A 57,671-nucleotide genomic window follows, 5' to 3' on the forward strand; every position below is an offset into this window, starting at 1 on the left:
GATTGTGAAGTTCGCCTGGTTCGAATACGCGTAGACGAAATTCTTTCCGGTCGGGAATCCGAACGGCAACATCGTCAGCGGCACACCGGCCGTTAGGAAGTTCTGGTTGACCCAGACCGAGTCCGTGTTCGGCGCTGGATTGAAGCGCTGTTCGTTGGGCAAGTAAGTGAACGAGGCAGGCAGACAGGCCAGGCGGCCAGTGAAGGCGTTGGCGGCGTTCAGGCTGCAACCCGAGGGTGTTCCTCCGAAGAGCACGATCTGCGGAGCCTGGGTTGCATCGGCCACGTCGGAGTCGAACGCCAACCCAAGCAATGGGTGGTCGTAGAACATGCCGAAAGAACCGCGCACAACGGTCTTGCCGTCGCCCCACGGATCCCACGCCAGGCCGATACGCGGTGCAACATTGTTGAAGTCGCGCGGAATACCCTGCGTGATGCCGAGCGCATCCTGCGCAGACTGCGCCAGAGACGTTGCAGCCTTGAACGTCGGCGTGTACTCCACGTCATACCGCACGCCATAGTTCAAGGTCAGGTTCCGGCCTACGCGCCAGCTATCCTGCAGGAACACGCCAAGCGTCTTGTTGGAGAACTCGTCATGGGGATTGCCAACGCCCTGGATGAAATTCTGCGGAATGCCCAGCCCGTAAGCCTGGACGGCAGAGACCGGGAACCCGCAGTTCGCGGCGTTGCCGAGTCCGAGCGCCTGGCACTGCGGCGCAGCGAGCCCGGACGGCAAGCTGATATCGCCGAAGTTGTAGATGCCGCCAAAGTTCACCGTGAAGTCGGCCTCCAGCGGCAGATAGTTCACATCCGCGCCGAACTTGATGCTGTGCTTGCCGATCGTCCACGACATGTTGTCGGTCGTCTGGTAGCGCTGCTCGGTGCGTTTTACATAGCTGAACGGCTCGCGTCCGAAGAATGCCACGCCGGGGATGTTGACCGCGACGTTACTGCCGTTCGGCCCCGTGGAGTAGCTGTACAGCAGGCCACGCCGTGAATACTGGAAGCGGAACTCGTTCACCTTGTTGTCGCCGATACTCCAGATATGTTGCGCTGTTCCCGAAGCGTCGTGGAAGTCTTGCCGCGAGGTCCGTGACCACGCGTTCTGGCCGAAGTTCTGCGGGCCTTGCGCATTGACCTGGATGCCATCGCCCTTGCTCGGCGTCACACTGCCGCGGAACAGCAATTGCTGGTTCGCCGTGAGCCGATGGTCAAGACGCATGCTCCAGGTGTCCGTTGTTTCAGAAACCGGGAAGTTGCCGACAAGAGTATTCAGCGGCACGAACGAGGTTGGGAAGCGATCCAGTTGCGGCACGCCTCCAGTAACAACGCTGGGCGCAAAGAAGTTCGGCCCAAGCGACGCGAATGCCGGCGCTCCCGTGCCTTTCAGGAAAGCCGTCAGCGGGTTGACGCCATTAATCCCAACCGAACCGCCCATCAGCGCCACGGCGTATTGCGCCGAAGCCGCGCTCACCGGGAGCACGCCCAGCAACGTAGCCTGCTGCGGCGTCACCGGCACTACGAACGTGCCATTCGGTTGTGGCGGTATGCCAAACGGTCCGAGCGATGCGTTAATGAATCTCGTGATATCGGCATTCTGCGTGAGACCGAAGTTGTTCTGGCCGATGCTGCTGTAACCGCTCTCGTGGCGGCGCGTTGTTTCGTAGGAGAGAAAATAAAACGTACGGTTCTTCACCAGTGCGCCACCGGCGGTAGCGCCCGCTTGCACTCGCGTATATGCCGGGTCTGCCAAGGTGCTGAACGGGTTCACCGCCTGAATCAAACGGTTCCGGAGATACCCAAAGGCGCTGCCGTGGAAGTCGTTACTGCCCGCTTTGGTAATGATGTTAATGACGCCGCCGGACGCGCGGCCGTACTCAGCCGAGTAGCCGTTGGTCAGCAACTGAAATTCCTGCACAGCCTCCTGCGACACGGTGGAGCGAATGCCGTTCGTGGAATTGTCCACGTTGTCCATTCCGTCCACGTTCACCTGGTTGCTGCGGGCACGCTGTCCGCCGACGTTCAGTCCAGAGGTTGGCGCAGCGCCTATGGAAGGCGCGGTATCACGCGCAAGCTGTGAATTGGTCAGCGCGAAATTAATGTAATTGCGCCCGTTGATTGGCAGGTTCTCGATGCGGGCTTGCTCGATCGTTGTCGCCGCAGAGCTGCGCTGCGTTTCAACCAGCGCAGCTTCGGAGGAGACGTTGACGACTTCGCTAACGCTCGCAACCTGGAGGAACACCGGCAACTCAGCGATCTGGCCGACGGTGACGGAAACTTCGGTAGCGACAGCCTTGGCGAAACCAGCAGCCGTCACACTCAACTCATAGCGTCCGGGCGGAAGCGCGCGAAATGGATACTCGCCATCCGTATTCGCGGTTTGCGTGCGCTCGATTCTGGTTGTCTCGTTGCGAACTGTGACGGTTGCGTTGCGCACAACCGCTCCCTTGGCATCTTTGACGGTGACGTGAAGTTCGGCGGACGCCACCTGGGCCACAGCGCTCGCTGTGACTAGAAATAGGAGCACGAAGGCTCCGAACAGCTTAGCCATCCTGTTCATTTTCATTTTCCTTGTGCCTCACCTGGGCAGGCGATTTCACAAAAAGGGAAGAAACCATCCTCATATACCTAAGGTAGAGCCGCGACACATGACCCCACACATGTCAGCTCTGAACACCAAAGGCAATGGGGAAGGTTGTATATCAGGAGGTACTTACAACGCAAGGAGATGCAAAGAATTATTCAGGAGGAGTAACAGGAGCTTCGCGAAGAAAGCCGCAGCTCTCGCCAACTCCGGAGCGGAGGGTTGTTGTCTTCCTTCTATAGCGGAGCGACGCAGTCGCGGAGTCGAAGGACCCCTGCGGCCAGCACGGAGGCGCAAAAGGGCTCCTTTCGACAAGCGAACCTGGTCGCGCACAAACTCCAAAAGCAAAGGCGCGCCGCAGCGCGCCTCACCTTGTACAATCTCGTTGCTGCGGTGCTACCCCTTCGCGGAGCTGCTCACCGGCGGATCAATCGCACCGGACTTTGGCTGCTCCTGCGCCACGGCTGCCTCCGCTGCCTGGAATCCGATCTTCGAGTGCGTGCCGTCGCAAAAAGGTTTTTTCGTGCTGGCGCCGCAGCGGCACAACGAGAACGCCGGCTTACCGGTCAAGTCGTACTTGTTTCCGTTCGCGTCCACTAACTCAACGGAGCCTTCCGGCGCTTCCACGCGATACGGTCCGTTCGGCCGGATCGTGATCCTCACATCTGCCATCTTTCCTCCTCTTTCTTGCCCCCTCAGAACGATACCACGCGCAAGCCGGTAGTTTGGTCATACCATGTCGGCCGAGCCGATCACGGACTCAACTGGACAATGTGTTCACGCCTTTATGCTGCTCCTGAAGTTTGATGCTGGATGGCGCCTGCCGGCGACTTACTTTCTGAAAGCCACTTACTTTCTGAAAGCCACATTGACCAGCAGTTTCTCGCCTTCCACATCCACCACGTTGCAGAATGTGCGATCGCCACGTCTCGTAAAGTCCAGCCCCACGCATGAACGCCCAATCCGCAGGTTGCGAATGTGCAGGTAGTCGAGCCATTCAGGCAGCAGCGGATTGATGATGTTCAACTCTTTGCGGTGCGCACTCGGACGTATGCCAAGCACCGACGTCAGGATCAGGAACATCGCTCCGGACGCCCACGCCTGTGGCGAGCAGGAGACCGGATAGTGCACCGGCTCGTCGTAGTCGCGCCGCTTAACACCGCAGAACAGTTCCGGCAACCGGTAATCGCGGAAGTTGAGCGCCGCCTGGAACAACGTCGTCATGATCTGCATCGCCGGTTGCCGATGTTCATTTAGCGCCATGCCATGCGCTATCAGCGAATTGTCGTGCGGCCAAACGGAACCGCGATGGTAGCTCAGCGGATTGAAGACTCGCTCGTCGTGCGACATCGTCCGCCAGCCCCAGCCCGAAAACATGTCCTCGCGCATCAGGCGCTGCGTCACCGTCCGCGCCCGTTCGCGTCCGATGATGCGGCTGAACAGCAGGTGTCCGGGATTCGAGGAGACGACCTGTATCTGCTGCTTGTTGCCGTCTAGCCCCATCGCATAGTACGAGCGTTGCGGATTCCAGAAGGCGCGCTCGAAACGCCGCGCCAGGTCGCTCGCTTCCTTCTTCAGTCGATCGGCCATGTGCGCGTCGCCGAAGCCGCGCAACAACGATGCCATTCTGTACTTCGCGTCGTACACGTAGCCTTGAACTTCGCACAGAGCAATGGGCGGCTGCGCAACTGTGCCGTCGCGATGCATGTTCGCGTCCCAGGAATCCTTCCAACCCTGATTTACCAAGCCCTTTGGCGAACGCCGCTGGTACTCCACGAATCCGTCGCCGTCCAGGTCGCCGTAGTTTTCAATCCATTCCAGCGCCTTGTACGCTGCCGGCAGCAGTTCCTTCACGAGTTCTTCATCGGCAGTCCAATTGAAGGTTTCGCTCAGCAGAATGAGAAATAGCGGGGTCGCGTCCACAGAGCCGTAGTAGGGGCCGAACGGAACTTCGCCGCAACGCGTCATCTCACCATCCCGATACTCATGCAGGATTTTCCCGGGCTGCTCGTCGCGCCAGACACTGTCCTCTTTGCCCTGGTAGCGCGCCAGCACGCGTAACGTGTCGATTGCGAGTTGCGGATTCAGCGAGAGCGACTGGAAAGCGGCGATGATCGAATCGCGGCCAAAGACTGTTGCAAACCACGGGATACCGGCTGCGATGATGTGTTCCGTACCGTCAGGAATGAGGAGCGCGTGGAAGTCGCCCGTAGCGGTCCTCAACACCTCGTCGAATACTTCGTTGCTGCTTGCGAAGTGAGTTGAGCGCTTTTCCCATTGGTGAAACGCCTCGCGCCGAAGCAACAGATTGGAAGAGAAACTATAGTCGCGTGATCTCTGCGGCAGGTTCTCGATAATCGGCGTCACAGAAACTTCAAGATGGAACTCCTTCAGCGGTTCCAGGTGCAGATCCCAGCGCGCCGTGCGCTCGTCGATGCGCGCAGGCAGAGGCTGCACCTGCACAATTGTCTGACGCAGAATTTTATCCAGTCCGCGGTAAACGAAAGAAATGCGATCCTCGGTCGTAATGGGTTGGTAGTACTGTCCGTGTATCCGCCTGGCAACGCCTCGCACCTGGAACACGTCCACAAAGTCCGCGTCGTAAACCAGCTCGACCACGAAGTCGACTGGGGAAAGATTGAAGTTCTCGAAGCTGAGGCGGTCGAAGAAGATGTCGTTCCCGAGCAGTTGTTCGCGGCGTATGTGGACTGTGTTCTCCGGCAGGTCAAACGAGTCGCGCAGGGTTATGTTTCCCGTGGTCAGCTCGACCTTCGACGCAAACGTCTTCTCGGTGCTCGACGACAGAACCACGGCGCGGTGCCCGTCGATGCGGAACTCCAGGTGACTCAGGAACCTTGTGTCCTGGTGGAAGAATCCAACGTCAGGAGCGCCGGCCGGCATGATGTCGCCCGCCACCGTCGTGGACAGAAACGTCTTGCCATCGATCAGCGTGAGATTGTTGACCTTGCGAGGCTCCAACTGCTGAAACGCAAGGCGCGGTTCCGTATGTGGCGATTCAATCGGAACAAGTTCACTTTCAGGCACGACGAGATGAGTACTCATGCGAGCGCACGCGGCTCCTCAGGTTCTGGCATTGCCGTGAGCTGGTCTTCCAGGATGTTTGCGTAGAGTTCGGCGTAGTCGCGCGCCATTCGCTCCATGGAAAAGTTCTTCTCGCACCACGCGCGCACCTGGGCAGGCTTGATCTTGTCGAGTTCCCCGATACGAGCAACCATGTCATCGACCGTGCTGCACAGCAGTCCGGAGACGCCGTCTTTAACAATTTCCGGAACCGAGCCTCCGGGCAGCGCGACAACCGGCGTTCCGGTCGCCATGGCCTCGGTCATCACCAACCCAAACGGCTCGTCCCACTGGATTGGGAATAGCAGCGCCTTGGACTTACCCAGCAACTCGTTCTTTGCGGCGAGGTCTGCTTCGCCAACATACTCGATGAACCGTCCATCGATATATGGCTTTACCTTCGTATCGAAATATTGCTGGAACACTGGCTGAATCTCGCCTGCTATTTTCAGCGGAATTCCGGTGCGCAGCGCCGCTTCAATCGCCAGATCAGTGCCTTTGTTCGGAGCGATGCGACCGAGGAAACAAATGTAATCTTGCTTGTCAGGACAGAACTGGTACTGCGTCATATCCAGTCCGTGGTGAATCGTGCGCATGTGCGGCATGGACTCTTGCTTCTGCTGGAACCGGCTGATCGTAACGTAGTGCACATCTGGATAATGCTTATAAAAATAACTCAACTTCGGCTCATGAGGGTGGTGAACCGTGTAAACAAAGGGAGGTCCAGAAAATCGCGAGAACGCGAGCCCAGGCACGTTATTTAGATGGATGATATCCGCGTCATGCCATGCGTCATGGATGGCCCATGCTGTGTGGTCGATGTCCTTCAGATTCGCATACACCTCGCCCCTGATGGGCCAGTCCGATTTCCCGTAGAGCCAACGCACCTCCACATCGACAGTCGATTCGCCGTTTGCGTAAACCAACACGTCGATACCGAGCTGCTTCAGACCCTCCGCCAGCCGGGCAACGAACAGTTCCGTCCCACCATAACGAACAGGTGGCACGGGAATAAACGGCGGCGCTACAATTGCGATCCGCATAATCCCTCTTAGATTCGGATTGCCTGCCAGTGAGCAAGCGGCAGGCGCGCCAGTGGGTACCGTGGGCTTATACAAAGATGCGACGAACGGCCGCGGAGGTTTGCGCGGCAGCGCCGAGCAGAACTCGAATTCCGGCAGCATTCAAGCGAGTTGCCGTCGCCGATTGGTCATTGCCGCGATGACGCCAGACGTTCAAGTGCCGTTAAGAGACTATCGCCTCGCGTGAGGCATCCTGCCCATTGCCTGTATACGTGCGCTCGACTGCGCGTTCGAACTGCTGCGCCCGCATGTCACTGGTATGCTCCGCGAGTACGCGCTCTTGCGCTCTTTTCCCGATCGAGTGCAAAGCCGCTTCGTCCAGAGTGCGTAAATAGCGCACAACGTCTTCCGCTGTCGTCGGCAGCAGTATCTGCTCCCCCGGAGTAAAGAACGATTCCAGGCCGGGCCAGTTGTCCGAAACGATGGTCGCTCCGCATGCCGCGGCTTCAAACAGACGCACCGAAGGCGAGTAGCCCGCCATCACCATGTCACGCCGCGTTACGTTCAATGTCAATCGTGAAGACGAGTAGAAGTGCGGATGCCAGCGCGGATTCAGGTGATTGATGCGGCGCACATTTGCGGGCCACTTCACCTTTCTTGGATATTGCGGTCCAGCAACAATAAAGTGCCGATCCGGCAGTAAACGGGCGGGCGCGCAGAGCAGGTCGTCGATCTTCGGCTGACGATCGGGCGCATACGTTCCCATGTAACTGAGATCGCAGGTAAATCGCTTTGCCACCGGGAACCTGTGGTACTTGTCCGGATCAAAGCTGCAGTAGAGCGGTACGGCTGCGGTTGCGCCGAATCGTGCTTCTATCTCGCGAAGCGTTGGGCCGCCCGTGAAGCTGAAATACACGTCAAAGCCCGCGATCTGGTCGGCGCGCAAGTACTCTGTCACGCCACTTTCGCGCAGCTTCGCGATGGTGATTGGCGTATCAATGTCGTAGAAGGTTTTCGCGCGCGCGGGCGAATCGAACACGAGATTCGTCGCGGCGATGCCATTGGGAAAATAGGAGCCGACCACAGCCACGTCGCAATCCGCCAGGTGACGGCGTGCCTGCGGCACCACGGCATCCCACTCTTCGTACAAGTGCAGATCGCAGAACTCAGGGTTGGGAAGATCGCGATTCGAAGCGTACCACTCCACATCTTTTTCGAAGAACACGATGCGGTGTCCACGCGAATGTAACGCTCGCGCCAGCGCCCGAAACGTGGTGGCGTGTCCGTTGCCCCAGGACGACGTGATCGAGAGCCCAAATATAACGATCTTCATAGAGCTTGATAGACTTGCACGCGGATTTCACGCAATTTTGGCGACATCGCCCGCAGTGACCGCGTTGAGTGGGACGTTGCCCTGGTAGCACTCGGAACGCGATGACGCCAGCACTTCATTTACCTGCTGGGCACGCAACGAATACGTGTGCTCGGTCAAAGCGTGCTCGCGCATCGCACGACCAATCCCAAGCGCCTGCTCCGCGGAGTAATCGCGCAGGAAACGCACCACGTCATGCGCGCTGGAGGCGATGAGCAATTCCTTGCCGGGAACGAAGAATGCCTCAATCCCCATCCACTTATCGGTAATGAGACACGCACTCGCTCCCGCCGCTTCAAAGACACGCGTGGGAGGCGAGAATCCCACCTTCGCCATGGATTCGCGATTGATGTTCAGCACCATGCGCGCCGAACAGTTAACTCGATTGTGATCGCCGGTACCGACGTGTCCAATCCAGCGAACATTCGCCGGCATGCGCTTGCCTTCCCAACCTTCACCTCCGAGCATGAATCGCATTTCCGGCGCGAGCTCTGCGGCGCGCAGAAAGAAATCCTCAACTCGCTTTTCACGGTCGGGCAAACGGTTGCCAACAAACACCAGGTCGCAAGACAGCGCCGGGTCCGGCATCACAGGATGGTGCGTCTCAGGATCGAGAGCGTTGTAGATGGGATAACACTTCCTGGCTCCCATCTTCTGGTAATGGCGCACCACGACGTCGCCGCCACCGTACGTAAAAATATAGTCGTATTGCGGAATCAGGGAACGGAAGTAGTCACTCGCATCGGCTTCCACGCGAGCGAGTGTCGCCGGCGCATCTACATCCCAGAAAGCAACCTGTGTCCCAGCGGCGCGGCATTCCAATACACGATGCTCGAGCAGCGCATCTTCCGAACCGATACCGCTATGTTTAATCACCAGGTCGGCGGTCGAAGCCACTCTTAGCAGTTTATCGATGTCGCCCGGCGTCTGGTACACGATGACTTCCGCGTATTCAATCTCACTGACGTCACGATTTTGCTGGCGACGATAGATATCCGGCTCAGCGAAAGTGATGTGGTGACCCAATGCCGCGAGATTCTTGTAAATGCCGCGATAGTACGTAGCAGCGCCATTCCAATAAGCCGAGGTAATGCTGGAACCGAACACAAAAATCCTCATCGTCCCAGTTCCTCGAAGATTTCTGAAAGTTGCGCAGCGCGATGCGCGCAAGTGTGCCGCTTACGGATCGTCTCCAGCCCATTCGCGGCGATCTGGCGTCGCGCGGAGTCATCGCGCAGGAGTTCGTCGATCCTTTCAGCCATCTGTTCTCCATCGTTCACCACGACGTAATCGTCGCCGGGACGGAAAAGATTCTCAGCGTCGGTCCAGGGCGAGCACGCCAGTGGCACTCCGCAGGCTAGTGCCTCGAAAACGCGAATCGTCGGAATGCCGCTAAGTCCATTCGCATACTGCCGGCGCGGCACGTGCAATGACAGCACGCTCTGGCCGTAGATCAGCGGCGCAAGCAGGTTCGGAACATACCCTCGGAACTCAATCCCTGCCTCGGCCAGAGTTCGCAGTCCATGCTCGGGATAACGCACACCATGCACCGCAAACTTGCGGTTGCTCAAGGCTGCCGCCGGCTGGACGAGGAACTCCATCAGTTCACGCGTACGTTCGTCGTCACCCCAGTTGCCTATCCAGACGACATCCGCCGTTTTTGGCGCGTTCAGCGGGTGAAATACCGAAACATCGGCGGCCTCATGGAATGTCCACACTTCCGGAATTCCAAAACCGTCTTTGTAAATCCGCCGTATCGCGTCGCCGAAGGCGAGTACGCCATCGAACAAATGCAAATGGAAGCGCAGGATTTCGCCCGCACTGGTATATGCGCGATGGTGGGTGTCATGGAAAAGCGCACGAAAGCCGTACTGCCGCTTCTTTGCGAGCACGGCGTTCGCGACCGCAGGATCGTTCCATTCATGAAGAATGACGATGTCTGCGTCTTGCAACTCCTCGGTTAGAAAACTCTCAAAGGTTTCGTCTCGCTTATAAAAACGGATGTCGAGTTCCGGGTACGTTTTGCGGAAAACGTCGATGGCTTCAATGGCCATCTCGCCTTCCTGCTTGACGAGATTTTTGAGCGACCAGGCGCCCAGTTCTTCGTAGCAGCGCACCTCGTGACCCAGGCGGCCCAGTTCGCGAACAAGCCCCCGAAGGAAGTGCGCGTTGCCGTGGTTCCAGTCGCTCACCCAGGAATGGGCGAAGAAGCGGATTTGCAACTTCTGCGTCATGCCGCCGCTCCCGCCGGTGCCATGGTCTTGTAAAGATTCATGTAGTCCTTGACCATGCGCTCTGCGGTGAAGCGCTGGCGTGCGCGGTTGTATGCAAGATTCGCGTACGTAAGCCGAAGCTCGCGGTCTGTGTGGAGCCGCTCGATGGTCGAGGCCAAACTCTGCGCATCGTTGTAGCGGAAGTAACAGGCCGTCTGTCCCCAGATTTCGTGGAACGTGGGAATGTCGTTCGCGACGATAGCACAACGCGAAAGCGCTGCTTCGAGCGGCGCAAGCCCGAAAGGCTCGTATCGCGAGGTCGCCGCGTACATGCAGGCGCGCCCATAGAGTTGCCGAAGTTGGCCTTCACTCTGCGGACCCTCGCAATGCACGCGCGGCTTTGTATCATCCACCGTTTTCGCATCACTGCGAAACGCCGCATCGGCGTGTTCTTCTGCTCCCGCGATGTAAATGGGTACGACGGGCGCGACTTGCGCAAGCAGTGACACTTGCTTCCCTGCGTCCCACAAACGACCGACGGAAACGACGAACTCTTCTTTTGTCGTGTGCGGATTGAACAACCCGGGATTGCGTCCGTTGTAAATCACCGTGCCATGGTTCGGCTTGCCATAGTGAAGGCCAACCTGGTCAAGCATCCACTGTGTCGGCGCAACAACAACGTTCGCATTATCCAAGCCGGCACTCACCGCTTCCCGATACCAGCGCAGCCACTCAACATCGCGAGCGTCTTCGCCTTTCACGGCCGCCCACCAACTGGCCACATCGCTGTGTGCCACCACGATTTTTGGTACCGAGACCGGAAGCGCTCCATAGCAGTACTGGTTGATGTGCAACAGGTCGGGCTTTGTCTCTTCAATCAGCGACAGCAGGTAATCCGATGACGCCTGAAAATCTTGCTCGGCTTCCTGCATCCACTCCAGCCGGAAAGCAGTCGGATGGTAGTTCAGCCCTCGCAGCCCTTCCATCCACTCCACCTGCGAGGTCGTGGGAATTTCCCCAAAGCTCACGAGCGTTACCTGTACACCGTGGCGAATGAGTCCGGTGACAAGTTCCCGCGCGTAAGTCCAAACGCCGCCTACCGTGTCTGCTGTAACAAGTACGTGCACTGCGATCCGCTTCCTGCCGGGATTTCGTCAAGCATCAACCCAAGATTGCGATTCACGGGCCGCGTCGCCCAGTGATTAAAGGTGCAGCAGCGGGAAATGCTTAGACCGTGAGCCCAAAGGCGCTGAGTTCCTGCGCCGCTTCGTGCGCGCGATCGACCGCTGTCTGCGACCGCAGCCACCCAACCAGTTCCTGCACGCCATCATGGAAGCGGTACCTGGGCCGGTAGCCGAGCACGCGCTCTGTAGTGGAGATGTCCGCAAAGCAGTGGCGGATGTCACCAGCACGGTACTTTCCCGTGAACTCCGCTTGCAGATCCGAGCCCAGCGACTGCGCCAACGTGCTGCCAACTTCGCGTATTGCGATTGGGTATCCGGAACCGACATTGAGCGCCATTCCATCCGCTTCGTGGCGGTCCATCGCAAGCATGTTGGCCTGTACCACGTCATGCACGCTGACGAAATCCCTCATCTGTTCGCCGTCCTCGAACACCATCGGGGCGAGGTGGTTCAGCAATCGCGAGGCGAAGATCGCAGCCACGCCGGTGTATGGATTCGACAGCGCCTGCCGCGTGCCATAGATGTTGAAGTAGCGCATCGCGACCACCGGCACGTTGTACGTGCGGCCAAATAGCAGCGTCATCTCCTCCTGATCTTTTTTCGACAACGCATAGATAGACGTGTACTGCAACGGCTTCGACTCGCGCGTCGCGACTGGTTGCAACTCGCGACCGCAGGCCGGGCAAGCGACTTCCCACTGCCGGGCTTTCAATCGTTCAATCGGACGAGGCGGCGGCGCCACTTCACCGTGCTCGCCGCAACGATACTGCCCTTCTCCATAGATCGACATCGATGACGCCACGATCAGCTTCTCGCACTTGAGCTTGCCATCGAGAATCACTTGCAACAGGTTGGCGGTGCCCTGTGTGTTGATCTCGATGTAACGCGCAATCTCGTACATCGATTGCCCCACGCCAACGGCGGCGGCGAGGTGATAGATGACATCGATCTTTTCGACGGCCTGGCGCAATGCCTGCACGTCGCGCATGTCGCCCCGCATCAGTTCCACGTCTGCCGCAAGATAATCAGGGCGTCCACTTAAATGCACTTGCTCGGTCAGGTTGTCGAATACGCGCACATTGTGCCCAGCAGCGAGAAGCGCGTCTACAGTGTGTGAACCGACGAATCCTGCACCACCTGTAACAAGAACTCGCTTTCCCATTATTCGTTGGCTCCCACCACAACACCGTCACGGGGATGGTTAGTGATGTGCTTCGTTTCCGAACGCGGTGGTGCATAGCGCGACACCGCCCAGCGCGCAAACTCCGCAAACGTTTCGGGATTTTTCGGCGGACTCGTGTAATGCGGGACGATTCCCAGATGTTCCGGCGTGAAACAGAGCGTCATCGTGGTTTCAAACTCTTGCAGCGCCGATATCTGGCGGTCGAACCATTGTTCGGCATTAGGCCGGAACGAATCGGCCCAACTAATACCTGTACGCAGATACTTCACTCCAAGCTTGCGCAGCCAATCCACTCCAACGTCGAGCCGGTGATCCTCGAAATGAAACCACTGACAAATGCCCATGCCTTCAGGAAAAACACCGACGGCAGGCTTCGGCGTACCGTCTTCGCGGATGAGTCCCATGTAGTAGTGCCGGTAGTATGCGCTGCCCTCTGCTTCTCTATGACGTGTGGTTGCCGTCCAGGTTTTCGGAAGATCGAACAAGCTGTACCAGTGCACGCGCTCGACGCGGTTCAGAAGCAGCTCGGCTGTTTTCTGAATGCCGAATCCCTGGACTTCATCCGCGCCAAACGACGACGCGCCGGCCTCGGAAACCCAAATGGGCTTCTGCACTACCGCGCTCACTTCGTCCAGCTTCGCCGGCCACTCGTTGATGTTCCAGTGGTTCCAGTCCAACGGGAAACCGTGCACCGCAACCACGTCAATCGCGTCCATGACTCCATACGAATCGAGCAGTTTAAGAAAGTTCGGATCGATGGGGGAGATACCACCTAGAACGAGCTTCAGTCTGGGATTGACGGAGCGCACAGCGCGTACTCCCGCCAGCAGCATCTCGGCGAACATCTTCCAATTGGGATCGATCTTGAAATCCCAATGGGAAAGATTGTTCGGCTCATTCCAGATCATGACGGCTTCTACCATGAAGGGTCCCTTTCGTTATCAGCCTGTCAGAGTTCGGCTACAGCCTGCCAGACAGTTCGAGGTCGAGGACGTACTGGCCATTGCGGCTCACGTCTTCCCCGGGGGCACAGATCCATGTTTCGGATTCAGGGTGCTCCAGGATCTTCAGCCCTGAGCTACGCAGCATGGCTTCGGCAGCCGCGCGATTGGGTATCCACCAGTTGGTCTGGTCATTTGCGTAACTGTGCTCGATGAAGTACATCCGCGGGAACTCCGGGTGCGTGAATATCTCCTTGTTCCAGAAGTGATAGTTCTTCTCCCACTCGCGCACCTGTTCGGAACCGCGAATCATCGTCTGGAATAGCAGCTTCTCGCCGACCTTCTTTACAACCTTGTCCAGTGCAAACAGCGGGTAACGGAGGTGGTAGAGCACGCCCATAAAGATTACAAAGTCGAACTGGCCTGGAATCGTGTCGACATCATAGACAGAGCAATTCTGAAATTCGATGTCGAGCCCCAGCTTCTTCGCCGCAAACCGTCCCTGGTTCAGGTATCGCTCGTCGATATCGATACCCAGCACGCGTTCTGCCCCACGGCGTTTCATCTCGATTGAGTAGAATCCGCCGTTGCAGCCGATATCGAGCACGGTTGCACCCGTGAGGTCGTTCGGAACCGTGGGCTCGATGTGCTTCCACTTCACATTCGGGAAGTCACCAAGAAAGTGCTTTGGAGCAGTTGGGACACCGAACAGGTCGATGTTGTGGAACCATTCGCCCAGTTCCTCGACTTCCTTCGTCAGCGCCTCGCGGTCGGCCATGCCGGACGGGCTGCTCGGGACAGCGACATCTGAACCGGAGTTTTGCGGAGTGCCGTGCAGGTGTGTAGACATGGTCGTGGTACGCCGGGGCGCTGCTCCGCCCGTTCAGGCGAAGTTAGATGCGGCCGAGCTACTTGGGATGCCCCGCAAGTGTGCAGCAATGTCACGGATTTTGACCCTCGCCTCTCCTCATCCGACAAGTGCGTGGGGTCACCCGTGAACGGCGCTACACTGCCCGCCGTCCGGTCGCCAAATTGATGATCGCGACGATAATTGCGATCACGAGCAGTACGTGGATCAGGCTGCCGGCGACGTGGAAGCCCCAACCGAGCAACCACAAGATCAACAAAATCGCGAAGATTGTCCAAAGCATATGGTCACCTAACGCCAGAGGGGAGCTGGCTCTCCCAAGGTGAGAGTCTGCCTCGCAATGCCGAGTTGTCTGTTTCGCCCGCCAACGCGGAGACCGTGACTCTCTCGACTCGCGACTTCTACAGGCAAAAAAGGGACGCACCCGCTCAGGAGGAGACGGGCGCGCGCCCAGAGTAGCCAGATTTCCCACTGCAACTACTGAATCGATTCCAGGCGGTTGCGTATCTGTGTCGCGAGTTGGCATACCGAGCGAAGCTTCGCCTGTGCATCGTGTGGCAACTCGGGAATGTGTAACGCCAGTTCCGATGACAGCAGGATGCCCGTAATCGCTCCGCGGATTTCGCTTCGAAGCAGAGACTCCGCCGCGCGCATAGCGATCAAGCGCTCCTCCTCGTGTCGCCGCATGGCTTTCTTCACCTCGCGCGTAATCCTCTCGGTACTGCTAATCGGAAGGTTCACGTAGATTGGTACCGCCAGGCCGGAGATGTGGAGGAGGGTATCCACACCTTCGGGTTCGGTTTCAACCAGCGGCTCATCCAGCACCACTGCGGAATACTCACTGCCGCGCAGCAGCGCATTCGCGCGGCGAAGGTTAGCGGCAACCTCAACCTGCTCAGACACCGCGACCGCCAGGGCCGCCGCGCACTCGACGCTACGGGCAGAAGAAGACACCATCAGAATCATCGACTCGCTCCATTCAGGCGCGCAGGCACACAACTCTGCGCTCAACGCTCGTGCAGCCAATCAGCAGCCGTATGCGGCGCTACTGTATTTGTCCGTACTCTTTGAGTTTGCGGTAAAGGGTGGTTTTGCCGATGCCCAGCAGCCGCGCGGCTTCCAGCTTGTCGCCGTGCAATTGTTCGATGGCGCGCATGATGGCGTGCTTCTCGAGATCGGCTATGGGAAGGATGCCCTGCGCCGAATTCGGTTGCGGTGCGGCCGCCACAGTCTGCGACCGCCAGGTTTGCACGTTAGTCGGCATGTCAGATACATGAATCGTGGGGCCGGAACTGAGAGCACATGCACGTTCGAGACAGTTCTCGAGTTCACGCACATTGCCGGGCCACTCGTACGCAAGCATCAACTTCAGAGCTTCATCGCTGATGTTGCGTTGCACGCCCGTAGCGCGCGCCAGCCGCTCCAGGAAATGGCCGGTGAGGAGGGGAATGTCCTGCTTGCGGTCACGGAGCGGGGGAATCCGCAACGTAAGCACATTCAAACGGAAGTACAAATCGCGCCGGAAGGTTCCCTGCGTTACCGCTTGTTCCAGATCGCGGTTGGTCGCCGCAAGTATGCGGACGTTGATCGGGATCGACTTGGTTCCGCCCACCGGACGGATTTCTTTTGCCTGCAAAGCCCGCAGCAGCTTAGCCTGCAAGTCCACCGGCAGCTCACCGATTTCATCGAGGAACAGGGTGCCGCCCTCGGCGATTGCCAGCAGCCCCTCCTTTGAGCGAACTGCGCCTGTAAAGGCTCCTCTGACGTAGCCGAATAGTTCACTCTCGATTAATGTGGGCACCAGCGACCCGCAATCAATCGGGATGAATGGCTTATCGCGATAAGGTCCGGAGAAATGGATCGAGCGTGCGACAAGTTCCTTGCCTGTACCGCTCTCGCCCAAGATGAGCACGGGGTGCGTGCTGTGCGACGCCTTGGAGACGATGCGATACAGCTTTTCCATCTCCGGCGCGCGGCCAACAATCGACCCAAAACCCTGCTTCGACTTGATCTGCTCGCGCAACATCCGGTTTTCGGTGGTCAGCTTCAGATGGCTAGTAACACGCTCAAGCAAGAGCGTCAGCTCTTCCATGTTGAACGGCTTGGTCACATAATCATAAGCGCCGCTCTTCATTGCCTGCACCGCTGACTGCACCGTCGCGTGGCCGGTGATTACAATTACGACGGTTTCCGGGCGGCGCCGCTTGATTTCGCGAAGCACGTCGAGTCCGCCGGTGCCCGGCAATCGCAGATCGAGCAGCACAACGTCGATACTCGTGGTGTCAAGTACCCGATATGCGTGGTCGGCAGAGTCTGCGATGTAGGTGGAGAAACCTATCGCTTGTGCAACTTCGCGGCACCCATCTCGGATGGCCCGCTCGTCGTCAACGATAAGCAGGTTGAGAAGGTTCGCTTCCGGCTTTTCCAGGTTCGGAGCCATCGATTCAGCCACAAACATTGTAGTAAGACTGTCCACCGGCGGGAAAGGAGTTTCTTTCCCCTCTCGCGTAGTCATTTCCGAGCCCATCATCGTGCTCCTCCTGTAATCATCATCCGAATTCAACGATCATCGATTGATCGAGACGCTTGCATTTTGACCAATGTTCATGCGGGTGTTCGCACTTCCCGCGTTGAAGTCCCGGTGCCGACTCGCGCGCATCACGACGGCTTCCCGCCGATTCCGTGCAGCACGCGACACGTTCGCCTGTGATGAGCAGAACATTCATCAGTGACTAGCCGTTCGCGCAACCGTGCTGTTCGGCGGCGGTTAACCCGTCGCACGCCTCGCGGACAAGCGCCGCCCCACGCTCTCCGCCGTCGCAGACTTCCAGCGCGTGAAAATGCAGCGGATGTTCCGGCCCCAGCGCCCGCGCAAGGAGGCCAGCGTGAACCAGGATTCCCGTAAACAGGTTGCTGAGATCGTGCAGTGCGCGTCGAACCTTCTGCGCTTCGAGACCGGGAACGTTCTGTGCTGAAATGTCACTCATGTATGCTCGTCTCTCGTACCACTTCCATAATGCAAGCAGCGCGCCAAAGCACCGCATTCAACGTAAGTTGATGCAACCACGGGCTTTGCCCAAGATTGCCGCGTTCGCCTGCATTTTCTCGCGATCAGCCCAGTCCCGAATCGGAATCGCTCCACCTTGGGACTGCCTCCTCGATACCGACAACCTGAACGACAACATCACCTTGCAAAAACGGGAATTTAGAACTGAGATGGGTTCGAAACGGGAAGAATCGAGCAGTGCGCAGCGTGGTTGCGGTTACTTGGTCAATAAATAAGTGAAAGCCCGGTGTGAGCCGGGCTTTTAATCAATGGCAATTTTCATTCACAAAGCTTGTCAACGCAGAGTGACGGGTTGCGTCAACCGGAACGTAAGCCGCCGTTCGATGCCGAAGCCGACATCCTTTTTTCCTGTGGCGGCAGCGGTGCCTGTACCAGCGCCCGCGCCGACGGCGCTGCCGATCATCGCTCCCTTGGGACCGCCGAGCAGGCCGCCAACGATTGCGCCACCACCAGCGCCACCGCCGATCATCGCCCAGTTACGCTTCTTGTGCGAAGCGCCGCGCGCACTCACGCTGGAGCTTGACACCGCCACTGAGCGTCCGTTCAGGGTAATGCTTGCAAGCGCGATCTGAATCATTCCAGGATCCTGCAATCGTCCCGACCGATGCGCTGCGACCACCCGTCCTGTAACCGCCGCGCCGGCAGGCGCTACCGTAGTTCCCTTCACCACGATGGGGCCGTCGAGAACCGCCTCAAAGCGATCACCCGCGGTTGCCGAGGCGCTTGAAACAGCCGTCTGCAACCGTACAGTGATTGGCGTGCCCGAAGGAATCGTGAGCGCCTGTGTTGGAACGTTGCGGCTCGGCTCGGAGCTCGGCTGCGAGCCCTTTTGCTCGCTTGCCTTCGCAAACGGCAACTGTTCAGACGACGTACTCGCGTCATTGGCGCCACTCGCAACCGGCGTGTTAGCGCCGGACTCCGGCTCCGCTGCTGCCTGCGTACTGTCCGGCGCGCGGCCGCACGCGCTCAGTACTGCCAGCGCGAGAATCATCGGAATGAATTTGGAAATCGAATTCTTCATCATCATGGGAGGCTCTCCTTCCCTCTCAGCTACTGCCCAACGGGGCACGGAGCCGCCGTTATACAAAGCATTCGGATTGCCAAAGCCAGGTAAGCACTTTCAGGAACTTGCAGCGCTCGTGCTTCACTGGGGTATGTAGATTTTTCCGGGACGGGAAGAGAGTTCCTGGATTGCGCAATCGCCGGAAACAGCAAAGGGCCGCTCGCGGCGGCCCCTTGCCTCACTTGTTACTTTGTGTATTTCCTTTTCTATTTCCTACTGCGCTGCTCCACCCGTTGCGGGACGTTCAACGTTGTCACCCGGTGAAACCTTTGTTGCCGGCTGAAGCAGAAGGCCGTTGTAAGCCGTGGCTGCGAGCAGGCGTCCGTTGAAGTCGATCACGCTTCGTATCGAAAGGCCCAGATCGGACGTCGCAGTCCAAGTACGCCCGGCATCGCGGCTTTCATAGATACCGCGTGCGCCCAGGGCGGTGGCCAACATGCGACCACTTCCAGCATCGGTCTCGATGCCTACGACGTTGCGAGCCGGAAGTCCCTCCAGCACATGCACCCAGGTTCGTCCGTGGTCGGTGCTGCGCAATGCACCCTCGCGGGTGGCGAGCCACATGGTGCTATTGCCCGGCGCGAGTGCGCCTGCAATCGCCACTCCATAGATCCGCGTTACGTATCCCGGTACATGTGAAGCCGCCCACGTGCTGCCGCCATCTTGCGAAATCAGCAGTCTTGTTGGCGTTGCCGCAAGGACCGTGTCGCCCAGGGCGCGAACGCCGATAAATACTTTCTCTCCTGCCGCGGCTCCGCCATTCCAGCTACGTCCCTCGTCACGGCTGACGAACAGGCCCGCGTTGGTCGCCGCGAACCAGCGGATACCACGAGCATCCACCTGCGCGACACGCGCGCTCAACTCGGATTTTGTCCACTGCGGCTTCGCCGCCGGCGGCGCGATGAGTTTTCCGCTCTTGGTACGGCGCGGCTTCCCCCCCACAGCAGGCTTCTGATTCAGGATCGTGTTGATCGGCTTCCACGTGGTGCTGTTTGGGACAAGGCTGAAAATGCCACGGTTCGTGGCGCCAACCAGCGTTCCGTCTTTTGCCTGGGAAATATCGAACACATCACGCCCGGCGAGCCCATCGCTGACTTGCGTCCACTTTGCCCCGGCGTTACGCGACACGAACACGCCTCCGAACTCCTTATCGTTCACGACAGCCGCGAAAACCGTGCTCCGATCGGTGCGATCAACCACCATGCGGGAGACCTGGCGATGCGAGAAGCCGGTATTGACCATGCGGAAAGTCTGGCCGGCATCGTCGCTGGCAAGCACTCCACTGCGATCGGTCGCAATGAGGAGTCGCGAAGCATTTCGCGGATCAACCATCACGTCGTTGATGATGTGATTGCCGGCGGTAATGCGTTTGAACGTCTTCCCGCCGTCAACAGTCTTCCAAAGTCCTTCCGTCGTTCCTGCATAAACCACCGCCGCTGTCACCGGGTCCTGTTGCAGCACGCGCGTGCGGCGCGCCGTGGCCGGTATGCCCTGAACCTTGCGGAAGAGGTCGCCTGCGCTTTCACTCTTATAAATCCCGGAGCAGGCGCTGGCGTAAACAACGGCCGGATTGCTGTGGTCGATGATGATCGAGAACACATCGGAGTCGTCTACGACGCCCTGCTTGATGTTGTGCCAGGTGCGTCCGCCGTCCTCGGTTTTCCACGGCAAGTGCCACGTGCCTGCATAGACAATCTGCGGATTGCGCGGATCGACCGCTACGGACTCGATATTCTTGATCTCGGCGTGACCTTCTGGAGAGATGCGTTGCCACGTATCTCCACCGTCTGTGCTGCGGAATACGCCATCAAGCGCGCCGATGGTGATGATGCGAGCGTTCGTTTGCGCAAGCGCCATCGCGCGGATGCTCTTGCCGCGCATCGCGGGGATCACTTGCCACGTGCGTCCGCCATCCCGCGTTCGGAAGAGGTCGCCATCGTTCTCGGCCTCAACGCTCCATGCGGCAACGTAGATCGTATTGGCATCATTTGGGTCGACTGCGATGTTGTCTAGAACGTAGGCGTCGCCGGGACCAAGATGCGCGAACCTCGCCCATGACGCGCCGGTATCCGTGCTCAGGAATAGCTGCCCGGCACTGGTTCCCAACAGTATGCGGTCCGGGTTACGCGGATCATATGCCAGCGAGCGGACATCGCCGCCCTCGGGTCCAACAGGCACCCACTGTGCGTTCGCAGACGGCGATAACAGCAGCAGGATAGCGACGACAAAAACCCTCAGCAAAGACTTCTGCAAAGGTTCGTACCCCATTTCCTTAGAGTATTCGGGCTAAGCGGAAGGTGCCACTTTGCGCAGCAACACGCAAGGTTACGAGAGGACAAAAAAGCACGGCCGGTACGACGCGCGAAGCATCGTACCGGCCGCGTTCCAAAGTAACTTCCCTACTGCGGCGTCTGGGCCTTCGGAGCAGCCTTGCTCTTTCTGACCGGCTTTGCCATTGCGCTCTCGTCAACAACCGTGGTGCCTTCACCAACGAAGGAAGCGCCCGTCGGGACAAGCCAGATTTCGGACTTGTTCTCGTCGCCGGTTCCAGTGCGGACTTCAATCCGGGTCGGATCGATGCCCTTTTCCTTGACCAGGTATTCCTTGGTGTTGATCGCACGCTGCGCGGCGAGGTTCTTGTTCGCCTTCTTCTTGGTCTCGTCGGCGGTTGCGTAGCCAACGACAACGCCCTTCGCGTCAGCTTCACGCTGCAGGCGCAGAGCAACATCGTCCAGCACGGCTTTCGCCGCGTTATCCACGCGAGCCGGGCGCTTTGCGTCCGGGAACGTGATCTGGTTGATCTTGCTGGAGGTCGGCGGCGGCGGCGGAACTTCGACGTTCACCGTGCTCGAAGCCGAGGCCGTAAGGTTCCGGTCATCGCTGACCGTGGCGTTGATCGTGATCGGGCCTGCCGGTGCACCGGCGGTATCCAGCGTTGCGGTCGGACCGTTCTCGCTCAGGCGTCCGCCAGTCGCGTTCCACGAGTAGCTCAGGGGACGGTTGTCGGGGCTGTTGCCCTGGCAGGAAACCGTCGCCGGGTCGCCAGACTTAATCGTCGCAGGGCTCGCGGAGCAGGCGATTGTCGGCGGATGCTTCGGCGGTTCCTTCACTGTGTAAGTCGACTTGCATTCGGCCGTCATCTGGTTCTTGCCCTTGCCGTTGTCGGTCACGCGACCGGTAACGGTGTAGCTGCCCGGCGCCACTCCAGTGGTGTCAACCGTTGTGGATGCTGCCGTGCCAGAGACCTTGCCGCCCGTCGTTGTCCAGGCGTAGCTCAGGGTGCGCTTCGGGTTGAAGTTGGCCGGAGCCAGCGTAACCTGAACCGGCTCGCCTGCCATCACTTCAGCGGGCTGCTGGTTGCAGGTTGCGGAAACCGGGACCGGGGGCGCGCCACCACCCAGTTTGAACACCAAGCCGCTCTGGAGACGAGCACCATCCCAGCGGTTCGCAGTCACCTGCAATCCCTTGTCGCGATACGTTGTGTAGATGTAGTCAGCCTGAATCAGGCGGAACGACCAGTGGCGACCGATTTCGAGATCGAAACCACCGCCCGCGCCGAGCGCAAACGCGTTGTTCTCTCTCAGCCCCGCGGGCGAGATGTGCGAGAACCCGAACAATACTTCTGCAAATGGCGAAAACTGCTCACTACGCAATTTCAATTGCGGGCCAGCCATGAAAGTGCTGACGTTTGCTTCATCTTTGTAATGGCCGTTGAAGTCGAGCGCCAAACCAAAGTACTTGTTGATGTTGAAAGTTGAAGCAACGCCGAAGCCCTTTGGAATCGACGGCACTTTGCCAGTCGGCACGCTGCCACCGGGGTTCAGCCAGGAATAGCCAGCGAAAATCTCTGCCTTAGGCGGGTTGTCTTGCGCCATCGCGGCTGTGGCGCTGAACGTCAACGCAAAGGCGAGCGCGAACAGGACCAGTGCGACCCTGCCAATATGGATGTAACGACGAAGCGACATTCGAAATCCTCCAAGCGAACAAAACGATACAAATTTCCAGTAAAACGGGAACTTGCGGGCGGAACGGCGGACAAAAAATAGCTCCGACCGGTACTTAAGTGTACAGGAACATAGTTAGAGTTCAACAAAAAGCCGTTAGAATCAATAGGTTACTAACAGGTTACCCTTGTCACCCTTGCATGTGCCAGGTTGGTTATCTTCATCATGCCGGAGGTCATATGACAGTGCTCCGCGCTTTTACCTTTGTCCCGCGATTACAATTGAAAATATTCAGCGCGAAAAAGTTACACGGTGAGTGAATCCGGCATCTCACTCTGTGATTATCTACGGGTTTATCTCTGGCTCGCGCGCGGGTAGTTTGGACTTTTCCTGCCGATTTGGGTAGCGAATCTGTCCTGGTATGGAGAACGAGGTTCCATGAACTTAGAAAAAGTTCTAATTGTTGAAGATGAAGAAAACGAACGCACAGGTCTCGCCGAACTTGTTTCTGCGTGGGGGTATCGCACGGAGACGGCGTGCGACGGTGTAGAAGGCCTGGAGAAGGCCGGAACATGGAGCCCGGGCATTGTCATTACCGATCTGAAAATGCCGCGCATGGATGGCATGGATCTGCTGGAAAAAATCGCGCAGCAACCCGAAGAGATCGCCGTCATCCTGCTCACGGCCCAGGGCAGTATCGATGCCGCAGTAGCTGCGATGAAACTAGGCGCATATGACTTCATCGAGAAGCCCGTCAACCCCACGCGATTGCGGAACATCCTGGGCAATGCCGCACGCCAGCGTGGTACCGAACGAGAACTGGAAGCTACCCGGCGCAAGTTGCGCGATAGCGGGCAGCTTGGCTCACTGATAGGCTCCTCGCGCAAGATGCAGGAAGTGTTCCGGCTGATCGAAATGGTCGCACCCAGCACTGCAAGCGTGCTCATAACAGGCGAGAGCGGCACCGGCAAAGAGCTGGTCGCCCGCACCATGCACGAGTTGAGCTCACGAAAGAACAAGCCTTTCGTAGCCATCAACTGCGCTGCAATCCCTGAGACGCTGATCGAAAGCGAAATCTTCGGACATGAGAAAGGTGCATTCACCGGCGCGCTCGAACGCCGCACCGGCTGCTTCGAACTCGCCGAAGGCGGCACGCTGCTGCTCGATGAAATCGGCGAGATGCCCATCGGAACTCAAGCCAAGCTGCTGCGCGTCCTGGAAGATCACCGGCTCCGCCGCCTTGGAAGCAAAGTCGAAACGCCGGTGGATGTGCGAGTGGTCGCGTCCACCAACAAAGTACCGGAAGACGCCGTAGCGAAAGGCGAACTACGCAACGACCTCTATTACCGGCTCAACGTGTTCAACATCAACATGCCGCCGCTTCGCGAACACAAGGAGGATTTACCCGACCTTGTCCACATGCTCATCAAGGACATGAACGCAAAGCACGGCCGCAACGTGCGTACCGTTAGCGATGCTGTCATGAATTTATTCAATGGCTTTGCCTGGCCTGGAAACGTTCGCGAGGTTCGCAACACCCTGGAGCGCGCAGTGATCGTCTGCGACTCCTCGGTGATCGAGCCCCGGCACCTGCCGCCCGGCTTCGGCTCGGTCACGCCGAAGGCTCCGGTACAGGAAGCCAACGCCGTGCGCCTCGCCGTCGGCACCACGGTCGAAGAAGCGGAAAGGCTGCTGATTCTGAAAACGCTTGAGGCGACGCACAACAACAAGACGCGCGCAGCGGAAATCCTGGCCATCAGCCTGAAGACGCTGCACAACAAGCTGAAGGAATACGGGCAGCAGTCAAACGGAGCTGCGACTGCCGAACTGGCGGCCAACCACTAAGCGAGTTCGAGCGCCGGTATCGCGCACGTGGCCGTGCGTTGATGCAAGCGCAACGGCAAGCAGGCACTACAATCTGATACTGCCCTTCGTCGAACTGTTCAATGCCAAGGATACGACTCAAAACAAAGTTGGTGCTGGCCATTAGTGCCATGGTATTTGCACTCGTGGCCGTGCTGTCCTGGATCTACATCTCGCAGATCGTAAGGCAGCGTGTAACGGAGTCGTACGAGAGCGGCGATTTCGTCGCGCACCAGGTTCTGCACCTCACGCGACAGGCGCTGGAAATCGATCTCAGCAGCACGCGTCTCGATGTCGATGACCCGCAGAAGGTTCATGACGCCATCGAGGAGATTTTGCAATCCGATCCCGGATTGAACTCGCTCCTGCAATCGATTGTCGGCTACTCGCCAACGATTTACGACGTGGCCATTGCCGACCAGGCCGGCAAAGCGATGCTGCACACCGACGCCGGAGCCATCGACAAACCTTTCCCCCAACGTACCAGCCTCTCGGAATTACGTGATGGTGGCTTTTTCGAGCAGTTGTCCGTGGTGTATGGAGAACCGCGTGTTTACGAAGTTCAACTGCCAATCCAGCGCGGCGACAAGCCATTTGGCGAGATCCGCGTAGGCCTCTCCACGGTCTTTCTGAAGAACGAGCTTCAACCGCAACTCAATCGTGCGTTGCTATTTTCAGGGATGGCAATCCTGCTGTCGCTCATCTTCGCAGCCAGCATGTCGAATATCGCGCTGCGGCCACTGGAAGCTATTGGCCGCCGACTCGACCTGATGACCTCTGACGTCGGCCAGTCGCCCGAGATCGAGAGCGTCGCCACCGACGAGTATGGCGTGGTAACCACGAAGATCGATCGACTTGGCCGCCAGATCCAGGATGTTAAAGAGGTCTTCTCCGCTCTTAAAGAAAACCTCGACCAGATCATGGGCACATTGCAGGACGGCCTCATGCTCTTCACCCGCGATGCCCGCGTCGTGCTTGTAAGCGCGTCGGCGGAACGCTTCGTCGGCCGCCCGCGGAACGATATGCTCGGCTACGACGTCGAGCAAATCTTTGATGACAGCACTCGCCTGGGACGAATTGTGCTCGACGCCTTTGCGCTGCACCAGCCCATCACGCAGCGGGAGATAGAAGACGACGCTGGCCGCCGCATGCAGATCTCGCTCGACTTCATCGAAGAACGCGGTGAACGCATTGGCGCGCTACTCACCATGCGCGATGCCGAAAGCGTGCGTCGTATCGAGAACGAGATCGAACTTTCGCGTCGCCTCGCGGCCATCGGACGCCTCACCTCGGGCGTCGCACACGAGGTCAAGAACCCGATCAATGCCATCGTCGTCCACCTCGAAGTACTGCGTGAAAAGTTGTCGCAGGTCGATCCCGACACAAGACGCCACATCGACGTCATTGGCGGCGAAATCCGGCGCCTTGATCGCGTCGTGCAGACCCTTGTCGACTTCAACAAGCCAATCGAGTTGCGGCTCGTGGACATTGACTTGCGCAAAATCATTGACGAAGTCCTGCTCCTCGCCTCTCTTGACGCCGGGCGCCACGGCGTAAACATAGAGCAGCAAATCAGCCCGGAGCCGCTGCTGGCGCGGGTCGATGCCGACCTCATCAAGCAGGCTCTCCTCAACGTTGTGCTCAACGGCGTTCAGGCGATGCCTCAAGGCGGGGCGTTGAACATCTCCGCGCTTCGTGAGAACGGGACCGCCCTCATCGAAGTGCGCGACCACGGGGCCGGCATTCCCCCCGAAATACGGGACAAGATTTTCAACCTCTACTTCACTACCAAGAAGCAGGGCAGCGGTATTGGCCTCGCCATGAGCTACCGGGTTTTGCAACTCCACAACGGCAGCCTGGACTTCCAGTCTGAAGAGGGACGAGGTACCACGTTCAGGCTCACGCTTCCCATCGCGGGCGTAGAATCTGGCTCTGAGGTCGCACAGACTCACACCTCACAGACATGACATGGTTGGCTGAGTTAAGGTGCTGAAAGACGTATGAACTTGGTACGAAAAATCGCAACTGTCGCGGCGCTGTTGGGTCTACTGGTTCTTGGCGGCTGCAAGAAGAAGAAGCCGCCCGTTCCTTCTCCGCAGACGCAGGCGCCTACGATCTCCGCGCCTGAACCGCAAGTGCAGCCTCCACCGATTCAGCCGCCCGTGACCGCAACCACGACTACGCCTTCGGCCGACAAGCCTTCGGTCACAGCGCCCGCAAAGCCCTCGGCCGTCAAACCCAAGCCGAAGCATCGCTCGAAGAAGCCGATAACCGCGACCTCACCGAAGACGACTACGGCTAAGAACACGAACAAGACTGTTGCCGATGGTGGCAGCAGCGCCGATAACAACGTTCAAATTTCTCCCGAAGTGCCCCGCGACGAGATGGCCCAACAGCGGCAGGACACGATGAAGCTGCTGGATTCCACTGAACTCAATCTCCGCAAGATTAGCGGCCGAACATTGAGCGATCTCGATCAGGGGACCACGCGGCAGATTCGCAACTACATCACGCAATCGCGTCTCGCCGTGCAAGACGGTGACTTGGAGCGCGCTTACAACCTCGCAACAAAAGCTCACCTGCTCTCAGACGAGATGGTAAAACGCCAGTAAAGCAGACGGCAGACGGCAAACGTCAGACACTAGACTTCAGACGGCAGCGGTCGAACGGCAGGCAACTTCGGCTGCTGGCGAATTGACGCCCTGGTTGTGATTCCTTGAAGGGACACGCCTTCAGGCGTGCCATAAATCGCACTGAATGAAGGCGGCTTATAGCCGCTGAGGTTTAGCCGCCGGGTGTCGCACAAGTTCGACCGAAATGCGAAAGCTGTTCGCCTTGTTCGTCAACGGTCCCCCGAACGGTTGCGCGCGCCGGCAACACGATCAGTTTCGGAAGCGAACCGTCTGCACGACGGAAGCCATCGAGATCCGAAATGTTCTCGAATCGCTGGTCGCGCAATAGTGCCGCCGAAGGTATGTCGCCGAACTCGAACAGGTCGCCGGGCGTAAACGTCTGCTGCGCAGCAACGATCAAGTCACGCTCATCGCGGATGTCTGCCTTGAACAGCGGATCGAGCACAAGCGCGTAGTAGACGTCGAACTCAATCTCCCCTGGACTGTCCAGATGGCTGATCACCAGGTTGTGGTCATAGGCGCCATCGCCTTGAAACTGAGTTCCTGGCGATACGATGTACAGATTGGGACGCCCATCGCGCGGCTTGGCACGAGTGGCGGCGAGCTGCCAAGGCCCAAGCACCACGTACGCGCTATGGCTCATCATCGCCGGCGTAAACCAAACCACCTTGCCATCGAAAAACACCCGCGTGGAGCGCGTCGCGGTTGCCGGCGGCTTCTGAGTGTCCCCTGAAATGGCAGCGGCAGTGCCGCCAGTCACTCCGGCCAGCACGAGCCCGAACACCGTCCAGCGCGAGATGGTTTGAGGCAGGAGCATGGTTGGTGTGGCCCGAAGCATTGCCTTCCTGATCGAGGGCATAAGCCCAAGTCGAAGAATCCCCTTTGCCAGCTCGGCGCTGATGAGAGGGGGTTTTTATCCGCGACTTCGTCGCTCCGCGCAGGAACGCAAACTTCGTCCCTGTACTTAGATGAGGCCGGAAGACCAGCGCTGCTTTAGATTTCAATCTTTTCGCCCAAAGTGTGTTGTCTACATATGACATACCTAAACTCCAACTGATAATCACGGAGTCATACAGCATCATTCCACGCGGCCACGCCAAGAAAAAAGCCCGCCGGAGCGGGCTCGGAAGTATAAGGGCAAGGCGCTGTTCAGTTTTGTTTGGTAAGTGTCACGATGAGCTTTTGCAGGACGTCTTTACATTCCCTGCCTTCAGAGATGGCTTGCTCCACAGGACCGAACAGCGCATCCACATCCGGACGCATGTTCTCGCGGATCTGTTTGCACTCTTCGTCCCAACGGTGATTATGCAACACGTGGAAGAACGTGTTCGCCGCCTGAGAGCTGAGGTACTGCTCCTTGCAGAATCGCACGAACTCAACGCATAGGGGCTGACGCGTTGTTTCGCCAATCTGCTGTTCGGCGGCCTTCTGCTTCTCCACAGAGGGCATCGGCGCGTCGATGGTCTTTGTCATAACAAATCCAGCATAGTGCTGGCCTTCGTAGATGGATGTGAGCCCGGATACATCGCTTTGTGCTTGAGAAACGTCGCTTGAACAATTAACCAGGTTCAAAGCTCGCCAGTACGCAGGTGCATCAATTTCTTGATCCGGCAACACCAGATCACAGCCATTCGGCCAATATCCTGCTATTCTGTTTGTTTCCCACACACTGATTTCAAAGCAGGAGTATTTGGACGCGAATGTCGAAGAGTCTTGAGGGTCGTACAGCCGTTGTATTCGGAGTGGCGAACAAACGCAGCATCGCGTGGGCGATCGCACAGCACTTGCAGGACGCAGGCGCGCAACTGGCAATCACCTACCAGAACGAGCGTGTGCGTCAGGAAGCGGAGGAGATGATCCAATCGCTTCCCAATGCTAAGGCTTTCCAGTGCGACGTTTCCAATGACGATGAGATCGCCGCACTGTTTGAAAGCCTGCGTGAGAGCTTCGGCAAGTTGGATGTGCTGGTACACTCCGTGGCCTATGCTCCGGCTGACGAACTGAAGAACGACTTTTCCCAGACCACTCGCGAAGGCTTCCGCATCGCGCACGACGTCAGCGTTTACTCGCTCATCGCCGTCTCGCGCGCCGCAGCTCCGTTGATGACCGAGGGTGGCAGCATCATAACGCTCAGTTTCTTCGGCGCGGAAAAGGTCGTTCCCAACTACAACGTGATGGGCGTGGCGAAGGCCGCGCTTGAAGCCTCGGTCCGCTATCTCGCGAACGACCTCGGACGCAAGCAGATCCGCGTGAACGCAATCTCCGCGGGTCCGATCAAGACATTGGCTGCGCGCGGCATCAGTGGACTCACCGAGATGCTGAAGGCACACGCCAACCGTGCACCGCTGCAACGCAATGTGGACGTGAATGAAGTCGCGGAGACAGCCGTCTTCCTGGCTGGCCCTGGCGGCAGCGGCATCACCGGCGAAACGCTTCATGTAGATTGCGGCTACAACATCATGGGCTATTAGTTCGGCCTAAACGCCTCAACTGGCAAAAGAGGGATTCGGTCGAATCCCTTTTTTCAATCCGTCGCCGGTGAGCTTGATACCGGTTCAGCAATCCTGGCCGTGCTCCGCGCTTCCTGCACCAGTAAACTTTCGGCACGATATCCCGCCACAAGTGCAACAAGATATGTCGTAACGCCAAACAACAGGACGACGTTGAAGCCATGCCACATCGCCGCAATGGTCGCGGCAACGCTGCCGTACACAGAGGCACAGCCGTTGATGCCCCAAGCCCACGGAACGAACAGGCGTGCGCGGTCGCGTACTACTTCGAGACCGGCCGGGAAAAAGATTCCGAGCGCGAAACCGATCGGCACGATACCGAGCACGGTTGCTGCGACACGAATCGTCATCGACATTCGCAGCAGGATAGGAGAAAGGCCCGCGAAGCCGACTGCAAAGGCGGCCACGGACAGCACCAGCACGGCAGTCGCAATGGTTATCTTTCTACGGAACGAAACACCCCAGCGACTGCTGACTCCGCTTCCGATTCCCGCCGACAACAGCATGCCGCTAAGCACGGCAGGGATGGAGTACATAGGGTTGCCGAGCAGCAGAATGGCCTTCTGCATCAGCGCAACTTCCAGCAACATGAAGCCGAAGCCAAGGCTGGCAAAATACAACGTAAACGAACCTGAGCCGTTGCCTGCGATTCCGCCACGATCGAAGAAGTAGAGCGGCAGGAAGATGGCGCAGATCATCGCGATTGTAGCGGCAATCGTAATCTGGAACATCGTGCTCTGGACGCTGCTTCCACGAAGCGTATTCAGGCTCCAGTTGTCGAGATCGGAAAGCGAAGAAGTCTCGAAGAAGAACGGCGAGTCGTCACTTGTGGGCACAATCTTATAGGGGTACTTGCGGAAAAATTCGCTCTGCGTCCCGGAATCGTAGGAGGCGAGCAATTCGTTGAATGCGGCAGAGAACTCCGGGATGTGCTTGTCGTTGTGCGCCTCGTAATAGAACTGCTCAAACTCCCGCTGTTCGGCGGCAGGTCTGACCTTCGGCCAATACAGTACGGAGCGGTCGGCCCGGCGGGCAGCCTCGGCCAAAGCGTTGACTTCGGCTTCCGAAAACTCGCCATTCTTGAAAATCGACAGAGCCCAAACGTCATCGCCGATGACCATGACGCGATTCCCTACTCGGTTCACGCCCGAACGTCGCCATGCTTCGGCCGCAAGAGAGGTGAGACGCAGCGTCTCCTTCGGCGGGAACGAGTTCCACCGATACATCGCGAGATAGCCGTTCGGCTTCAAGTGGCTGAAGTAATCCTGAAACGCTTCGACGGTGTAGAGGTAGTTCTCGCTCAAGACATACGCGCCAGCGTTCAGTGCGGCAAACGTATCGATTGCTATGATCTGTACGAGATCAAACTTGCGATCGATTGAACGAATCGCGTTGCGACCCTCGGCGTGAATCGCGGTTACGCGCGGGTCGGACATCATGTGGCTGTTCCAGTCCTGGTAATCCTCGGTCGTGAGTCGATGGGTGTAAGGATTCAACTCGACCGTGAAGACCGAGGACGGATTGTTGGCCAGCGCGTATGCCACGTCGATGCCACCGCCCGTGCCGATAATTGCCACATCTGGATGGTTCAGGACGGAGTAAGTGATTCCGGAAGGGTGCACCTGTGCCCCTGAGGCGACTCGGCTGAAGATATCTGCGATCGCGCCAGAGCCGACCAGACGCGTGTGCGCCGATCCATCCTGTGTGATGATCTTGTAAGAATCGGGCGGATGCTCTGTGTAGTTGAGTACCTGCGGCGTGTGTCCGCCGACCACGTCGATACGGGCCAAGGTCGTCCAGCGCGTGCGCTCGAGGTGCGCTCCCTTCGAGAGCATCTCGGCGAGTTCCTTGTACGGCTCGGGCAAATATTCGAACTTGTCGCGCAAGCCGAACAGCAACATGGAACCGAGTACGGCGACGACCGCGATGCTGAACCCGGACGTCGGGGTTCGCATGAGGGCTGAGCTGCGGGTCCAGAGAATCGCGCACGCGGCGACCAGCAGGGCGAGTAGGCTGACCGCCCCCACAGCGCCGAGCGCGGGCAGGAGCACGAAGAACAGGACACAGCCAAAGCTCGCTGCTACCAAGTCAAAGAAGTACAGCCTGCCTGTTGTGGCCGCTGCATAGGCCATGATGAGCGAGATGGTGGCCCCTGCGAAAATGAATGGCGGCACCGAGACGATGTAGCAAATCATCAGCTTCCACGCGGAGTCAACGTCTGTCATGAGAGGCAGCGCTCGTGATATGACCACAACACTCAAGAGCATGCTGATGCTCATGGCCGCCGTGCAGCGTGCAATCGCGCCGGCGGTATCCTCGGCCGTATTCAGGCTGCGTCGTTTCAACCAGGTAACGAACGAGCCGCTAATCCCGAACCCCAGCAGGGCGATGGATATCGCCAGGTACACGATGTGATTCCAGAAAATAAACGAGAGAATTCGAGTCTGGACAAGTTCGAACGTGAGTGCCGAAAACGAGACGACAGCGATCGTCAGGTACGTTGTGCCAAGCTTCTCCGTTCGCGAGTGACTTCTGCGTCCACCCACTCCCGCCCTCCTCAAGAATCGAATGACTTTGAACGTAGATGGGCAAATCGGCAGGCGCATGGTGCGCCAATCTGTGCCGAAAAACTTTCGGAGTTGATTTCGTCGCGTTTAGTTGCTTTGGTACTTCGAAACACCCTCGCCGACTCCACCTGTGTACTTGGGCCAACAGGGTTGCTGCACTTCAGAGACTTGCGAATCCTGTTCACCAGAGCTGAAAAGACTTAGGCCACAATGCGCGGGTTGCGAGCCGCTGTGGCCTTTTTACTCCAGCTTTATACCTTCGAAATAACGGTGGCAGTTTATCCAGAACACCTGGAATTGCCGAGTTTTGGCCTCAGGATCATTCTTTAGTGGAGACGATAATCGTGCGGCGGGTATCGCCATCGCGCTCGATTGCAATTTCCACATCGCGTTCGTGGACGAAGCGCTCGAACTTCTCTCCCCATTCGATGAGCAGGATGTTGCCGTCTTCGACAATGAGGTCGTCGAGGTCCAGGGTATAGAGTTCGCGTTCGGTCTCGATGCGGTACAAATCGATGTGGTAGAGCGTTCGCTCCGGGCCACGATACTCGTGTACGAGCGTGAACGTGGGACTGGTGACGTCCTCTTGCGCGGCGGCTTCGAAAGCCTCGGCGATTCCCTTCACCATCGTCGTCTTGCCCGCGCCAAGGTCTCCGCGAAGGAGAACGATGTGGGCTTGGCGCAGAAGCGGAGCGAGTTCGCGTCCGAGAGCGATGGTGTCGTCAGCCGAGCGAGTGATGAATTGTTTCTGCATTGCTTGTCTATTGTTGCATGAGCAACCCGAAAACATACCCTCAGCGGCTAAAGCCCCTGACATCTGAGCGCCCTACGTCTGACGTCCGATGGCTGACATCCGACATCCGACGCCCGATGTCCGCCGTCCGCTCTACGCTATTCGCAAAAGCGGTTTCTGTTCTGCCCACTGGCGAGCGCGATGCATGGCATGAGGCAGGTACTTGAGCAGATCGGTGGCGATCAGGGCCTGTTCGCCCAGTTCTTCGCGAGCGATATCGCCGGACATTCCGTGCAGGAAGACGGCAGCCCGGACCGCGGACGGTATCTCCGACGGGAACTGTGCAATGAAGCCGGCGATCATGCCGGTGAGTACATCGCCCGTGCCTCCGGTTGCCATGCCGGGATTTCCTGTGGGATTGATCCACGCCTGGCCAGAAGGCAGCGCGACAATGGTGCGCCAGCCCTTGAGGACTACGATGGCTTGTCGCTCGGCGGCGCATCTGCGAGCCACGCCGATGCGGTCGCGCTGAATCTTTTCCGTTGTTAACCCGGTGAGCCGCGCCATTTCACCGGGATGCGGTGTGAGCACCAGCGGGTGAGAGCGGCCGCTGAGTTGCGTGAGATTGCCTTCAAACGCGTTGAGCCCATCGGCATCGATGACCGTGGGCAGCTTCGTTTTCGAAACTGCTGTGCAGACGAAGTGCGCGGTATCGGCGTCGCGTGAAATTCCGGGGCCGATGGCAAGAACGTTCTTCCCCTTCGAGATCTTTTCGAGCCGCTCGTATTCAAGCGCGCTGAGCGAAATCGTGCCTGCCTCCGTTTCTGCCAAAGGTTCGGTCATCAACTCGGGCGCGAAGCTGGCAACTGTGGAGAGCACAGAGCGCGTTGTGCCGATGGTGGTGAGGCCTGCGCCGGAACGCAGCGCGCCCATGCCAGCCATGGCTGCTGCGCCGGCTTTGCCGATGGAGCCTCCGATGATGAGGGCGTGGCCGAAGCGTCCCTTGTTGGCGTCGAGCGGGCGCGGCGCAAGCAGCGGCGCAACTCCTAGCGCGGTGATGGCGAGAAGATTGAGGGACGAGATGACGGCTTCGTCCGGCGAACCGATCTGCGCAACGTAAATGGGGCCGCGGGTGAGCGCGCCCAGCAGATGCGCGGGGCGCGGAGCGGTAAATGTAACGATGGCATCCGAGCGCGCGATGGCCGCTCCCGTCTGCACGACCAGGCTATCGGCGTCCGCACCGGAGGGTATGTCAACGGAGAGCACGGGAATGCCGGGATGGTTCAGGGCTTCGATGGCGTGCGCGACAAGCCCGGTGACCGGCGCGCGGAAGCCTGTGCCGAGAACGGCGTCAATGATGATGTCGGCGTTGGCAAGGCTGCGCGAGAGTTCGTTCTCGAGATCGCGTTCCGAGCGAATGACAACGGGTCTTATCGGCAGGCGATTGAACATATTGGCGGCATCGCCTTTGAGTTCGTGCGGGTCGGCGAGCAGAAGAACTTCGACCACCTTGCCGGCCTGATGCAGTTTGCGCGCGGCGACAAATCCGTCACCTCCGTTGTTGCCCTTACCGCAGATGATGGTGACGCGGTTGGCGGCCGGATAGAGTTCGCGGGCGACGTTGGCAACGGCAGAGCCGGCGTTCTCCATGAGGCCAAGCGAGTGTACGCCGAAGCGTTCGCTGGTGACGCGATCGATGGTACGCATTTCCGCGGCAGTTGTGAGCTTCATGATCTATGCCCGTGAGGCAAGTCCTTCCAGTTGTCGCGGCAGCGAAGAGGCTTCATTGCCGTTCGGAGATTGTACGGCATAGACTCAAAGAAAAGCCCTCCACACTGGGCGGAGGGCCTTGGATGTAACCGATTGAATTTCTCAGTCTGCCACAGGGACCTTGGTCGCGGCCTTCTCAACGGCACGAACACGACTGTGGGTGCGTCCGTAGCCGAAGTAAATGATAAGACCAAGTGCGAGCCAGATGATGAGGCGCTCCCAAGTAACGGCAGGCAAGCTGGCCATGAGATAGAGCGCAACCACAATGCCTGCGATGGGCACGAATGGTACCCACGGAGTTCTGAATGGACGCTTCAACTCAGGTCTACGCACACGCAGTATCCAGATGCCGGCGCACACGATAACGAAGGCCAGCAGCGTACCGATACTGACGAGGTGGCTGAGATCGCTGATCGGCAGCAGCGCCGGCAGGAATGCGACGAGCACGCCAACAACGATGGTCGAGATCCAGGGCGTACGGAAGCGCGGGTGAATGGCGCCAGCCCATTTCCAGAGCAGTCCGTCGCGCGACATGGAGTAGAAGACGCGCGATTGGCCAAGCAACATGACGAGCATGACCGTGAACAGGCCGAAGATCGCGCCAGCCTTTACAACCAGGCTGCTGAGCTTAATGGCATGACCACCCAGGCTGACGGTCCAACCGATATTGGTGGCATCGATACCGACGGCGACCGGGTCAGGAACGTTGAGGCGCTGGTAGTTGACTACGCCAGTCAGCAGTCCCGAGACCAGGATGTAAAGCACGGTGCAGACGGCCAGAGAACCGAGGATGCCGATCGGCATGTCTTTCTGCGGGTTCTTAGCTTCCTGCGCAGCCGTGGAAACGGCGTCGAAACCGATATAGGCGAAGAAGACAACAGCCGCGCCGGTCGCAATGCCGGAGATTCCGAACTCGCCGTAGTTGCCGGTGTTTTTCGGGATGAAGTCGCTCCAATTCATGCGCGCGATACCGGGGTTGCGCAGAACGTAAGTCCCGGCAATGGCGATGAAGATGACTACGATAGCGAGCTTAACGATAACGATGGCGGAATTGAGGTTCGCCGATTCCTTGATGCCGATGACGAGCACAGCCGTGACGAGAAGCACGATTGCAAACGCCACGATATTGAAGATACCGGTAGCCTGCGGAAGCGTGCTGGCATCAACGCCGGACGGCAGGGTGTTCATGAGAATCCAGCGATCCTGAAACAGGACCAGCTTGGCGCCAGGAACAGCAGTCCACTGCGGCGGGATGTGAAATCCGAGATCCTGTATGAAACTGACGAAGTATCCGCTCCATCCGGAAGCGACCGTGGCTGCGCCAAGCGCGTACTCAAGCACAAGGTCCCAGCCGATGATCCACGCGACCAGTTCGCCAAGGGTGGCGTAACCATAGGTGTAGGCGGAACCGGCGATCGGGATCAGCGACGCGAATTCTGCGTAGCAAAGGCCAGCGAAGGCGCACGCTACTCCGGCGAGAACGAAGGAGAGCATGATCGCGGGCCCAGCGTGCTGGGCAGCGGCCTGGCCGGTAAGCACGAAAATTCCTGCGCCAATAATCGCGCCGATCCCCAGGGTAATCAGGTTGAGTGGCCCAAGCGCACGCTTAAGGCTGTGTTCGCCTTCTTCCTTCGACTCGGACATAAGCATGTCCATTGGCTTAGTAATCCACAGCTTCGACATCCCTTGACTCTCCTTTACCTCGTGGACCGTTGTGGGGATCGGCACATACTGTTGTAGACGGAACGAGCTCTTCCTCGTGAGCGGCGAGGATGCAAGACTACACCGCCTGGGGCCGCCGACGCGACCACAAGAAGTAAACCGGAATGCCCAGCAGAACAATAACCAGGCCCGGCCACGTGTATTGCGGTTTATAGCGCAACAAGACTACATCAATAAAGAGCGCCATCACAATGTAGATTGCGGGCAGGACCGGATAGCCGAAAGCCCTGTAGGGACGGTCGGCATCCGGTCGAGTGCGGCGCAACACGAATAATCCGGCGAGCGTAAGTACGTAGAAGACCAGCACGGCAAACATCGTGTAATCGAGCAACTGCCCGTAGGTTCCGCTGAGGCAGAGAACGCACGTCCAGATCGCTTGAACGACGAGCGAGATGGCGGGCGTCTTATATTTTGGATGCAACCGCGCCACGGGCCGGAAAAACAGGCCGTCCTTGGCCATCGCGTAGTAGACGCGCGCTCCGGCCAGAATCAATCCGTTGTTGCAGCCGAAAGTGGAGATGAGAATGGCGGCGGCCATGAGCTGCGCGCCGATGTTGCCGAACATCTGCTGCATGACCGCCGTTCCGACGCGGTCCTCCGATGCGTACTGTATGCCCCGGGACATGAGCGTCATCCCGTGGGGATCGCCCTGAAGCGGCAGCGCCAGCAAATAGACGATGTTCACGGCGATGTAGATGAGGATCACAGTGCCAGTGCCGATAGCTAGCGAAAGCGGCAGGTTGCGGCTTGGGTTCTTAACCTCACCTGCGGTAAAGGTGACGTTGTTCCAGGCATCGGCAGAGAACAGAGACCCGACCTGAGCGATGGCAAGGACGGTAAGTACTCCCACCATGGCCGTTTCGCCGGTTATACCGACCGGAATCTGGTGCAGCGTGCCCCATCCGGCGTTGTGCCAGAAGTTTGATCCAAAGTTCGCGGCGATGGCCTGCGCATTCGCGCCGAGCCAAAAGCCGAATCCAATCACAGCGAGCAGTGCAGCCGTTTTGGCGAATGTAAAAAAATTCTGGACGATTGCGCCGGTGCGCACGCCGAAGATATTCACAATCGAGAGCAGCAAAACGGAGACGATCGCGACGAGGTTCTGCGTGTTCAGGCCAACGTCCATGTTGCCGAGCACCATGGGGCCAACAAACAAGGGCGGAACTTTGTAGTGGAACGAAAGCCAGTTCGTGGACGAGATCGACGGGAAGAAGACGCCGAGGAATTTGCCGAAGGCCACACCGACAGCCGCGATGGTTCCGCACTGGATGACTAGAAAAAACGTCCAGCCGTAGAGGAATGCCCAGAGCGGGCCAAGCGACTCGCGCAGGTAAACATACTGGCCACCGGCGCGGGGCATCATGGCGGCGAGTTCGCCGTAGGCAAGCGCTGCGGTGATGGTCATGAAGCCCGTGATAACCCAGGCCATGATGAGCAGCGCGGGCGAACTGACGAGTCTCGCAATGTCGGCCGAAACGATGAATACCCCGGAACCGATCATGGAACCCATGACGAGGGTTGTGGCGCTGGTCAGACCAAGGCCTTTGACAAGCTCCTGGTCCTGCTGGCAGACGGTTTGGCCATTGGCCGTGAGTTGGGTCTGGCTCACATTGCTCCTGAATAAGGCTGGCGCGAAGTGGGAGAGAATGTAGCACAGATTGTGCATGGCGTATGCACAAGTGAACGGCAGAAAACGATGCCTGCGTTTCGCGGACTGAGAGCAGATCGAAACCGAAAACCGTGTTGGACTGAGAACCGATGGTGTCTGGAGGAAGGTTGTCCTCCTGACGAGGACGTTAGTCCGATTCGAAGGATCTCTACTGTAACGCCACTCTCAACAACGCCAGTCTCAATCTTTTGCGCAGATCTTAGCGGTCCTTCGACTTCGCAATTGCGTCGCTCCGTTCAGGAAGACAACAAGAAGCTCACAGAATCACGAAGCCAATAAGCTGATACGCCGGAGAAGCTGTGCGGCGGGCTGCTGGTGAAAGAAACTAAATCAGCCCGCGAGAAGGTTCAAGAATTCCTTTGCCCGCTGGCGAGGATTTGCCAAGAGATCGGAGATGACGGCCACGGAGTCCGCTCCTGCTTTGAGGACCGAATGGCAGTTAGCGCGGGTAATCCCGCCGATGGCGATTAGCGGTTTGTGGGTGGCGGCGCGGGCCGCGCGCACGCCTTCAAGTCCGACGACTGGGTCGGGATTCTGCTTGCTGCCGGTAGCGAAGACCGGGCCGATAGCGATGTAGTCGGCCGAGGTAGTGTCGGCGAGCGAAACTTGATCGACGTTGTGCGTAGACACGCCTATCCAGCGCTGGGGGCCAACTACCGTCCGCGCGCCCTCGGGCGAGAGATCATCCTGGCCGACGTGGACGCCATTGAAGCCGGCGGCGATGCAAAGGTCGGCACGATCATTCATGATGAGCCTGACTGCTGGGCCGAGCACGCGACGCAGTTCACGCGCGTGGGAAAGCACCGATGCTGCTTCGGCATCTTTCGCGCGAAACTGCATGAGAGTTACGCCGCCGGCCGTGAGTTCAGAGGCGAAGTTCAGGATTGCTTCGATGTCCCGAGATGGGCCGAGGTCGAGGATGGCGTAGAGCTTTGGAAATTCGTGCACGGAGGAAAAGGTACAAGGGGGACGGTGCAAGAAGCAAGAGAACAGTCCCATTGGGCTTAACGACCAAAGAAGAAACGGCGGGTGAAACGCCCGCCGTTCAATTCACAATCCAACGAACCAACTCTTGCGGCTACTTGCCGGCTGCTTGCGCTTGAGCCAGGAACTCTTCCATGAACTTGGTGTCGAAGCGCCCGGCGATGAAGTTTGGATCTTTCAGGATGCGCCGGTGCAGCGGGATGCTCGTGTGGATTCCCTCCACGATGAACATATCCAGAGCTCGCGACATGCGCGAGAGGGCTTCCTGCCGGTCTTTTCCGCGGACGACCAACTTGGCAATCAACGAATCGTAGTATGGCGGCACGATCGCTTCGGCATAGCACGCCGTGTCAACGCGAACTCCGGTCCCTCCCGGTGTGTGGAAGGTCGAGATCTTTCCCGCCGAGGGCGTGAACTTTTCAGGATGTTCCGCATTGATGCGGCACTCGATGGCATGTCCACGATGAACGATGGGGCCATGGAGAACGGTGTCGAGCTTTTCTCCGGCGGCAATCATGATCTGGCTCTTCACTAGATCGACGTCGGTGGTCATCTCTGTGACGGGATGCTCCACCTGGATACGCGTGTTCATCTCGATGAAGTGCAAGCTGCGATCCTCATCCATGAGGAACTCGACCGTGCCGGCATTCACGTAACCGATTTCGTTCATGGTCTTTTGCAGGATTTTTCCCATCCTGGCGCGCAGTTCCGGACTGACCATGACGGAGGGCGACTCTTCGAGCAACTTCTGGTGACGGCGCTGGATGCTGCACTCGCGCTCGCCGAGCGAGACGACGTTGCCATGCGCGTCCGCAAGTACCTGGAATTCGATGTGGCGCGGGCGCTCGATGAACTTCTCCATGTAGAGATCGCCGTTGCCGAATGCGGAGGCCGCTTCACTCTGTGCGGCATGGAAGAGGTTGGGAAGTTCTTCGGCGCCACGAATGACGCGCATACCGCGTCCTCCGCCTCCGGCAGAAGCCTTGACGATAACTGGGAAACCGACCTGGCGCGCCCATTCAAGAGCCTCTTCCGCCGAGCCGATCACGCCGTCCGAACCGGGCAGGATGGGGACGCCGGCCTTCTTCATGGCCATGCGTGCCTTTTCCTTTTCGCCCATCATGCGGATGATCTCCGGCGGCGGGCCGATAAACTTGATGCCGCAGGTTTCGCAGACTTCGGCGAAGTTGGCGTTCTCGCTGAGGAGTCCGTAGCCGGGGTGAATGGCGTCCACATTCGCAATCTCAGCGGCGCTGATGACGGCGGGGATGTTGAGGTAGCTTTCGCTGAGTCGCGGCGGGCCTATGCAAATGGCTTCGTCGGCAAATCGCACGTGCAGCGAGTTGCGGTCGGCTTCGCTATAAATAGCGACAGCCTTGATCCCAAGTTCCTTGCAGGCACAGATGACGCGGAGGGCAATCTCCCCCCGGTTGGCAATCAGGATCTTCTTAAACATGCGAGATGGCCGCGAGCGCGCGCACTTTGGGTCAAAGGTGGGCGGCGACTCCGTGTAACCGGAGCGCCGGGCCCGCGCTCTGCGACTCTGAACCTCCTATGGCGGCCCTTGTCACCCCACCGGGCGCAGGCCGCTGCCGCTTATCGCGGCCGAATTGCGTATAGGGCTTGTCCGTACTCGACCGGTTGGCCATTGGCAACGAGTATCTTGACGACTTCACCTGTGACGTCGGACTCGATCTCGTTCATCAACTTCATGGCTTCCACGATGCACAAGGGTTGGCCGGCCGTGACCTGATCGCCGACTTTGATGAAAGGCGGAGAACCCGGTGAAGGCGCTTCGTAGTACGTACCTACGATGGGTGACTTGACGATGTGCAGAGTCTCTTCCGGTTCCGCCGGAGCGACGATGGGCGCAACGGGAGCCGACGCAGAAATACTTTGCCCGGCTGATGCCGATGCGGCGTGCATGGGCGGTGCTGAGATGGGCGCAGGCGGGGGGGCCTGTGCCGCGGAGACATACTGCGGTTCCTGTGCGCGCTTGATGCGCACCTTTACATCGCCACGCTCGAGTTCGAACTCGGCGATGTCTTTCTCGATCAAGAACTCTATCAATTCCTTCAGCTCTTTTTGATTCATCGTCCGTCTTGGGCAGACCGCAATACAGCGCGGCCGCGATGTGCGGCACCCGCGTTCTGGTGCGGGTGAAATTGTGCAGGCACCCTGCGAGCGTTGCTCGAAAGGGATTCCGCGGCACCCGAGCGGTGGACAGCCGGGCTCAGAGTTCGATTAGCTCTTTACTAGCTGGCGTCAAAACCTCGCAACCGGTTTCGGTGACGACAACCATGTCTTCTATACGAATGCCAGCCTTGCCCGGCAGGTAGATGCCGGGTTCGATGGTGATGACCATTCCCTGCCGGAGTTGTTCGCGTTGCGCGCGCGCAACCCGCGGCTGCTCGTGAATCTCAAGCCCAACGCCATGTCCGGTTGAATGCGTGAAGTAACGATCCAGGCGGGCTCGACGCAGCACGGAACGTGCTGCCTCATCCACCTTTCCCAACTCCACTCCCGGCGCAACGGCGTCAATGGCGGCCATCTGCGCATCCAGCACCGCGCCGTACAGCGCGCGATACTCGCTCGAAACACGGCCAACGTGTACGGTGCGGGTCATGTCTGAGCAATAACCGTGAAGTATAACACCGAAGTCTAGGACCACGAACCCTTTAGCTGCGACGCCATCGACGGACGCAACGCCATGCGGAAGCGCCGAGCGTGCGCCGGATGCAACGATGGTTTCAAACGACATGCCTTCCGCACCTGCACGCCTGGCGGCATACTCGATTTCAGCGGCAACCGTGGACTCGGGCACGCCGGGCTTAATGGCGCGCAAGGCTGGCTTGAGTAACTTCGCGCCGAGAACAACGGCGTAGCGTATGCGCTCGACCTCTTCCGCTTCCTTGACACTGCGCAGAACTTCAACGAGTCCGGACGTTTCTCTCAGGCGTGTGTGCTTGGGGAGAACCTTGCGCAAGCCGGCGCGCATGGTGAGAGACACGTGATCGGCTTCCACCCCGATGCTCGAAATCTTCTTGCCTATAGCGTTCGCAGCGGCAGCGAGCGGCGAACCCTTTGCAACGACGACACGAGCGCCTTTCACCTGCGCACGAGCCTGCTCGCCGTAGCGTCCGTCGGTGAAGAAGACGGGACGCGGGGTCATGAGAAGCACTCCGGCGCTGCCGGTGAATCCGCAGAGGTAGCGAACGTTGGAAAGGTGCGTGACAAGCAGCGCGTCCAGGCGAAGGCGTTCGCAGCTTTGCAGAAGACGGCGCTGACGGCCAGAGTAGTCCATGGAGTGGATTGTAGAGAGTCGCGGGTCGCGAGTCGAGGGTCGCCTGATTGCTATTCAAACCGGGTGCATGCGGAAAACAAAATCAGAGGAGTCCTCCTGAGCGAAGCGATGGATCTGCAATTGAGCCATTCACGGACGAAACCAAACTTCAACAGCGCCAAATAACGACACACAGTGTTCTTGAGATTGCTCTTGCCGGCAAAAAGAACGGGCCTCCGAAGAGGCCCGCCGAGGAGAACAACAGCAACAGAGAGCGCCGGTGTGCTGGGCACCGGCGGAAGACTAGGTTTGAATGATCTTCGGGCTGAGGAAGAAGATCAGTTCCTGAGTCGAGGTCTTGACACTGCGTCTCTTGAACAGATTGCCGAAGATTGGAATGTCGCCAAGCAGTGGCACCTGATCGGTGTTGATCGAGTTCTGGGTCTGGATGACGCCGCCGATTACAACCGTACCGCCATCGGTGACGAGCACCTGCGTTGTCGCCTGCTGCGTGATCAACGTGGGGTTACCGTTGAGTGAGCGGCCAAAATCGGGCGTAGTATTTTCGACGTCAACGGCAAGGAAGATGGTGCCTTCCGCCGTGATCTGCGGAGTGACGGTCAACCGCAGGAATGCGTCAACGTACGTCACGGTCGGTGGTCCACCCAACTGCGCTTGGGTAACAATCGGGATGCGGAAGCCCTGCCGAACGACCGCCGTCACGTTGTTCTGAGTTACGACGCGCGGACGGGACAGGATCTTCAACAGACCTCGAGACTCAGCCATCGTCAGGATGGCGTCGAGGCGGTAAGCGTTCGTAGCGTTAGTGAACGAAAGACCGCTGGTTGGAGAAGCAACGCCCAGGTTCGAGAACAGGGGAATCGCTACCTTCGGAGTTGCCGTAGAGGCACCGCCACCGCCAGCGCTGTCGGTGCCGGTGACGAAGTACTGTGGTGCGGGAACGGCAACGAGCAGAGGGCTCTGGCCGGCCCCGCTAGAGCCGCCTACCGCAGAGACACCGTTGCCCCATCCGAAGCCGAGTTGCACGCCGAGCTCACGCGCAAAGTTACGGGTTGCTGCGACGACACGCGCTTCGATTTCAACTTCCTGCGTTTTGCGATCGAGCTGCGTAAGCAGGCGGTCGACCTCCGGAATAACGCTCGGGATGTCCTGGATGATGAGGGCATTGGTGCGCTCGTCGGCGATAACGTCTCCGCGTTGCGAGAGGAAGCGCTTCACCGTGGGCATGATGTCCTTGGCGTGCGCGTAGCTCAGGAAGCGAGTGACGGTCTGCTTGTCCACGGCCAGTGCCTGCGCTTCGGCCTGGGCGCGCTTGGCCTCAGCTTCACGGCGCATGGTGTCAACGGTAGCGATACGCAGGACGTTACCCTGCAACTGGTGATCGAGGCCGTTGTTCTGAAGAACGATGTCGAGTGCCTGATCCCACGGTACGTCGTCGAGCACGAGCGTGAGCGTGCCCTTCACGTTGGGATCGAGGACTACGTTAAGACCGCTGATCTCATGAATGAGGCGGAAGAAGTCTTTCAGGTCAACGTCCTTCAGGTTGACCGAAATCGGCTCTCCCGTGTAGCGCGGGCGATTCGCCGCAGCGCTGGCGGACTGGGCTGCCTGTTGCTGCTGCTCAAGCGCCATGTTGACGGCCGGCTTGACCTGCATGGCAGCGCTCGGCGGAGGCAACATGTTGGTCTTTTCGGTCGTGGCGGCCTTCGCAATCGTTGAGGCGGCATCCGCAGCGCGGACCACGGGATCAACGTTGGGCGCTTCAGCCTTGGCTTCAGTCGTGGGTGTCTCAGCAGGCTTGGCTTGGAAGCTCGGCTCGACGAAGACATAGTCAGACTGCGCGGCCGGCTTCGGTTCGGCTGGAACTGGAGTCGTTGACGGCTGCGCGGAGGCGACCAGCACCGGCTCGGATTTCGCAGGCGACGGCGTGGGCGCATCAACAACTGCCGGCGTGGAACTGGGCTGCGCCGAGGCTATGGCCGCGGGGCGCAACCTCAACAGCAGGCCACTTCCACTCCCCACCAGTTCGTAATCGCGAGCAACCGCGAGGTCTACGACGATGCGGGTGACCGGCGGATCAAGCTGGTAGCGCGACACGCGCACGGCTTTCACATCCGGCGTGTTGACCAGAATGTTGCGGGTGCGGAGCGCGGGTACGGAGTTGGGAACGTCAAGAACGATGCGATCCGGACCGGTCAGTTTCATAACTTGGGCGGTGGCCGGACCTGCAATCTCAATTTCCATACCAGCCTTGCCACGGGCCACGGCAACCTTCGTGATCTCGACGGCATTGGCAGGAGCTGGTACGGCTTCAGACTTTGGCCTGGAAGCGACTGCGGGCTTCACTTCGCGCGGGGCAGGCGAGGCCTGGACGGCAACGGCCGTTCCCTTCACTTTCACTTCCATGCCGCCCTTCACTTCGGAGACCTGAATGTCAGCTCCGGGGGCGAGCGCGATCTCCACGCGAGTTACTTCGGAGCCTGACGCGCCTTTATAAGTGAGGACGCGATAAGACTTCACGCCCGGCACTTCGAGCGGACGCTGCCGGTCCTGAAACTTGCCGGCCTGAACGCCAGCAAGGTCCACGAGCAACAGCCCGTCATCTGGCCGGTATTCGTTATGCGTGAAGGCGCCGGTCGTGTGCAACGTGATCACGGTCGCGTTGCCTTGGGAGGCCACACTCACGTTCGTCAGTTGCGACGGCGCTTGTGGACCGGCGGCCGCTGCGAACGTACAGAGTACGACCAGCGATATGAGTACACCCAGCAGTTGCTTACACTTCATTCTAGTTCTCCTCACGACGAGAGCCTGCTCCCGGTCGTGCGCAGCCTTTGGAGCGTCACAATCCGCTCTGGCGGACACATGGGTCGGCGCTCTGCCGGCCTTGAAGAATTCACCTGACGGCCTCGACGCCAACGACCACAGTGGCAAAGACCGTCCCGTAGTTCCCTGGGCTCGGCCTGTCTAGCTCTTACCGCTCTCTCTCACGTCTTGATCTGGTCACTGCAAGGGGCCAGGTCATAATGCCTTGAACTCGCAACCACGCAAACGCTTTACACGGCTGGCGTGTTGACCCTTTTGACTACCTCTCGGGTCGTCGGATTGCCGAGACGATCATGCGTCGTCTCTCTGAAAACGATTGAGTCGGGCGTGATCTTCATCACGAACCCGTTGAACACCGGATCCTTCTCGCGCAAAAAATATGTCTTGTTCGCCGCGTTGATAACCATGGCGATCATGCCGGCCTGAGCGCGTACGACTCCTTGCAGCCGGACCTGGTCGACAACCAGGCACTTCTTGCCGGTTGGGCAATTCGTCGGACCGCCAATACGGCTGACGACGGGGCTGACAAATGGGTCGCGCTTTCCCTTACGCGCCGGAGCTTTAGCGGCCATTGCGGCTGCACTCACGGCGGGCGCCTCAGCGGAGGCAGGTTGCTTGACTTTGCGCGCGGGCTTCGCAGCGCCACCCGGCTTCTTAGGCACTGCAACCGGCGCGGCGGCAGCCTTGGCCTGCGGAGCGGGCTTCGGCTTGAAAAGCGGTGGCGGCGCGGACTTGGAGCCCGGCACAGACGCTGCCGGTTTTGCAGCCGGTGCAGCAGTTTGCGCGAAAGCACCTGCGGTTGCGAAAGCTAGGATCAGAATGCTCGATATCAGCTTCATGCGTCGTGCTCCCTACTTCTTCCCGGCTGCTGCGGGCGAGGCCTTGGCTGCTGCCGGCGTTCCCGGAGCGGCGGCCTGCTGCGACTTTGCGTCATTGCTGAAGAACGTTGTCGCTACACACGTTGCGACAACGCTCTCGCCGGGTGCATAGGCGTAAGACTTCTTGACCTTCGCCGCTTGCGGAGTCGTGGTCGATGCCATCTGAAGTCCAGAAATATTGACGATGCGCTCCAACCCGCCGACCTTCTCGAAGAAATTCAGCACGGCGTAGTAGGGGCCGTCGATTTCCAGTTCGAAGGGAGCCTCGGTGTAGAACTCACGCGTCGAGGGCGGCCTGGATGTATAGCGGCGAATCTCGATTCCAGCACTGGCAGCCGCGCCCTGCATCATCTCGATGAACGCTTCCGACTCTTTTTCATCGGGCACGATCCGCTTCTGTAATTCCAACTGCTGCTTCAGAATCTCGACGGAGCGGTTCAACTCGGCGAGCTTATTCTGGTACGGGCGGAGCTGGTCAACCTCAGCTTGCTTCGAGGCCAATATCTCCCTGTCGCGGCGATTGCCGTCGTCGATCGCCTTGTAGACGAGGAAGTAAAGCGCGACGGTGATGGCCATCGCCACGCCAATCACAATCCCCATCTGTACCTTTGCCGGAAGTTCGTTCCACTTAGCCATAAATACCCCGCTAGCTCTTCTGCTTCTCGCAAATCAGCGTGAAGACAAAAGCCTGCATGTCTTTCACAGCTTCGTTCTGCTGCGTTTCCTTGATCTCGACGGACTTGAAATATTTGGTCTTCTTGAGGTTCGACATCAAGTTGGCGACTGCAACGTGGCTCAACGCAATGCCGTTGACCGAAATCGAGCTGCCATCATCGGTCATGTTGCTGAGCCAGACCGCATCCGTGGTATTCACGGTCTCACCCATCATGGCAAGCAGCTTGACTGGACCGGCCTGGGTTGACTTGAGCTGATCGATAACGTCGAAACGGCGCTTGTATTGGTCCGCCTGCTTCTGCTTCTCGAGGAAGGCGACTTTCACCTGTGCCAGGCGCTTGGCTTCTTCTTCGGTGGACTGGATGTCTGCCAGGATCTTGTCGTGCTGCGAATTCAGTCGCCAGAACCAGTAATAGTTCCCACCGGCGGTCAGCAGGCCAACGACGAGCAGAACGACCAGGATCGACGGGCCATCTCCGGCCATGGAAGGCATGGCGATCGCGGCGCGTTTCCCCTTCTTCGGTTTGGAAATGCCCAGCAAATTGATCCGGATCATAAGGTTTCAAAGCTCCTCAGGGCTAAGCCCACGGCGACGGAAAGCTGTGCCGCGTTCTTTTCGACCAACTCCGCCTCCGGCCCTACCGGCGGCTCAATTTTCTGAAACGGGTTGAGCACTTCAACCGGCAGCGAGAACTCCTGGCGCAAGGCTTCCATCAATCCCGGAACCTGCGAAGAACCTCCGGCAAGGTAAATACGCTCGATGTGCTCGCCAGCGGCGGTGGCGCGGAAGAAGTCGAACGTCTTCTGAATTTCCAGGACGATGATCTCCGTTACCTGCTGCAAGATGGGCAGCTTGGCATCTTCGCTGACGGTGCCGACCTTCTGGCCGAGCTTTAGCGCTTCCGCATCATCGAAGGTGAGATCGAGTTCCTTCTGGAGCGAATCCGTATATTGGTGACCGCCAACGCTGACATCGCGCGTGAACAGCGGCGTCGTGCCCTTCACGATGTTGATATTCATGACGCTCGCACCCAGGTTCAACAGGGCGACGGTGGAGCCCGGCGCTGGCTCGTAGTTGTATTCGTAGCAGTTCTGCAGCGCGAATGCATCTATGTCGACGACCGCGGGAGCCTTGCCAGCAAGCGAAAGGACGTTAGTGTAGTTCAGTATCTTGTCCTTCTTGACCGCGACGAGCAAGACATCCATGTACGGGCCGTCCAGGTCCTCGGAGAGGATCTGGTAGTCGATGTTCACGTCGGAGATGTCGAACGGGATATGCTGCGCGGCTTCCTGCTGAATGCTCTGCACAAGCTCCTGGTCGGTCATCGTGTGCATCGAAATCTTTTTAACAATGACCGAGTGACCGCTGACGGAGGTCGCGACTGCCCTGGACTTGATGTTATTGTCGGTAAAGATCTTGGTGATGGCGCTGGCCACGCTGCCGCTATCGACGATCATGGAATCGACGACGATGTCCGACGCGAGCGGCTCCAGGCCGATATGCGTGACTTCGATCCCGCCGCGCGATTTCTTCAGTTCGACAGCCTTGATGGTGCTGGAACCTATGTCAAGACCGACAATCGACTTTGTTGCACCTAATCCAAACATTGCGCCGCCTCTTTACCGTGCGACTGCGGTTCGCGCAGCCCTCGGTCTCTTTTTTCCCCGGCCTTCCCCTAACGTGCTCTTCCGCTCCATCCATGTATCTAGAATAGTTTTCTTGAACTTCCAGCGGTTGCCGAGCTTGAACGCGGGGATCTTCTCTTCGTACACGTATTTGTAGAGCGTGTCGGGGCTCACGCCCAGATACTGCGAAGCCTGCCGGATATTCATCACTTCAGGCGAATCGGCCATACAAGTCCTAAGCCTTTCCACAGAAATAGCTTCCCGGTCGAGGTGGGAGTACCCTTCCGCTCGGGCGCATTCGAGGATGACCCTCGTTCTTCTCGGGGAGAATCGTTTGTTGATGCCGGTTATAGCAGGATTACATGCGGGGGTGTCAACACGAACGTACGATATCTTCCGGTATCTTCGGTTTATTGCCTGTCCTTTCGGACACTGTACTATCGTGCCAGATGCAATCCTTTGTACCTACAACATGGCGCGACCACAAGATATCGCGGTAGTGACGCAAAGGGTTCGAGCAAAACCGGCGAGCAAGTTACCAAGGGCGTAAACACCGCCGTAAAGAACGGCGACGCGGCGCGAGGATGGGTGCTGATTTCAGCTGAAAGAAAGCCCAGCTGATACTGCTGAAAAAGCAAATTCAAACACGCGTCATGGTGAGTTAAGCCCTCATTTTTTTGGGGGGGGTAGCTGCCGGTTCCAAACAAAAAAGCGAGCCGAGCGCTTTGCGCCCGGCTCTTGTACTGAGGACTCTACACAACCTTACTCCTAGGTGTTGATGTCGAATTGCTCCTGGTGCCTACCGGGCATTGGCACCGACCAGAACGATGTTGTGCGCTTCATCCATATCGCACTTTATGGGAACGACAATCGAAGACGCGAACTCCCGAGTCACATTTCGGTTGGATGGGTGCAATTGAAGTCCGGCTTGGCTGTGAGCGTGGAGAAATCCGATGGCGAAAACAAAAGCTGCGACTGCGATCGTGCGTGAATTCATCGATTGCTCCTCCCCGAAAAACAGCATTCGTCAGCTCTAAAAAAAAAGCGAGCCGGGCTCCTTGCGCCCGGCTCTTGTACTGAGAACTCGACATTCCTAAACAACCTACTTCTATGTATTGATGTCGAACTGCTCCTGGTGAAGCGCAGGATCGCTCTTGATGAGCACGGGGCGTCCTACGAGTTCTTCCATCTCCTGCAGCCAACGGCCGTTGCTGCTCTTGAGTTCCTTGGCGACATCGGGGTGCACGCGGAGCGTGACGTCCCGTGATTCGAGGTGCTTGGTAATTTTGCGCATCTCGGTGTAGATCTCGTTGCAAACCGTTGCGACGGATTTAACGAAACCTGTCGCCGCGCAATATGGACACGGGCTGCCAAGAGTGCGCTCGAGCGACTGCTTGACGCGTTTGCGGGTGATGGCCACCAGTCCGAAATCGTTGAACTGGAGAACCTTCGATGGAGCGCGATCCGACTTCAACGCTTCTTCGAGCGCCTGCATCACCTTCTGACGATTCTTGCGCTCGTCCATGTCGATGAAGTCGATAACGATGATGCCGCCGAGATCGCGCAGGCGGACCTGGCGAACAATCTCCTTGATGGCATCCACGTTGGTTTTGACGATCGTGTCTTCCAGGCGTTGCGTCTTCCCGACGTATTTGCCGGTGTTGATGTCGATGGCGACAAGCGCTTCCGTCTGGTTGATGACGATGTACCCGCCGCTCTTGAGCCATACCTTCGACTTGAGCGACTTGTTGATCTCATCCTGAATGCCGAACTGCTCGAAGAGCGGGGTGTCCTTCGTATAGAGCTTGATGCGGCGTAGCAGCCCAGGCTGGAAGCGGCTGGCAAAGCGAACGACGCGCTCGTACTCCTGTTCGGTATCGACCCATATCTGCGAGAAGTCCTGCGTCACCTGATCGCGAAGAACGCGCTCGACAAGGTTGAGATCGTGATAGATGAGCGCCGGAGACTTGCTGCTATCGGCGCGCGTGCGAATCTCGTTCCAGAGATGCTTGAGGAAACGGATGTCGGCGCGCAACTCGTCTTCACGAACATTAGCTGCGGCGGTACGAACAATGAAACCGCCGTGACCATTTTCACGCTCGCTGGCGACGATACGTTTCAGGCGCTGGCGCTCCTCTTCCGAGGCAATCTTGCGGGACACGCCAATGTGATTGACCGTCGGCATGAAGACCAGGAAGCGTCCCGGCAGGGCAATGTGACTGGTGATACGAGCACCCTTCTTGCCGATAGGCTCCTTTGCGATTTGGATCAGAACTTCCTGTCCTTCCTTGAGCAGGTCGCTGATCATCGGCATCGCGCGTGGAGCTTCGTGGCGCGGCCCTCCGCGCATGCGGCGCCCGCCGCGGCGTCCGCGATGATCGCGGTCGCGATCATTGGGGCGGCGCTCACGGGCGGGGCGCTCCGCACGCTGCTGATAGCCGGCTGTACCGGCCGGAGCGCGCAATTCTGCCTGGCCGTTGGTTTCTTCGCTTTCCTCGCCTTCCTCTTCTTCCTCGTCCTGATCTTCTTCACCAGCGACGAGTTCCGACTCTTCGAACTCATAGCTGTCGCCGTCAAAGTCATAGTCTTCGTCGGCATTATTGGCTTCACGATCATTGGCTTCGCCAATCTCATGGCCACCGATGCGATCGAGAGTCCGCTCCTCAAGTTCGTGCAACTGGTATCCAGTAAGGTCTTCACCGAGGTTCGGCATGTCAGCCTCATCCTCATCAAGTTCCTCGTGGACAAGCTCGCCGCCTCTTGGCGAGTAGCCACCCTGATCTTGCATGGACGTGCGATCGGCTTCCGGTGCGTTGCTGGATTCAGGTGAGGCAGCGTTTTCTGGCGCGACAGCGTGTTCAGGTACGCCGGTACTCTCGGCATCGGCGTCTTCAACGGCGCCGCCGCCAAAGATCGCGGCAACGTTCATATCGTGAAAGCGCTGGGCGACTTCTTCGTCGGCTTCGGTGGGTGTTTCGTCTTGGGCGGCGAGGACGCCAGAGGTCTCGCACGACTCTTCGACAATGCCATGCGGTTCAGGTGTGGTTGGCTCACTTGCTCGCGGCTCGGCCTCGCGCGCTTCGGCAGCGGGGGCCGCGGCTTCCTCGACTTGCTGTTGATGCGAAGGAGTCTCCGGGGTCGTTACAGGCTCTTCGGCGGCGGCCATCGCTGGCAGCACGCTGACGATGCCTTCGGCAGGCACGATCTCGGGTTCGCTGACAGTATTCGGTTCGTCGCCAATAAACGGCGAAATCCCTGCGTTCTCAGTCGGAGCGACGGCTTCGGGTGCCAGATTCTCTTCGATACCGTACTCTCGGTTGGTGCGGTCGTCGGCTGCCGCTTCGGTCGCGACAAGGTCGGGAGCTGCTACCACCGATTCGTCCACCGAAGCGGACTGCTCGTTGTACTCCGTCGTCTCAGCAAAGGCCTGAGGCTCCGCGTTGCGGTATTTGGAAATCGACTCGCCAGGAAGAATGATGGGCTGGTAGTCCGCTGGAAGCGGCGCGGCTTCTTCGCGCGAGCGAGGTTCGCGCGGCTGACGCTCGCGTTCACCACGTTCCCCACGGCGGCCACGTCCACCGAACTTGCGGTCGCGGTCACCGAATTTCCGCTCCTGCGGCGCAGGCTCCTGCTCAAAAACTTCGTTGCGCGGCTCGCCTTCGCCACGCTGGTAGCGAGCGATGGATTCGCCGGGCAGGATCATAGGCTGATAGTCGTCTGCCATTCCCGAGAAATTTGCGCGAGTGGAGGGCTGAGTTGAAGCAGCCTGCGGCGGTGCGGGCTCGACTTCCTCAATCTCCTCAACTACTTCCGGTGCGCTCTCGGCGACGGTTTCGGGCTCGGCAGTTTCCGCTGAGGCTGGATGGGGCTCGGCCGTACGTCCACCACGGCGCCCGCGGCGGCGGCGGCGGCCACGCCAGCGGCGTACGCCTGGGTCTTCAGGGTTTTCGGCGGGCTGCTCTTCTTCTTCGCCACCGTTGGCGGTGACTTCTTCTTCGTCGCCCTCCTCGTCCTCTGCGCCTGATTCGGCGGGAAGAGGCTCGGTGGGCAGCGTTGCCTGTCGAGCATCATGCTGGCGAGTTTCGACGATCTGTACCGGAATGGCGACTTCGCCGAAATCCTCATCCTCATCTTCGGGAAGTTCCAGAAAATCCGATACGTACAGGAACGCGTCGCGTTCCAGTCCTATGTCAACGAAGGCGGACTGCATGCCGGGAAGCACGCGTGTGACACGCCCTTTGTAGATGGAGCCTGCCAGCGTGTATTCGTTTTCACGCTCGAAATAGACCTCGGCAAGCTGGTCGTCTTCCACCAACGCCACCTTGGTTTCCCGTGGCGTGCTGGAAACGTACAGTTCTTTTGTCATGATCGCTCCGGGCCCGCTGCGGCTTTTGGAAGCACGGAAAACCGTGTTCCGCCACAAAGCGGGCGTCACCGGACGCGGAAAAAAGCAGGTCAGGTTTGAAGGTCGGTGGGCCGATCGACGGGAGACGCGCACACGCGGCTGGCGTGGGCGAATATTCCTGTAGAACGACTCAGCCCGCAACTGATATGTGCGGGTTCGCTGGAGACAAGCCTTCCCGGAGACCGCAATGTGAAGGCGTGGCTCGCAACAGCTTCTGAGATCTTTTGCACCGTTTTACCGGCGTCGCACCTTTGGGGTTTGTGACCGCTCTCTCACCGTCAACCGCGACTCTGTCGCGAGGTGAAGGGGCCGTTACCCGCCCCGGGCAACGCTTTGCTTCAATCCTGTCCCGGCCCCTCTTCCTTGGCCGGCGAGTACCCTCTTACGCGAGGGCGACGTAAATGTTGTTCCCCACTGTCCTGATACGCGGCGCGCTTCGCGCCATGCGGTAATCAGACAATACCAGATGCAGGTCTTCTCGACCAATGCACCTTTTGTTGTGCGCCCCATTCCCACTGGAGCAGCGTCAATTTACGAACCGGCGCATGCGCACGTTCATCACGATCCCGAGCGCCAGGAACGTAAACAGTACCGATGAGCCGCCATAACTCATCAGCGGCAAAGGGATTCCAGTGACGGGCATAAAGCCAACCACCATCCCAACGTTGACGAGGACGTGGAACGTAATAACCGCTACCACGCCCATAACCACAAAAGTACCAGCGCGATCAGGCGCCGTTTGGGCGTTGTGGATCAACCGCATCAACACCAGAAAGTATAGCAACAAGAGGAATACAGCGCCTACAAATCCGTGTTCTTCCGCCCAGGCCGCGAAAATAAAGTCCGTATGGGTGACTGGCAGGAATTGTCCCTGTGTTTGGCTGCCTTTGGCGACACCTTTGCCCCAAATGCCACCCGAGCCCACGGCAACGAGGGATTGAATAATCTGGTACCCGGAGCCCTTGGAATCGGCTTCGGGAGAGACGAAGGTGGTCAGGCGCTCCTTCTGATAAGGCTTGAGGCCGAAGCTCCAGACAACCGGCAAGAGCACTCCGGCAATGAGCAGGATAATGGCGGCGTGCTTGAAACGCAGGCCTCCAAGGAACAGCGCCATCAGCGCAATCGGGACATACGTGAGCGAAGTGCCGAGGTCGGGCTGCTTCAGCACCAGCAACATGGGGACGCCCGCCACCAGGCCGGCCTTCACCAGTTCGCGGAAAGGCAAGTCGCGATCATGGTAATCGGCAAAATACTTCGCCATGGCGAGAATAAGGATGAGTTTGACCCACTCTGACGGCTGGAAGTGGAACCCGGGCATCTGTATCCAGCGCTTGGCGCCGAGGTATCGCTTGCCAAAAATGAGAACCGCGACCAGCGAGATGATCGAGACTATGTACATCCAGTAGACGTTCTCGAGCAGAAGCTGATAATTCACGAAACTCATCAGGAACATGACGACAACGCCGGCCATGACCCAATAGATCTGCTTTACGTAAATGCCCTCGAACTTTGTGTTGAGACTGGCGCTGTAAATCTCGGACACCCCGAAGGCGCAGATGATGAGCACGAAGGTGAGCAGCACCCAGTCGAAATCGCGGAATCGAACGTAGCGTGCCATTGCTGCTTACTGCCCCCTCTTGTTCTCAACAGCGTTTGCCGGAACTTCGTCAATTACGGCTGCAACTGCGCCGACCGGCTCGTTTGGTTTGCGATCGGGACGAGGCCGCGACTGAGATTCCGAGACACGTGCGGGATGTTCCGTGGCATCGGCTCCTGCCTGCATGCCTGGCGCAGCCGTGGCGGGTGCCGGTTGTTTTCCCGCTGGCGGAATACTGAACCTGCCACCCTTGAGGTCGCCATTGCTGCCGCCCCAGACGCCGGTGATCTCAGCCGGGGTGGTGCCGACGCCGGCTTCGGGCGTGGCGATCTTTGGAGTACGAGACGGATTAGCAGCCGGAGTAACCGGCGAGGGCGCGGTCACGGCCGGAGGTAATGGCGTCGCGGCTACGTTGAGCTGAGCTCTGCGTTGTTTCTCGACATAGGCCTTGATGACCATCGCAGCAGTGCGTGCAGCAAGGTATCCATGCTCGCCCTGTTCGATGAGAACTGCGACGACGATCTCAGGATTACGGCGCGGCGTGACTCCGACGAACCAGCCGTTATCTCTGAATCGCGATACGTCGCCACTGAGGCGTGCTAACGCGGCGTTCGAAATGGTCTGTGCGGAACCAGTTTTGCCCGCGAAATCGATGTCTTTCAAATGCGCGCTGGGCGCGGTCCCGATAGGGTTTACGACATCGGCCATCGCATCCGTAATGATCTCCCATCCTCGCGGATCGATCGGGATGTGCTTCTCTTCCGTGTATTTGCGCACCTGAATGTAATTCGGCGGCAACTGGTCCGGAAACGCGACATGCGGCGTCCGCAACGTTCCGCCGGTGGTGATAGCGCCAATGGAGCGCATCAACTGAACAGGCGTTGTCGCCACGGCACCCTGGCCGATACCGACTGAAATCGTCTCACCGGCGTACCACTTTTGCTTGAAGTTCTTGATCTTCCACTCTTCGCTCGGCATGACGCCGCTGACTTCCTGCGGAAGGTCGATTCCGGTGCGCTGGCCCAAGCCGAACATGGTGGCGTATTTGGCTATGTTGCTTATACCCAGCCGCTCGGCAAGCGTGTAGAAGTACACGTCGCACGATTGATAGATAGCTTTTGGAAGAGTGACCGCTCCGTGAGCGCCTTTGATCCAGCACTTAAAGAAGCGTCCGTAGAAGGTTCCGCCCCCGTTGCAATGGGCTGTGAGAGTCTGCGAAATGCCTTCCTGCCAGCCGGCGACTGCCATGATGATCTTAAATACCGAGCCAGGAGCAAGCTGCGCCTGAATGGCCTTATTGAGTAGCGGCTTGGCCGGGTCGGTGATGAGCGCGTTCCACTCTTTGGAAGAAATACGCACAGCAAAGGCATTGGGATCAAATGTGGGGCGGCTGACCAGGGCGAGCACTTCGCCCGTGCGCGGGTCCATGGCGATGATCGCACCGTTCTTGCCTTCTAGCGCCTCCTCAGCCGCGATCTGCACATCGATGTCGATGGTGAGTTTAAGCTGCTTGCCCGGGACGGCCGGTTCATCGCTGAGTTCGCCGACTTCCTTGCCCTTGTTGTTGACGAGGACGCGGCGCGAACCGTTCTTGCCCATCAGGATGTCGTTGTACTCGGCCTCCACGCCGGACTGGCCGACGACATCGCCGGGGTTGTAAAGCTCGAAGCGCGCCTGGTTGAGCATGTCGTCGCTGACTTCACCGACGTAGCCGATCAGGTGCGCGGCGAAACCAGCTTTGGGATAGAGGCGGCGGTGAACGGTAATGGTGTCGAGTTCCGGGAACTCGTTGCGATGCGACTCGATGAATGCCAGTTCCTCGGGCGTGATGTCGTACTTGAGGAAGATAGGCTGATATCCCGGCAACGCCGACATGCGCGTGATGCGCGTGCGCATCTCCACGGGATCGATATGCAGGCCGGCTGCAATCGTGTCGAGGTTGACCTCGTTCACCTTGCCCTGGTTCCGCAGAAGAAGCGCAGAGAAAGACGGATAGTTATCGACGATGATGCGGCCTTCGCGGTCAAGAATCTTTCCGCGTGGCGCGAGGATCGGGACTTCCTTGATCCGGTTCTGCTGCGCGAGCGAGTCATAGTACTCGCTGCGGACGACCTGAAGCCGCCAGAACCCGAAAGCAAGGATGAGAAAGACCCCCAATATTCCGTACTGAACAATCGTCAGCCGAATCTGCGGAACTTTCTCGTCGCGTTGAAACATCAATCCAGCCTATGTCGCGCAGATAGCCGAGAGAACCAAAGTTGTCGGAACCAGTTGCATGATGGCTCACAAATCGACATTTGAAAATTCGGCGATTTACTTAATTCTAACCTGAGCTGCGGACCATGGAGACGCTAAAGTCCGGCCTTCTCTCGGAATCTTCCGCGATAAGGAAGACTGGCCAGGACTACATCCGCAGAGCTTAGGTGCGCTGCTTGAACCGGTCCAGCATGGCGAAGACGACAACGGCCATCACGGCATTCGCCAAAGCAGAGCCGAATTCGTGTCCCCAGTGCCATCCGAGGTTCTGGCGTGCAAGGCCTCGCATGATGGCGAAATAGATCGCGTTATGGACGATGTAGAACGCGAAGGTCATCATGAAACGCGAGCCGGGATTCTCGACGTCTATCTTTACGCCCAGCGAGGAAGCGACATAACCAACCACGGTCTTCGCGATTCCGTAGACCCCAAGCGGATGGTGCGAAAGCGCATCCTGTACAAGTCCGATGATACTGCCCGTAAGAAGGCCCGTAACGGGATTGCGCCGGGCAACGGCGAAGAAGATCGTAACCAGGAGCGGCAGATCAAAAATGGAAAAGAAATGTATGCGGACCGGGAGAAACGCTTGCAGGAAGATTGCGAGCAGGGGCACGCCGATGGCGACCGGCAGTGAAAACCGGTAAACCTCTATCTGCTCTCGCGATGTATAACTGACACTCGTCACGTTAGTGGTCCTGCGGTGCTGGTTTCAATTGAGCCGGTAGTGCTGATGGAACGGACGGCTTGGAACTCGCGGCTGGAGGCGCGGCGGTAGGCTTCTTAACTGTGCCGGCGGGCGACGTGTTCGGCATCGCTGTTGGCGCGGCCGGGATTGGTTGCCCCGTCGTCGGTTGCCGCGTGGCTGGGGATTGCCCTGTTGTTGATTGCCCCGTGCCTGCCTGCCCTGTCGCGGGTGCGCTTTCAGGCGGCTTTGGCGGAACGGACGGCAAGCGCTCGGCAAGAATGTCCGCGGCGCGGATGGGGCCGAGGTCCTTTGTATCCGGCTCGCGCTCTTCGATCTTCGTGATGACCAGCACTTCTTCCAGTCGCGTAAGTTCGGCGGCGGGATCTATGCGAATGTCGAGAAACATGCCCTTGCCGGGCGTGACAGTTTTTACGCGTCCAACCGGCAGTC

At 58.6% G+C, this 57,671-nt stretch carries 45 protein-coding genes (2 of these 45 only partly in view); 4 read left to right on the forward strand and 41 right to left on the reverse strand.

The annotated features are described in order from the left end of the window. The 18 genes from VN622_02620 to VN622_02705 all read right to left on the reverse strand — a co-directional run. A protein-coding gene (locus VN622_02620; protein ID HWR34748.1) for a TonB-dependent receptor crosses the window boundary here: on the reverse strand, positions 1–2,559 show its 5' portion. Its footprint begins 1,113 nt before the window's first position; 2,559 of the gene's 3,672 nt are visible here — the first part of the coding sequence; it begins with the start codon at positions 2,557–2,559; the stop codon falls past the left edge of the window. Positions 2,560–2,979: 420 nt separating this feature from the next. Continuing rightward, positions 2,980–3,255 (reverse strand): CDGSH iron-sulfur domain-containing protein, encoded by a 276-nt coding sequence (locus tag VN622_02625; GenBank protein HWR34749.1) that lies wholly within the window; start codon positions 3,253–3,255, stop codon positions 2,980–2,982. 177 nt (positions 3,256–3,432) lie between these two features. Further along, complete coding sequence (locus tag VN622_02630) at positions 3,433–5,646, reverse strand: glycogen debranching N-terminal domain-containing protein (GenBank protein ID HWR34750.1); 2,214 nt, start codon at positions 5,644–5,646, stop codon at positions 3,433–3,435. Continuing rightward, positions 5,643–6,707 (reverse strand): glycosyltransferase family 4 protein, encoded by a 1,065-nt coding sequence (locus tag VN622_02635; protein ID HWR34751.1) that lies wholly within the window; start codon positions 6,705–6,707, stop codon positions 5,643–5,645. The genes VN622_02630 and VN622_02635 overlap by 4 nt, the downstream gene beginning before the upstream one ends. Positions 6,708–6,909: 202 nt before the next feature. Further along, the gene (locus VN622_02640) at positions 6,910–8,019 is read right to left on the reverse strand and encodes a glycosyltransferase (GenBank protein HWR34752.1); all 1,110 of its coding nucleotides are present in this window, start codon (positions 8,017–8,019) and stop codon (positions 6,910–6,912) included. Between the two features lie 27 nt (positions 8,020–8,046). Further along, the gene (locus VN622_02645; GenBank protein HWR34753.1) at positions 8,047–9,177 is read right to left on the reverse strand and encodes a glycosyltransferase; all 1,131 of its coding nucleotides are present in this window, start codon (positions 9,175–9,177) and stop codon (positions 8,047–8,049) included. Beyond that, positions 9,174–10,292, reverse strand: a complete 1,119-nt coding sequence (locus tag VN622_02650) for a glycosyltransferase (GenBank protein HWR34754.1) — start codon at positions 10,290–10,292, stop codon at positions 9,174–9,176. Before VN622_02650 ends, VN622_02645 begins: the two co-directional genes overlap by 4 nt. Beyond that, positions 10,289–11,398 carry a glycosyltransferase family 4 protein gene (locus VN622_02655; protein HWR34755.1) on the reverse strand — a complete coding sequence of 370 codons (1,110 nt, stop codon included), beginning with the start codon at positions 11,396–11,398 and terminating at the stop codon, positions 10,289–10,291. The genes VN622_02650 and VN622_02655 overlap by 4 nt, the downstream gene beginning before the upstream one ends. A gap of 100 nt (positions 11,399–11,498) precedes the next feature. After that, positions 11,499–12,617 (reverse strand): SDR family NAD(P)-dependent oxidoreductase, encoded by a 1,119-nt coding sequence (locus VN622_02660; protein HWR34756.1) that lies wholly within the window; start codon positions 12,615–12,617, stop codon positions 11,499–11,501. Beyond that, positions 12,617–13,561: a glycosyl hydrolase 53 family protein gene (locus VN622_02665; protein HWR34757.1), complete on the reverse strand. Its 945-nt coding sequence runs from the start codon at positions 13,559–13,561 to the stop codon at positions 12,617–12,619. Before VN622_02665 ends, VN622_02660 begins: the two co-directional genes overlap by 1 nt. A 37-nt stretch (positions 13,562–13,598) precedes the next feature. Beyond that, positions 13,599–14,357, reverse strand: a complete 759-nt coding sequence (locus tag VN622_02670; protein HWR34758.1) for a TIGR04290 family methyltransferase — start codon at positions 14,355–14,357, stop codon at positions 13,599–13,601. Positions 14,358–14,583: 226 nt separating this feature from the next. Further along, positions 14,584–14,730, reverse strand: coding sequence for a lmo0937 family membrane protein (locus tag VN622_02675; protein ID HWR34759.1), 147 nt, complete (start codon positions 14,728–14,730; stop codon positions 14,584–14,586). 194 nt (positions 14,731–14,924) lie between these two features. Further along, a complete protein-coding gene (locus VN622_02680; protein HWR34760.1) occupies positions 14,925–15,413 on the reverse strand; it encodes a hypothetical protein in 489 nt (162 codons plus the stop codon). A gap of 79 nt (positions 15,414–15,492) precedes the next feature. Next, positions 15,493–16,977, reverse strand: coding sequence for a sigma-54 dependent transcriptional regulator (locus tag VN622_02685; GenBank protein ID HWR34761.1), 1,485 nt, complete (start codon positions 16,975–16,977; stop codon positions 15,493–15,495). A 202-nt stretch (positions 16,978–17,179) separates the two neighbouring features. Then, entirely contained in the window at positions 17,180–17,434 is a 255-nt protein-coding gene (locus VN622_02690) for a hypothetical protein (GenBank protein ID HWR34762.1), read from the reverse strand. A 354-nt stretch (positions 17,435–17,788) separates the two neighbouring features. Continuing rightward, entirely contained in the window at positions 17,789–18,541 is a 753-nt protein-coding gene (locus VN622_02695) for a hypothetical protein (GenBank protein HWR34763.1), read from the reverse strand. Positions 18,542–18,790: 249 nt separating this feature from the next. Further along, positions 18,791–20,818: a transcriptional regulator gene (locus VN622_02700; GenBank protein ID HWR34764.1), complete on the reverse strand. Its 2,028-nt coding sequence runs from the start codon at positions 20,816–20,818 to the stop codon at positions 18,791–18,793. 158 nt (positions 20,819–20,976) lie between these two features. After that, positions 20,977–22,542: an OmpA family protein gene (locus tag VN622_02705; GenBank protein ID HWR34765.1), complete on the reverse strand. Its 1,566-nt coding sequence runs from the start codon at positions 22,540–22,542 to the stop codon at positions 20,977–20,979. Between the two features lie 417 nt (positions 22,543–22,959). Here VN622_02705 and VN622_02710 point away from each other — a divergent pair, with 417 nt between their 5' ends. The 3 genes from VN622_02710 to VN622_02720 all read left to right on the forward strand — a co-directional run bounded on the left by VN622_02710 (position 22,960) and on the right by VN622_02720 (position 26,996). Next, complete coding sequence (locus VN622_02710) at positions 22,960–24,366, forward strand: sigma-54 dependent transcriptional regulator (GenBank protein HWR34766.1); 1,407 nt, start codon at positions 22,960–22,962, stop codon at positions 24,364–24,366. A gap of 101 nt (positions 24,367–24,467) precedes the next feature. Next, positions 24,468–26,351 (forward strand): ATP-binding protein, encoded by a 1,884-nt coding sequence (locus VN622_02715; protein ID HWR34767.1) that lies wholly within the window; start codon positions 24,468–24,470, stop codon positions 26,349–26,351. 33 nt (positions 26,352–26,384) lie between these two features. Next, a complete protein-coding gene (locus tag VN622_02720) occupies positions 26,385–26,996 on the forward strand; it encodes a hypothetical protein (GenBank protein ID HWR34768.1) in 612 nt (203 codons plus the stop codon). A 172-nt stretch (positions 26,997–27,168) separates the two neighbouring features. On the opposite strand, the gene VN622_02725 is transcribed toward VN622_02720, so the two are convergent. Both VN622_02725 and VN622_02730 read right to left on the reverse strand, forming a co-directional pair. Then, positions 27,169–27,855 (reverse strand): hypothetical protein, encoded by a 687-nt coding sequence (locus VN622_02725; protein ID HWR34769.1) that lies wholly within the window; start codon positions 27,853–27,855, stop codon positions 27,169–27,171. Positions 27,856–28,166: 311 nt separating this feature from the next. Further along, a complete protein-coding gene (locus VN622_02730) occupies positions 28,167–28,685 on the reverse strand; it encodes a hypothetical protein (protein ID HWR34770.1) in 519 nt (172 codons plus the stop codon). Positions 28,686–28,717: 32 nt separating this feature from the next. On the opposite strand from VN622_02730, the gene VN622_02735 reads away from it, so the two are divergent. After that, positions 28,718–29,488: an enoyl-ACP reductase gene (locus tag VN622_02735; GenBank protein HWR34771.1), complete on the forward strand. Its 771-nt coding sequence runs from the start codon at positions 28,718–28,720 to the stop codon at positions 29,486–29,488. A gap of 53 nt (positions 29,489–29,541) precedes the next feature. On the opposite strand, the gene VN622_02740 is transcribed toward VN622_02735, so the two are convergent. From VN622_02740 to mreC, 21 genes are all read right to left on the reverse strand, one after another. Then, on the reverse strand, positions 29,542–32,073 hold the full coding sequence (locus VN622_02740) for a hypothetical protein (GenBank protein ID HWR34772.1): 2,532 nt from the start codon (positions 32,071–32,073) through the stop codon (positions 29,542–29,544). Between the two features lie 340 nt (positions 32,074–32,413). After that, positions 32,414–32,848 (reverse strand): tRNA (adenosine(37)-N6)-threonylcarbamoyltransferase complex ATPase subunit type 1 TsaE, encoded by a 435-nt coding sequence (gene tsaE / locus VN622_02745; GenBank protein HWR34773.1) that lies wholly within the window; start codon positions 32,846–32,848, stop codon positions 32,414–32,416. 132 nt (positions 32,849–32,980) lie between these two features. Then, positions 32,981–34,558, reverse strand: coding sequence for an NAD(P)H-hydrate dehydratase (locus VN622_02750; protein ID HWR34774.1), 1,578 nt, complete (start codon positions 34,556–34,558; stop codon positions 32,981–32,983). Positions 34,559–34,699: 141 nt separating this feature from the next. Further along, the gene (locus VN622_02755) at positions 34,700–36,280 is read right to left on the reverse strand and encodes an amino acid permease (protein ID HWR34775.1); all 1,581 of its coding nucleotides are present in this window, start codon (positions 36,278–36,280) and stop codon (positions 34,700–34,702) included. Positions 36,281–36,377: 97 nt separating this feature from the next. Next, complete coding sequence (locus VN622_02760; protein ID HWR34776.1) at positions 36,378–37,928, reverse strand: amino acid permease; 1,551 nt, start codon at positions 37,926–37,928, stop codon at positions 36,378–36,380. A 390-nt stretch (positions 37,929–38,318) separates the two neighbouring features. Next, entirely contained in the window at positions 38,319–38,936 is a 618-nt protein-coding gene (gene thiE / locus VN622_02765) for a thiamine phosphate synthase (protein ID HWR34777.1), read from the reverse strand. 130 nt (positions 38,937–39,066) lie between these two features. Next, positions 39,067–40,428, reverse strand: coding sequence for an acetyl-CoA carboxylase biotin carboxylase subunit (gene accC, locus VN622_02770; protein HWR34778.1), 1,362 nt, complete (start codon positions 40,426–40,428; stop codon positions 39,067–39,069). A 140-nt stretch (positions 40,429–40,568) separates the two neighbouring features. Next, positions 40,569–41,066 carry an acetyl-CoA carboxylase biotin carboxyl carrier protein gene (gene accB, locus VN622_02775; GenBank protein HWR34779.1) on the reverse strand — a complete coding sequence of 166 codons (498 nt, stop codon included), beginning with the start codon at positions 41,064–41,066 and terminating at the stop codon, positions 40,569–40,571. Between the two features lie 139 nt (positions 41,067–41,205). Then, positions 41,206–42,276: a Xaa-Pro peptidase family protein gene (locus VN622_02780; protein HWR34780.1), complete on the reverse strand. Its 1,071-nt coding sequence runs from the start codon at positions 42,274–42,276 to the stop codon at positions 41,206–41,208. Positions 42,277–42,558: 282 nt separating this feature from the next. Beyond that, complete coding sequence (gene pilQ, locus VN622_02785) at positions 42,559–45,060, reverse strand: type IV pilus secretin PilQ (GenBank protein ID HWR34781.1); 2,502 nt, start codon at positions 45,058–45,060, stop codon at positions 42,559–42,561. A gap of 269 nt (positions 45,061–45,329) precedes the next feature. Next, positions 45,330–45,938 carry a hypothetical protein gene (locus VN622_02790; protein HWR34782.1) on the reverse strand — a complete coding sequence of 203 codons (609 nt, stop codon included), beginning with the start codon at positions 45,936–45,938 and terminating at the stop codon, positions 45,330–45,332. Between the two features lie 12 nt (positions 45,939–45,950). Then, positions 45,951–46,613 carry a type 4a pilus biogenesis protein PilO gene (gene pilO, locus VN622_02795; protein ID HWR34783.1) on the reverse strand — a complete coding sequence of 221 codons (663 nt, stop codon included), beginning with the start codon at positions 46,611–46,613 and terminating at the stop codon, positions 45,951–45,953. Positions 46,614–46,623: 10 nt separating this feature from the next. Further along, on the reverse strand, positions 46,624–47,208 hold the full coding sequence (locus VN622_02800) for a PilN domain-containing protein (protein HWR34784.1): 585 nt from the start codon (positions 47,206–47,208) through the stop codon (positions 46,624–46,626). After that, positions 47,205–48,260 (reverse strand): type IV pilus assembly protein PilM, encoded by a 1,056-nt coding sequence (gene pilM, locus VN622_02805; GenBank protein ID HWR34785.1) that lies wholly within the window; start codon positions 48,258–48,260, stop codon positions 47,205–47,207. Before pilM ends, VN622_02800 begins: the two co-directional genes overlap by 4 nt. A gap of 12 nt (positions 48,261–48,272) precedes the next feature. Continuing rightward, on the reverse strand, positions 48,273–48,506 hold the full coding sequence (locus VN622_02810; protein ID HWR34786.1) for a helix-turn-helix domain-containing protein: 234 nt from the start codon (positions 48,504–48,506) through the stop codon (positions 48,273–48,275). A 571-nt stretch (positions 48,507–49,077) separates the two neighbouring features. Beyond that, on the reverse strand, positions 49,078–49,275 hold the full coding sequence (locus VN622_02815) for a hypothetical protein (GenBank protein HWR34787.1): 198 nt from the start codon (positions 49,273–49,275) through the stop codon (positions 49,078–49,080). 111 nt (positions 49,276–49,386) lie between these two features. Then, on the reverse strand, positions 49,387–52,644 hold the full coding sequence (locus VN622_02820) for an Rne/Rng family ribonuclease (protein ID HWR34788.1): 3,258 nt from the start codon (positions 52,642–52,644) through the stop codon (positions 49,387–49,389). Between the two features lie 565 nt (positions 52,645–53,209). Beyond that, a complete protein-coding gene (gene rodA, locus VN622_02825; protein HWR34789.1) occupies positions 53,210–54,301 on the reverse strand; it encodes a rod shape-determining protein RodA in 1,092 nt (363 codons plus the stop codon). Between the two features lie 6 nt (positions 54,302–54,307). Further along, positions 54,308–56,497 (reverse strand): penicillin-binding protein 2, encoded by a 2,190-nt coding sequence (gene mrdA / locus VN622_02830; protein ID HWR34790.1) that lies wholly within the window; start codon positions 56,495–56,497, stop codon positions 54,308–54,310. A gap of 202 nt (positions 56,498–56,699) precedes the next feature. Next, positions 56,700–57,221 (reverse strand): rod shape-determining protein MreD, encoded by a 522-nt coding sequence (gene mreD / locus VN622_02835; GenBank protein HWR34791.1) that lies wholly within the window; start codon positions 57,219–57,221, stop codon positions 56,700–56,702. Between the two features lies 1 nt (position 57,222). Continuing rightward, positions 57,223–57,671 carry the 3' end of a rod shape-determining protein MreC gene (gene mreC / locus VN622_02840; GenBank protein ID HWR34792.1) on the reverse strand. It continues 700 nt past the right edge of the window, so 449 of the gene's 1,149 nt are visible here — the last part of the coding sequence; the start codon falls outside the window, past its right edge; it ends in the stop codon at positions 57,223–57,225.

The organism is Clostridia bacterium (assembly GCA_035561135.1).
Lineage (GTDB): Bacteria > Acidobacteriota > Terriglobia > Terriglobales > Acidobacteriaceae > DATMYA01.

What these genes read in the sequence shown, in the direction of transcription:
- VN622_02690 (HWR34762.1), bottom strand. Translation starts at nt 17,434, where the DNA reads ATGAGTGACATTTCAGCACAGAACGTTCCCGGTCTCGAAGCGCAGAAG.
- VN622_02710 (HWR34766.1), top strand. Translation starts at nt 22,960, where the DNA reads ATGAACTTAGAAAAAGTTCTAATTGTTGAAGATGAAGAAAACGAACGC.
- VN622_02820 (HWR34788.1), bottom strand. Translation starts at nt 52,644, where the DNA reads ATGACAAAAGAACTGTACGTTTCCAGCACGCCACGGGAAACCAAGGTG.
- VN622_02625 (HWR34749.1), bottom strand. Translation starts at nt 3,255, where the DNA reads ATGGCAGATGTGAGGATCACGATCCGGCCGAACGGACCGTATCGCGTG.
- VN622_02665 (HWR34757.1), bottom strand. Translation starts at nt 13,561, where the DNA reads ATGGTAGAAGCCGTCATGATCTGGAATGAGCCGAACAATCTTTCCCAT.
- VN622_02715 (HWR34767.1), top strand. Translation starts at nt 24,468, where the DNA reads ATGCCAAGGATACGACTCAAAACAAAGTTGGTGCTGGCCATTAGTGCC.
- VN622_02630 (HWR34750.1), bottom strand. Translation starts at nt 5,646, where the DNA reads ATGAGTACTCATCTCGTCGTGCCTGAAAGTGAACTTGTTCCGATTGAA.
- VN622_02705 (HWR34765.1), bottom strand. Translation starts at nt 22,542, where the DNA reads ATGTCGCTTCGTCGTTACATCCATATTGGCAGGGTCGCACTGGTCCTG.
- VN622_02675 (HWR34759.1), bottom strand. Translation starts at nt 14,730, where the DNA reads ATGCTTTGGACAATCTTCGCGATTTTGTTGATCTTGTGGTTGCTCGGT.
- VN622_02725 (HWR34769.1), bottom strand. Translation starts at nt 27,855, where the DNA reads ATGCTTCGGGCCACACCAACCATGCTCCTGCCTCAAACCATCTCGCGC.
- VN622_02650 (HWR34754.1), bottom strand. Translation starts at nt 10,292, where the DNA reads ATGACGCAGAAGTTGCAAATCCGCTTCTTCGCCCATTCCTGGGTGAGC.
- VN622_02720 (HWR34768.1), top strand. Translation starts at nt 26,385, where the DNA reads ATGAACTTGGTACGAAAAATCGCAACTGTCGCGGCGCTGTTGGGTCTA.
- pilO (HWR34783.1), bottom strand. Translation starts at nt 46,613, where the DNA reads ATGGCTAAGTGGAACGAACTTCCGGCAAAGGTACAGATGGGGATTGTG.
- VN622_02645 (HWR34753.1), bottom strand. Translation starts at nt 9,177, where the DNA reads ATGAGGATTTTTGTGTTCGGTTCCAGCATTACCTCGGCTTATTGGAAT.
- VN622_02755 (HWR34775.1), bottom strand. Translation starts at nt 36,280, where the DNA reads ATGTCGAAGCTGTGGATTACTAAGCCAATGGACATGCTTATGTCCGAG.
- VN622_02660 (HWR34756.1), bottom strand. Translation starts at nt 12,617, where the DNA reads ATGGGAAAGCGAGTTCTTGTTACAGGTGGTGCAGGATTCGTCGGTTCA.
- pilQ (HWR34781.1), bottom strand. Translation starts at nt 45,060, where the DNA reads ATGAAGTGTAAGCAACTGCTGGGTGTACTCATATCGCTGGTCGTACTC.
- VN622_02670 (HWR34758.1), bottom strand. Translation starts at nt 14,357, where the DNA reads ATGGCCGACCGCGAGGCGCTGACGAAGGAAGTCGAGGAACTGGGCGAA.
- VN622_02815 (HWR34787.1), bottom strand. Translation starts at nt 49,275, where the DNA reads ATGAATTCACGCACGATCGCAGTCGCAGCTTTTGTTTTCGCCATCGGA.
- mrdA (HWR34790.1), bottom strand. Translation starts at nt 56,497, where the DNA reads ATGTTTCAACGCGACGAGAAAGTTCCGCAGATTCGGCTGACGATTGTT.
- VN622_02640 (HWR34752.1), bottom strand. Translation starts at nt 8,019, where the DNA reads ATGAAGATCGTTATATTTGGGCTCTCGATCACGTCGTCCTGGGGCAAC.
- VN622_02790 (HWR34782.1), bottom strand. Translation starts at nt 45,938, where the DNA reads ATGAAGCTGATATCGAGCATTCTGATCCTAGCTTTCGCAACCGCAGGT.
- tsaE (HWR34773.1), bottom strand. Translation starts at nt 32,848, where the DNA reads ATGCAGAAACAATTCATCACTCGCTCGGCTGACGACACCATCGCTCTC.
- rodA (HWR34789.1), bottom strand. Translation starts at nt 54,301, where the DNA reads ATGGCACGCTACGTTCGATTCCGCGATTTCGACTGGGTGCTGCTCACC.
- VN622_02695 (HWR34763.1), bottom strand. Translation starts at nt 18,541, where the DNA reads ATGATGATGAAGAATTCGATTTCCAAATTCATTCCGATGATTCTCGCG.
- VN622_02635 (HWR34751.1), bottom strand. Translation starts at nt 6,707, where the DNA reads ATGCGGATCGCAATTGTAGCGCCGCCGTTTATTCCCGTGCCACCTGTT.
- VN622_02685 (HWR34761.1), bottom strand. Translation starts at nt 16,977, where the DNA reads ATGATGGGCTCGGAAATGACTACGCGAGAGGGGAAAGAAACTCCTTTC.
- VN622_02810 (HWR34786.1), bottom strand. Translation starts at nt 48,506, where the DNA reads ATGGCCGATTCGCCTGAAGTGATGAATATCCGGCAGGCTTCGCAGTAT.
- pilM (HWR34785.1), bottom strand. Translation starts at nt 48,260, where the DNA reads ATGTTTGGATTAGGTGCAACAAAGTCGATTGTCGGTCTTGACATAGGT.
- VN622_02800 (HWR34784.1), bottom strand. Translation starts at nt 47,208, where the DNA reads ATGATCCGGATCAATTTGCTGGGCATTTCCAAACCGAAGAAGGGGAAA.
- VN622_02680 (HWR34760.1), bottom strand. Translation starts at nt 15,413, where the DNA reads ATGATTCTGATGGTGTCTTCTTCTGCCCGTAGCGTCGAGTGCGCGGCG.
- accB (HWR34779.1), bottom strand. Translation starts at nt 41,066, where the DNA reads ATGAATCAAAAAGAGCTGAAGGAATTGATAGAGTTCTTGATCGAGAAA.
- VN622_02780 (HWR34780.1), bottom strand. Translation starts at nt 42,276, where the DNA reads ATGGACTACTCTGGCCGTCAGCGCCGTCTTCTGCAAAGCTGCGAACGC.
- VN622_02735 (HWR34771.1), top strand. Translation starts at nt 28,718, where the DNA reads ATGTCGAAGAGTCTTGAGGGTCGTACAGCCGTTGTATTCGGAGTGGCG.
- VN622_02750 (HWR34774.1), bottom strand. Translation starts at nt 34,558, where the DNA reads ATGAAGCTCACAACTGCCGCGGAAATGCGTACCATCGATCGCGTCACC.
- accC (HWR34778.1), bottom strand. Translation starts at nt 40,428, where the DNA reads ATGTTTAAGAAGATCCTGATTGCCAACCGGGGGGAGATTGCCCTCCGC.